The following is a 56,250-nucleotide window of genomic DNA, read 5'->3' as shown; positions in this document are numbered from 1 at the left end:
CGCGACATCTGCCATGCCCTGGGCGTGACGCAGGAAAGCTCGCTGGAAAAAGTCGCCTGAGACCAGCCAGAATGCATGGGCCACCTGCGGCAGGTTCGGAGCGTCCGGACCCGCCACAGGTGGCCCAATTGCGTTCAGGTCGTGGCCCTGTCCGATGCTGGTTTCGAAGACGGCGCGGCCCTCCAATCCGGCGGCAACGTGTAGGCTTCGCCATTGGTGACCTGCAGGATCTCTTCCACAACCGCACTGACCTCATTTCCGGCGCGATTGCTTTCCGCCTGGGTCGGGGGTTGCAGGGTTTCGCGGTTCTTGGAGGTTCCTTTCCAACTGCTCAGGATCTTGGTCAGGTTTGAAAGCCCGTCGAACACGCGATACCAGAACGGCCCGCCCAGGCCGATCAGGATCCCGGCCAGAAGCACGTTCACGATCCACAGCACCAGGCCGTTGTTGTCCGGCGGGCAGATCCGGGGCTCCCCTTCCTTGGCGAACACATCGCAATAGGGATAGTATTTGACCCCGATCGGCAGGGTGCCGTCGGCAGTCAGCGGTTCCAGGCTTCCGGCGGCCACCTGAAACGCTTCCACGACTTCTTTTTCCTCTGGTGACGCCTCCGCGCCCAGTGCATTCAGCGCCTCCACGGCATCATTCGCGTCCTCTATGATCTGCTCAGGGTTGGCGATGAGTTTCTCGCGCACATCCACGCTGGTGCTGAAATGCGCGACCAGACGCCCGGCGTGCACGTTGAACACAAAGGCAAAGACGATCGCCACCAGAACCGCCGTGCGATTGGCGACGATCCGGTGACGTTCAGAAGTCAGCGCCTTGTGCCGGGCATAGCAGCGCAGCACGATGTTCCATTGGTCCCTTTGTCTGGCAATGTCGCCCGGCGCCCCGGCCTTGATGGCCTCGCCCAGCGGGTTTTCCACCAGCCGCGTCGCCAGCCCGGTCAGGGACAGGTTCTCGACCCGCTTGTAGTCCTTGCCCTTGATCTGGTTGTTGACCTTCGGATCCCACTTGGACCGGTTGCAGGTCAGATCGTCTGTCAGATCCTCGATCCAGGCGTCCGTGGCCTGCGCCTGTTCCTCTGGATTGGCCTTGGCCGGGGCGGCTGCGAGGAAGGTCTCGCCCGCATGCCGCGCAATCAGATCCTGCAACATGCTCCGCACGCTGTTGGCGACATAGCGCCGCCGCAACGCCAGGCTGCGCAGAATGGTTTCAACCAGGGCCGAGACCACGGATGAAAACAGGATCATGGCGACCGTAAACGCCAGCCCGACTTCCAGCATTTCCATTGCAATACCCTCCGATTTCCGGAGTCAGCTTGCGCGCCTCCGACCGGTGTCGCAACGGAAACTTGGTCCGACCCCCGGTGGTCTTCGGGTTATCCTGCCTGTGCCAGCGGCAAATCCTCGGCGCCGGGCACCTTGCGGGTGTTGCGCGCGGTGGGATGCAGGCTTTCGGACGGGTCGCGCCCGACCACCCGGCGCTTGCGCAGCGGAAATATCCGCGACCAGCCGCGCCAGCCGCAACTGGGCGCTTGCGGATCCATCGGATAGCGCGCACGCCAGTCCGTGGGCAGCGTCAGCCCGCAGGCCTCGGCCTTTTCCAGCATCCAGACCAGCGGAATATTGGCCAGCGGCCGCGCTGCATCGAACCCCGACAACTGCCCGCCGATATCGCCATGGGTACCCCGGAACCAGACCTGCTCTACATGGCCGGCCCAGCCTTTGGGACAAGTCCACAGCTGCGGCTCGAAGGCCTCGCGGGTCTCGTGCAGGGCCAGCGCGTGAAAGCCGTGGCGGATCGTGTGGCCCAGATGCGTCGAATGGAAGTCATGCGCCTTGTCGGTCAGTTCGGCCAGTATCGGGAACCGCCAGCCCAACGCCTTGACCGTGTCGAAGACGCCGACCATCTCGATCTCCACCCCCGGACGGCAGAATTTCTCGGCGAACAGCCGGGCGTGGCGGCCATGGGGATCGGTTTCATAATGGCGGTACAACTGCCGGATCATCCGCTCGGTGGCGCGATGCGGTTTCAGCAGCCCGACCCGGTCGATGACCCCGGCCAAAGAGCGCACGGCGAAGGCACCGCGCGAATAGCCGAACAGGAAGATCCGGTCACCGGGCTGATAGCGCGAGGCGAGGAACCCATAGGCGCGGCGGATCTGCCGGTTGATGCCGCGCCCGGTCATCACATCTGTGCAGGACCGCCATTGCCGCCACTGGATGCCTTCCTCGTAATAGACCGAAGGCCGGTCGGCGGCGGGCAGGTCCATCAGCAGCTTGAAGATGCGCCCGGCATTGGTGCTGCGGCCGGCGTCCAGCGAACTCAGCGTGCCATCCAGAATTACCACATGCGTGCGCGGAGCATCCCCCGCCCGCCGTTGTGTGGTGATGTACCGTGATGCGCGCCCTGTCACGCTGACCCTCCATCCGTTGGCATTCCAAATCAAAGATAGGTCGCAACCGCTTAACAAGCGATGCCCCGGCCCATCATTTTCCCTCACAAATTGTGCAGGGGCTGTAACAGGCGCTGCACACAGCCCCGATGCAGCACGCGGTGCACACAGCCAATGCCACCGCCCCCTTGGCCTTGGCCCGCGCATTCGCTATGCCGACGCGCAACGCTTGAACTCGGGGACCAGACGCATGGCAATGGAAAAGACCTTCAACGCGGCCGAGGCCGAAGCGCGGATCAGCCAGGCGTGGCAAGACACCGGCGCATTCCGGGCCGGGGCCAACCGCTCACGCGATGACAGCTTCTGCGTCATGATCCCGCCACCCAATGTGACCGGTGCGCTGCATGTCGGCCACGCGTTCAACAACACGTTGCAAGATATCCTTGTGCGCTGGCACCGGATGCGCGGCTTCGACACCCTGTGGCAGCCCGGACAGGATCACGCCGGCATTGCCACCCAGCTTCAGGTCGAAAAGAAGCTGAAGGCGGAAAGCAACCTGCGCCGCACCGATCTGTCGCGCGAGGATTTCATCGCCAAGGTCTGGGAATGGAAGGCCGAATCCGGCGGCACCATCATCGAGCAGCTGCAGCGTCTGGGCTGTTCCTGCGACTGGGACCGCAACGCCTTCACCATGGCCGGTGCGCCGGGCGATCCGCGTGTCGGGCACGAAAACTCGCCCGATTTCCACGATGCCGTCATCAAGGTCTTCGTGGACATGTACGAAAAGGGCCTGATCTATCGCGGCAAGCGGCTGGTCAACTGGGACCCGCATTTCGAAACCGCGATCTCGGATCTTGAGGTCGAGAACGTCGAGACGCCGGGCCACATGTGGCACTTCAAGTACCCGCTGGCGGGCGGTGAAACCTATGAATACGTCGAGAAGGACGAGGACGGCACCGTCACCCTGCGCGAGACCCGCGACTATATTTCCATCGCCACCACCCGGCCCGAAACCATGCTGGGCGATGGCGCGGTCGCGGTGCATCCCTCGGACGCCCGCTATGCGCCGATCATTGGCAAGCTGTGCGAGATCCCGGTCGGCCCGAAAGACCACCGCCGCCTGATCCCGATCATCACCGATGAATACCCCGATCCGACCTTCGGCTCGGGCGCGGTGAAGATCACCGGGGCGCATGACTTCAACGACTATCAGGTCGCCAAACGCGGCGGCATCCCGATGTACAACCTGATGGACACCAGGGGACACCTGCGTGCCGATGGCCGCCCCTATGCCGAGGAAGCCGCCGAAGCCCAGCGTATCGCCAACGGCGAGGCCGAGTTCACCGAGGCCTCCATCGCCGCCATGAACCTCGTCCCCGAGGAATACCGCGGGCTGGACCGGTTCGAGGCACGCGAACGGGTGGTGGCCGACATCACCGCCGAAGGTCTGGCCGTGATGACCACCTCGGACGATCCGCGCCTGGGCACGCCGAAGAAAAAGAAAGGCGCCGAAGCCGAAGAGGTCACGCAGGTGCCGCTGGTGGAAGCCAAGCCGATCATGCAGCCCTATGGCGACCGCTCGAAGGTGGTGATCGAGCCGATGCTCACCGACCAGTGGTTCGTGGATGCCGACAAGATCGTCGGCCCGGCGCTGGATTCGGTGCGCGAAGGCCGCACGGTCATCATGCCCGAAAGCGGCGAGAAGACCTATTACAACTGGCTTGAGAACATCGAGCCGTGGTGCATCTCGCGCCAGCTTTGGTGGGGCCACCAGATCCCGGTCTGGTACGGCCTGAACATCTGGCCCGAACCCAGCGAGCTTGGCCCCGAGGAGGGCGATCTCGACGACGTCGAACTGTTCCGCCTGCTGCGCGAGGGCAGCTACAACCACGCCGCCCCCACGCACCATTGCGCTGCCGATCTGGAGGCCGTGTCAGAAAAGTTCCGCCGCGATCTTGCCAACCTGCCGACGCCGCTGCATGTGGCCCGCATCGTCGAGGTTAAGGACTATCAGGCAGCCGTGCATCTGCTGGCCGAAAGCCTGGCCGAATACAATGTCAGCGACGACCCGACCCATCTGGTCTACCCGGTCTGGCGCGACCCGGATGTGCTCGACACCTGGTTCTCGTCCGGTCTGTGGCCCTTTGGCACTTTGGGCTGGCCGCAGAAGACGCCGGAACTGGCGCGGTATTTCCCGACCTCGGTGCTGATCACCGGGCAGGACATCCTGTTCTTCTGGGTCGCCCGGATGATGATGATGAGCCTCGCGGTGATGGACACCGAACCCTTCCACACCGTCTATCTGCACGGGCTGGTGCGGGACGAGAAGGGCAAGAAGATGTCCAAGACCACCGGCAACGTCATCGACCCGCTGGACATCGTCGATGAATACGGCGCCGATGCGCTGCGCTTCACCAATACCGCCATGGCCTCGCTGGGTGGGGTGCTGAAACTGTCGAAGGATCGCATCGCCGGCTATCGCAACTTCGGCACCAAGCTGTGGAATGCCGTGCGCTACGCCGAGATGAACGAGGTCTACGGCGCCGACGGCAGCCATACGCCCGCCATACACGCACCAGACGCCATCCAGACCGCCAATATCTGGATCATCGGCGAAACCGCCCGCACGCTGGAAACCGTCGATGCGGCGCTGGACAGCTACCGGTTCAACGACGCGGCGCATGCGCTGTACGGCTTTGTCTGGGGCAAGGTCTGCGACTGGTACGTCGAATTCGCCAAGCCGCTGCTGGCCTCGGACGATCCTGCCGTGGTGGCCGAAACCCGCGCCACCATGGGCTGGGTTCTGGACCAGTGCATGATCCTGCTGCATCCCATCATGCCCTTCATCACCGAAGAGCTTTGGGGCCTGACGGCCAAGCGCGACGATCTGTTGGTGGTTTCGGACTGGCCGACCTACAAGACCTCGGAATTGCTGGACAAATCCGCAGATCGCGAGATGAACTGGGTGATCTCCCTGATCGACGAAATCCGCTCGGTCCGGGCCCAGATGCATGTGCCCGCCGGTCTGAAGCTGGAATTGCTGCAACTGGAACTGGACCCAACCGGGGGCCAGGCCCTGTCGCGCAACGCCGCCCTGATCCAGAAACTGGCGCGGATCGAAAAGATCAGCACCGTCAGTGACTTGCCCAAGGGATGTGTGACCGTCGCCGTGGAAGGCGGCACCTTCGCGCTGCCGGTGGCCGATGTCATCGACGTGGACGAGGAACAGGCCCGGCTCGAAAAGACCCTCGGCAAGCTGGCCAAGGATCTGGGTGGCCTGCGTGGTCGACTGAACAATCCCAAGTTCGTCGAAAGCGCCCCCGAAGAGGTGATCGTCGAAACCCGCGAGTTGCTGGCCGTCAAGGAAGACGAGGAAACCCGTGTGAAAGCGGCGCTGACGCGTCTGGCCGAACTGGGCTAAGGCTCTTGAAAAACAGGCGGATCAGACCCATCTTGGGGGCATGATCCGCTCGCTCGCCACCCTCACCGAAAGCCGCATTCGCCGCGCCGAGGCCGAAGGCCAGTTCTCTGACCTGTCCGGCGCGGGCAAGCCCCTGCCCTATCGTCCCGGCGACGCGCTGATCGACGCCGGCACCGCAGTGGGCCATCGCCTGATGGCCGAAGCCGGCGCCTTGCCCGAGGAAATCCGCCTCAAGCAGGCCCTTGATCAGGCCCTGACCGAACTGGCCAACGCGGCCCCCGAAGATCGCAAGACAGCGATGTCAAAGGTCGCGGACCTGCAATTGAAACACGCCATCGCGCAGGAAGCCCGACGCAAGTTTCTGAAGTGATCTTAACCGCTTGCCCCGGCACAGACCCGCGCGGCAGCGTCCAGCGCGCCGGTTCCATGCGGAATGTCCAGCGCCACCAGACCGGCCTGAAGGCTGGCCAGCACCCCCAGAACCATATGCGCATTCACATGCCCCATATGCCCGATTCGGAAGTACCGGTGCCACTCCGGGTTGCCCGGCGCCACCATGCCCAACCCGATGCCCAGCGTCACCCCCGCCTGCTGTTCCATCCAGTCGCGCAGACGCGTGCCATCCGCGACCGCGACCGTGGTCAGCGCCGTCACCGCATGGCTGCGCGCGCCGCGTTCGGCAATGTTCAGCATCGGCCCGCCCCCGGCCTGCCACGCCTCGGCCGCGGCCCAGACGCAGCGGGCCAGCGTGGCATGACGCGCCAGCGCGTGGGTGAGCCCTTCTTCGTGCACCAGCATGGTCAGCGCCTCGCGCAGGGCAAACAGGTGATGGGTCGGGGCGGTGCCGCAGAACAACTGGTAGAACAGCGCGGCCTCGGTGCGCGGGGTCCAGTCCCAGTAGCGCGGCACGCGGTCCAGCCCCTTGCGCACAAGGTCGGCGCGGTCGTTGAAAAAGACAAATCCCAGCCCCGGCGGCGTCATCAGCCCCTTCTGGCTGGCGGCGATCATCACATCGACACCCCAGGCATCCATCTCGAAGGGATCGCAGCCAAGGCTGGCAATGCAATCCACCAACAGCAATGCCGGATGGCCCGCCGCGTCCATGGCCCGGCGCAGGGCGGCAATGTCGTTGCGCACCGAGGTGGCGGTGTCCACATGCGCCACCAGCACCGACTTGATCCGGTGTCCGGTGTCGGCCCGCAACGCGGCCTCGACCCGCTCGGGATCCATCGCCCCGCGCAACCCGAAGTCCATGACGTCGACCTCGGCCCCCATGGCGCGGGCCGCATCGCCCCAGCCGACGGCAAACCGTCCGGTGCTCAACACCAGCAGCCGATCGCACGGCGTTACCAGATTGGCCAGCGTGGCATCCCACAGCCCATGCCCGTTGCAGATGTAGATCGCCACCTTCCCTTCGGTGCGCGCCACGGCCTTCAGATCGGGCAGCAGGCTGTCGACCAGTCCGACCAGCTCTCCGGTATAGATGTTGGGTGCGGGGCGCTGCATGGCCTGCAGCACGCGGTCGGGCAAGACGGACGGCCCGGGGATGGCCAGATAGGAACGACCCTGCGACAGAGACATTGGAAAACCTTTCAAACGCGTCTGAAAACAGGTAAGCGGGCGCATCCCCAAGGTCAATTTGCCCGCAGCCACAGCCGCGGACCCGGACCGGGCCGCGCATGCAAGAGTCCCCGAGTGGCGAGTTGAGAGACAAGATGACAAACAGCCTGAAGTCGAAGTTCCAGAAGGTCGAACGCGCCCTGCGCGACCGCTATGGCCGGGATATCTCGACCCCCAAGGCACGGCGGCACGCGTGGTGGCATTTCCAGCTTCTGGACCATGCCTTTCTGCGCACTGTGTGGTGGAACCTTGAGGAAATCGCGCCGGGAGTCTGGCGTTCGAACCAACCGTCGCCGAAGCGGCTGCGCATCTACAAGAAGCGCGGCATCGTCAGTGTCATCAACCTGCGCGGCCGGAACCGGCAGAGCCCCTTCCTGTTCGAGCAGGAAGCCTGTGCCAAGCTGGGCCTGACCCTGCACAACATCACCCTGAGCGCCCGCAAGCTGGCGCCGCGCAAGGATATCCTGGCGCTGCTGGAGTTGTTCCGCACGGTCGAACGGCCCTTCGTGATGCATTGCAAGTCCGGCTCGGACCGCGCCGGGTTTGCCTCGGCGCTGTATCTGGCGGTGATCGACGGGCGGCCCGTGGCCGAGGCGCGGCGGCAGCTGCACTGGAAATACCTGCATCTGTCCAGCACCGACACCGGCATTCTGGATCACGTCTTCGACGTCTATGAAGCCGAGGCCGCCCAGACCCCCATCGGGTTGGAGGACTGGTTGCGCACCCGCTATGACCACAAGGCCCTGACCGCCAGCTGGAAAGCCTCGCGCGGGGAGGACGGCTAGGGCCGGCCCCCTGCGGGTGCCGGGATTTCGTGCCTCCGGCGGGAGTATTTGTGCCAAGAAGAATGAGCGCCGTCTTGAAAATGGTGCGACGCGCAGTTCAAGCGCGCCCCGGCGGAGCCGCAACTGTCTCGCTCATCTACGGGCTGTTCCGGCCCGGATCGTAGCCGCGCGCCAGGTCCGCCGGATCGGCGCCGTGGCGAAACCGGGCGCGGCGCCAGAGGTTTCGGACCGATTGGCCGATCCAGCCGTTCTCGCGATAGCGCTCGGCCCCGGTCAGGGCGACGGCGGGCAGCGGGCGCAAGTGGCCTTTCAGGGCACGGGACAGCACCACGTCTTCCATCAAGGCGATATCCGGGTAGCCGCCGACCCTTTGGTAGAGCGCGCGGGAGATCAGCAGGCCCTGATCGCCAAACGGCATGTCGCACAGGCGCGCGCGCAGGTTTGCCGCCCCGGCCACCACGCGCGGGGCTAGCCCGCGCGCCCGGAAGCCAAGCTGGAAACACCCGGCCTTGTCTGGGCAGGATTCCAGATGCGCGACGACCGCCTGTGTCCAGCCGTCGCCCAGATGTGTGTCGGCATGTAGCACCAACAGCCAGTCGCCGCTGGCCGCCGCAACCCCGCGCCGCAACTGCCCCCCGCGCCCCGCCGGACCATCCAGCCAGATGGCGCCCGCTTCCGCCGCCAGCCGTTGCGTGGCATCGGTCGAGCCACCGTCGGTGATCACAAGCTCGCGGATCAAGCCTTCACCCAGGCCGGGCATCAGGTGGCGCAGCGTGTCGGGCAGTTGGTCTGCCGCGTTCAGGGTCGGGATCACCACCGAGATCGGTGCGCGCATCGCAGGCTCTTTCTTCTGTTTGCCGTTCCCCTATATGACGGGGGCGCAGGACAGGGGAAAGCCGATGACCATCACAGACCGTCAAATCCTTGAGGTGACCGGCCAGGATGCAGAGCCATTCCTGCAAGGGCTGGTGACCAATGATCTGTCCGGGCTGGCACAGGGGCTGATCTATGCCGCGCTGCTGAGCCCGCAGGGCAAATACCTGGCCGATTTCTTCCTGGCGCGGCAGGGCGGGGCCATCTTGCTGGATGTGGCCGCCGGGCTGGCACCAGGCCTGCTGAAGCGCCTGAGCATGTACAAGCTGCGCGCGGCGGTGGAGATCACGCCGTCACCGCTGGTCGTCGCGCAGGGGCTTGGCACGGCCCCCGAGGATGGCTGGTCCGACCCGCGCCACCCGGCGCTGGGGTGGCGGGCCTATCGGGCAACGCCGACGGATGGCATCGCCCCGGCAGCCTGGGACCGGCTGCGTGTGGCCCATGCCATCCCCGAAAGCGGGATCGAGTTGATCCCCGACGAGACCTATATCCTGGAAGCCGGATTCGAACACCTGCACGGAGTGGATTTCAAGAAGGGCTGCTATGTGGGCCAGGAAGTCACCGCCCGGATGAAACACAAGACCGAACTGCGCAAGGGGCTGGCCCGCGTGGCCATCGACGGCACCGCCCCTGTGGGCAGCGAGATTACCGCGGACGGCAAACCGGTGGGCCGTCTGTTCACCCAGTCGGAGGGCGAGGCGCTGGCCCATCTGCGCTTTGACCGTGCGGGCGGCGAGATGCAGGCCGGGGAAGCGCGATTGAGGCTGCTGGAAATCTGACAGCACGGGGGGGGGTTGACGCAAGGACACCCGCACGCTTAAGTTTCCGTCGTCAGCGATGGCGTCGCTGATCAGGGCCGCGCGCCTTGCAGTTCAGTCCTGCACGCCGGGATATCCATTCCCGTCGCAGATCGGGGTTTGACCTGGACAATATGCCTTGCCCGACCTTTCCGACCACCCCCGTTTCTTCAGCAGCCATAGCGGCCAGAAGGCCCCGCTGCCCTTTACCTCAGCGGCATCCGATACGATCGCCGCATGATGATTCGAATCGCGAAACCGCGCCGGTGTCATGCAAGGCTCACGGCGTTTTCAGAACGCCGGGAAAGCGCTCATGCCTCTTCCTGAACAGCTTTTTCCCAACGCATCCGGTTCTTTGGTTGTAACTTGGACCGGGACGCGTTTTGATTTGGGGATACCGGTCGGCACGACACGAACGGACAAAAACAGGGAGCCGAGTTCTTGGCACTAGACCAGACAAACGACGCCTTCGTCGAATTTCAACGTGTGCAGAAAAGTTATGACGGCGAGACCCTTGTGGTGAAGGATCTCAATCTGTCGATGCCCAAGGGCGAATTTCTGACCATGCTGGGCCCGTCAGGGTCCGGAAAGACCACCTGCCTGATGATGCTGGCCGGGTTTGAAACCGCCACCCATGGCGAGATCCTGCTGGACGGCAAACCCATCAACAACATCCCGCCGCACAAGCGCGGCATCGGCATGGTGTTCCAGAACTATGCGCTGTTCCCGCATATGACCATTGCGGAAAACCTGTCCTTCCCGTTGGAAGTGCGCAAGCTGGGCAAGTCCGACCGCGAGGCCAAGGTCAAACGCGCGCTGGACATGGTGCAGATGGGGGCCTTCGGCGGACGTCGGCCGGCACAGCTTTCGGGCGGCCAGCAGCAGCGCGTCGCGCTGGCCCGCGCGCTGGTGTTCGAACCCGAACTGGTTTTGATGGATGAACCGCTGGGCGCGCTGGACAAGCAGCTGCGCGAACACATGCAGTTCGAGATCAAGCGCATTGCCGACAATCTGGGCATCACGGTGGTCTATGTGACCCACGACCAGACCGAGGCGCTGACCATGTCGGACCGGGTCGCGGTGTTCAACGATGGCCGCATCCAGCAGCTTGCGCCGCCCGACGACCTGTATGAGCATCCCGACAACAGCTTCGTCGCGCAATTCATCGGCGAGAACAACACGCTGGAAGGCACCGTCAAGGAGATCAACGACAAGATCGCGCTGGTGGAGCTGGACGATGGCGAGTTGATCGACTGCATGCCGGTCAATGTTTCCAAGCCCGGCGAACGCACCCGTGTTTCGATCCGCCCCGAGCGGGTGGAAACCAGAAAGGAACGCCTGAACCCCGACGCCCACCTGCTGAAGGCAGAAGTGCTGGAGTTCATCTACATGGGCGATATCTTCCGCACACGACTTCGGGTGGCGGGCAATGACGATTTCATCGTCAAGACCCGCAACGCCCCCGATACCGTCCGGCTCACCCCCGGCGAAACCATCGAGATCGGGTGGCTGCCGGAAGACTGCCGGGCGCTGGACGCCTGAGCACAACCGCCGCGGGTCCATCCTCGCGGTCAACAAACCAAAGAAAACAAATCCAAGGGGAGTACTATATGAAACTGCTAACAACGCTTCTGACCGGCAGTGCACTGGTCGCAGCAGGCAGCGCCTTTGCCGATGACCACATGGCTTCGGACATGACGCTGGTATCCTGGGGCGGCGCCTATCAGACCAGCCAGCAGAAGGCCTATACCGAGCCTTACATGGCTGCCAATGAAGGCGTTTCGGTGACCTGGGACGAAAGCTCGAACGAAGCCGTGTCGAAGCTGCGCGCCATGAACGAAGCCGGCAACGTGACCTGGGATCTCGTGGACGTGGAGGGCCCCGACAGCCAGCGTCTGTGCGACGAAGGCCTGGCCATGGAGATCGACTTTGACGACGTGCTGGCCCAAGGCGACGACGGCTCCGATGTCGAAGACGACTTCGGCCCGACCCTGATCAACGACTGCTTCATCCCGCAGATCGTGTTCTCGACCACCTTCGGGTACCGGACCGATGTCGAGGAATGGGACGGAAGAACCCCGACCAGCCTCTGCGACGTGTTCGATCTGGAGAATTTCCCCGGAAAGCGCGCGCTTGAAAAACGCCCCAAGAAGAACCTGGAGTGGGCGCTTCTGTGCGACGGCGTGGCCCAGGAAGACCTCTATGACGTTCTGGAAACCCCCGAGGGGCTCGAGCAGTCGCTGGCGAAACTGGACACCATCAAGGACGAAACGATCTGGTGGTCGTCGGGCGCCGACACGCCGCAGCTTCTGGCGGATGGCGAAATCGTCATAGGTTCCGCCTACAACGGTCGCCTGTTCAGCGTGATCGAGGAACAGAGCCAGCCGGTCGCGATGCTGTGGGACTGGCAGGTCTTTGATTTCGACGGCTGGGTCATCCCTGCGGATCTGCCGGACGACCGTCTGGCCCGCGTCCTGGACTTCGTGAAGTACGCGACCGACACCCAGCGTCTGGCCGATCAGGCAGCCTATATCTCTTACGGCCCGGCCCGCGCTTCGTCGCAGCCGCTGGTGTCGACCCATGCCGAACTGGGCATCGAGATGGCGCCGCATATGCCGACCAACCCCGCCAACCAGAAGAATTTCCTGGTGAACAACATCGAATGGTGGGCTGACAACCAGGACGACGTGGAAGCCCGCTTCCAGGCCTGGCTGGCGAAGTAACCGCCGATACAAGCCTCGGACGGGGCCTTCTGGCCCCGTCTTACCCAGCCGGAAAGGAGACCACCCATGCCCAAAGGGTATTGGATCGTCCATATCAAGGTCACCGACCCGGCCCCGTATCCGGATTATGTGCGCAAGGCCCAGCCCGTGATCGAGGCCTTCGGCGGCGTGTACCTGGTGCGCGGCGGCGAAAGCGATGTGACCGAAGGCGAGGCGCGCCCCCGCCATGTGGTCGTCGCCTTTCCCGATCTGGCCACCGCGCGCGCCTGCTATCGCAGCCCGGAATACCAGGACGCAGCCGCCATCCGGCAGAGTTGCGCTGAAACAGATTTCACAATTGTCGAGGGATATGCATGAGCGACGCAACCGAGACTGGCCGTGTTCTCTCCGCGGACGGAACGCCACTTAAAAAGAGCCTGAACCGCGCCCTTCGCGTTCAGAAAATGCGGGCGCTGGCGCTGATCGCTCCGCTTCTGATCTTCGTGCTCGTGACCTTCATCGCGCCCATCGCGGACATGCTGTTCCGATCGGTAGAAAACCAGATCGTGTCCGACACGCTGCCGCGCACGGTGGCCGCCCTGAAAGACTGGGATCCCGAAAGCGGCGAGGTTCCCGATGAGCAGGTGTTCGACGCGCTCTACAAGGATATGTTTGTCGCCCAGGAACAGAAGATCCACACCCGTGTCGGCAGCCGGCTGAACTATGAAAACGTCGGTATGTCGTCGCTGTTCCGCAAGAGCGGTCGGGCCGTGGAAAAGATGGGCGATCTTTACGTCGACCAGTTCGAGGATCTGAACGACGCCTGGGGCGAGGAAACCACCTGGGTCGCCCTGATGGCCAGCCCCGCCTATGCGCAGGCCGCCACCGGCTGGCTGGCCGAGCAGGACGCGGCCAAGAAGGCCGGACAAGCGTTTACCAAGGCCCCCCCGGCGTTTGAACCGGCCCCCGGCATTGGCGACCTGCTGCCCCAGACCGCCGAGGCCTTCGGCCAGTTCGCCGATTTCATGCGCACGGAAGAAGAAGAAACAGCGCTGGACGACGAACCCTGGACGCTGGTCTACACCGCGCTTTACAATGATCTGACAGCCGCGTCCGAGGCCGGCATCGCGGCCTATTCCGGCCCGCAGGCCGATCTGCTGAAAGAGGCAAAGGCGGCCGTCGCCACCTTCGAAAGTGCCAGCCGGAAGGCGCAATTCCTGGAAGCGGACGAGGATTGGGGTGACGTTGGCGTCTGGCAGACCATCCGCGTCTATGCCCCGCGCTACACGCCGGGCTATTTCCTGAACGCAGTAGACAAGCAGTTGGGTCCGGACGGGATCACCGACCAGCCCGAGAACCAGCAGATCTACATCATGCTGTTCAAACGCACCCTGTTCATGTCGATGGTCATCACCGTCAGCTGCATCCTTCTGGGCTATCCGGTGGCGTGGCTGCTGGCCAACTTGCGGATGCGCACCGCGAACCTGCTGATGATCCTGGTGCTGCTGCCGTTCTGGACCTCGCTGCTGGTGCGCACCTCGGCCTGGAAGGTCATGCTGCAACAGCAAGGCGTGATCAACGACGTGCTGGTCTGGCTGGGTTTGGTCGATGACGCCAACCGGCTGATCATGATCAACAACCAGTTCGGCACCATCGTGGCGATGACCCACATCCTGCTGCCCTTCATGATCCTGCCGCTCTACTCGGTGATGCAGACCATCAACCCCAGCTACCTGCGCGCCGCGAAATCACTGGGCGCAACCAACTGGACGGCGTTCTGGCGGGTCTATTTCCCGCAGTCGGTGCCGGGAATCGGGGCGGGTTCTATCCTCGTCTTCATCCTCGCCATCGGCTATTACATCACGCCCGAGATCGTCGGCGGTACCACCGGGACATTCATCTCGAACCGGATCGCCTATCATATCTCCAGCTCGCTGAACTGGGGTCTGGCGGCCGCACTTGGCGCGATCCTTCTGGCCGCGGTCCTGATCCTGTACTGGGCCTATGATCGCATCGTCGGCATCGACAACGTGAAACTGGGGGGCTGATCCATGGCAACCATCATTGACCTGAAACCGCAGCCCTTCAGTTTCGTCGGCCCCATCGTCGGCGCCTTCGGTGCCCTGGCAGGGCTGCTCGTGGGCACGGCGCAGGGCTCGGGCCTGCTGGGCCTGGTGCTGGGCGCCATCCTGATGGCCGGCATGGCCTTTGCGCTGATGCATCTGAAACTGCCGCGCCGGTCGGTGCGGCTGGGACTGGTGGTGATCTTCGCCATCATCGGCCTGATGGTCGGCGGCACTATCGGCGGGATCATCAGCGCCCTGGCGGGCTGGCTCTTCGGCAACCTGACCTTCTGGCTGGCCGATGGCCGCTATCGCGCAAACCTGGCCCCCTATCTGACCCCTGGACAGGTGTTGTGGCACTTTACCTTCCGGGTAATCTGCGGGGTGATCTTCGGCTTCCTGATCACGCCGATCATCGTGGTGATGCCGCTCAGCTTCAACGCCGAGGATTTCTTCACCTTCACCCCCGAGATGCTGGCCCTGAAGCCCGAAGGCTATTCGCTGAAGCACTATCAGGACTTCTTCACCAATTCGGACTGGCAATCGGCGTTGTGGAACTCGCTGACCATTGCCCCGGTGGCGACCCTGCTGTCGGTCAGTTTCGGAACGCTGGCCGCCATCGGCCTCAGCCAGCCGCATGTGCCGGGACGCCGGGCTATCATGGCGATCCTGATCTCGCCGATGATCGTGCCGCTGATCATCTCGGCGGCGGGGATGTATTTCTTCTATTCGCGCATCGGCCTGCAAGGCACTTACCTGGGCGTGGTTCTGGCCCATGCAGCGCTTGGCATTCCCTTCGTCATCATCACGGTGACCGCCACGCTGGTGGGCTTCGACAACTCGCTGACGCGGGCGGCGGCCAACATGGGCGCCGACCCGGTGACCACCTTCTTCCGGGTGCAGATGCCGTTGATCCTTCCCGGCGTGATCTCGGGCGGGCTGTTTGCCTTCATCACCTCATTCGACGAGGTGGTGGTGGTGCTCTTCGTGGGCTCGGCCGGGCAGAAGACCCTGCCATGGCAGATGTTCATCGGCCTGCGCGAACAGATCAGCCCGACCATCCTTGCGGTGGCGACGCTGCTTGTGGGGATTTCCATCGCGCTGCTGGCCACGCTGGAGGTTCTGCGCCGCCGGTCGGAACGGCTGCGCGGCATGAGCCCGGGCTGACGTCCCCTCACGGCTGACCTGCGGAAACCGCGGCCCCTGTGGCCGCGGTTTTTCGTTGCGCCCCCCCGACACCGCGGAATTTCCGGCCGGTTGAGCAAATACGCCGCGCGATGCCCTTGCCGCACCGCGCCCGCGCCGACATGATCGGGGCAACAGAGGGAGCAGGACATGTCGGGCATTTTCATCGGCGGTGGAGGCACGGACTATCGCGAACCGCAGGTGCTGAAACTGGATCTGGCCAACCGTCACGGGCTGATCGCGGGTGCAACCGGCACCGGCAAGACCGTGACCATGCAGATCCTCGCCGAAGGGTTTTCCGCCGCCGGCGTCCCGGTGTTCATGGCGGATGTGAAAGGCGACGTCAGCGGCCTTGGCAAGCCGGGCGCGCCCAGCGATCGCATCGCCGCACGTGCAACGCAGATCGGGCTGGCCGACTATGCCCCCGCCGCCTGCCCTGTCGTGTTCTGGGACATCTTCGGCCAGTCCGGCCATCCCGTGCGCACCACGGTTAGCGAACTTGGTCCGGTGCTTCTGGCCCGGATGCTGGACCTGACCGATGTGCAGGAAGGAGTTCTGAACATCGCCTTCCGCATCTGCGACGATCAGGGGCTGGCGCTGCTGGATCTTGACGATCTGCGGGCGGTCCTGAACTGGATCGGTGACAACACCGAGGCGGTGCAACACGACTATGGCCATGTGGCCCGTGCCTCTCTGGGGGCGGTGCAACGGGCGCTGCTGGTGCTGGAAAACCAGGGTGTGCGCGGGTTTCTGGGCGAACCGGCACTGCAACTGTCGGACCTGATGACCACCGACGCCCAGGGGCGCGGCCAGGTCAACATCCTGATGGCCGACAAGCTGATCACCACGCCGCGCCTGTATTCCATGTTCCTGCTCTGGCTGCTGTCGGAACTCTTTGAAGAGCTTCCCGAGGTCGGCAACCCCGACAAGCCGAAGCTGGTCTTTTTCTTCGACGAGGCGCATCTGCTGTTCGACACCGCTCCGAAAAGCCTGCTGCAACGGATCGAACAGGTGGTGCGGCTGGTGCGCTCCAAGGGCGTGGGGGTCTATTTCGTCAGCCAACTGCCCGACGACATCCCCGAGGACGTGCTGTCGCAGCTGGGCAACCGCATCCAGCACGCCCTGCGCGCTTTCACTCCGCGCGATGCCAAGGCGCTGAAAACCGCCGCCGAGACCTTTCGGCCCAACCCGGCCTTCGACACCGCGACGGCGATCCAGCAGGTCGGCACCGGCGAGGCGGTAGTCTCCCTGCTGGAAGACAAGGCCATCCCCGGCATGATCGACCGCGTCCTGATCCGGCCGCCCGCCAGCCAGATGGGACCGCTGAGCGAGGACGAGCGCCGCGCGCTGATCACGGGCTCCCCGCTGGGACAACGCTATGACACCGCCGTCGACCGGCGTTCCGCCCATGAAATCCTTGCCGAACGGGCGGCGGCCAAAACCACCCAAAGCGCCTCTCAGGATGACCTGAAGGCCACTTTCGAAACTTTCAACCGCCCGTCGCAAGCCGCCCGACCCTCACCGGGCCGCGCCACGCGCTACACCGGGAAGAACTCACCCGGTAAAAGTGAAAACGGCTCGATGGCCTCGAACCTGGGCGAGGCCTTCGCGAAAACCATGGTGCAGCAATTGTCCACCCGCCGCGGCCGCCGCATGGTGCGCGGCCTGCTGGGCAGCCTTCTGAAACGCTAACCGGCAGGCCCGTCCCGCGGCTCCGGATTCTTTTTGGAAAAAATACTCAATCCGCCGCGCAGCGGCGCGCGGCCCAACGCCTGTGGCCCGCAAGGGCCGCAGGGGGCGGGAGCCTCCCCGGCCTCAGCCGCCGAAGGTTTCCACCCACCATTCCCGGAACTTCTCGCGCCGTCCGCGGAACCGGCGGCCCGCCGCATCCACATGATCGTCGGCGGCGTCGAAGGCGCTGGCCACATCTTCGACCACCGGATCCACCCGGTTGGCCCAGAACCGCTTCACAAACGCCCGGATCACCAGCACCAGCGCCGCAAGCCCGGTCAGCACAAGGATGTTGAACACCGGGATCACCCGGTGATCGGGACCGGAGACTTCCTTGAGGCTCAGCACGTTGGGAAAGACCGACAGCAGCTGGTTGCGCCAGCCATAGGATTTCACCAGGATCCAGCGCGGCGCATCCTGGCTCGAGGTCAGATCCGCGGCCCGCGCCTGCAGGTCGGCGGAATTGAACTTCATGTAGGGCGGCCAGCCCCAGCCCGTGTCCTCGTTGCGGAACACCTTGGTCCGGCCGCTTTCCCGCACGCCCGAGATGAATTTCACATCCCGGTTGCCCGCTGTCATCGCGCCCGGTTCGGACGAGCCCCAGAACAGCGACCCTTCGCCCACCTCGACCCGCCGCACTTCGGTCTCGACGATGCGCAGGGTGTCATGGCGGGGCAGCGTGTAGTGCAGGAACCCGCCCAGCAACAGGACCATGAGGCCCCAGAATATCCATTTCACGTAGACCATGGTCACTCTCGTTGACTTGAGAACAGTATTTGGGATCGCAAGGCCGCGCAAACAAGCCACCCTGCGGTTCAGGCCACCATAGGCCAGAGCGGGCCGGCCCACAAACCCTGCCGCTTCGCGGAAGGTCGCAGGGCGGGGTTGACCCGCACCGCCGCAGGCCCGAGCCTGCCAGGGCAATTCAGGAGAGACCCCATGCCCACCGGCCCCCGCAATCTGATCACCGATGTTGCCGGGTTCCGTGTCGGCAATGCCCAGGATCAACGCCTGAAGTCCGGCACCACCGTGCTGACCGCCGACGCCCCTTTCACCGCCGCCGTGCATGTGATGGGCGGTGCGCCCGGCACCACCGAGACCGACCTTCTGGCCCCCGACAAGCTGGTGCAGCAGGTGGATGCGCTGGTGCTGTCCGGCGGGTCCGCCTTCGGGCTGGGCGCGGTCGATGGCGTCCGCCAGGCCCTTCGGGGCGCGGGCCGTGGGTTCCAGGTCGGCGGCCAACGGGTGCCGATCGTGCCCGGCGCTATCCTGTTCGACCTGCTGAACGGTGGCGACAAGGGGTGGACGACCTCTCCCTATCCCGATCTGGGCCAACAGGCGCTGGCCGCAGCAGTCCCGGATTTCGCGCTCGGGTCGGTGGGCGCGGGATGCGGAGCCACCACCGCGACGCTGAAAGGCGGTCTGGGTTCGGCCTCGGTCCGGGTCGGCCCCTTCACGGTGGGCGCCCTGGTGGCGGTCAACGCGCTGGGGGCGGCGAATGTGCATCCGCACCGGCAGTTCTGGGCCGCGCCCTTTGAGGTCGGCGAGGAATTCGGCGGCGCAGGCATCTGCCCGCATCCGGCCCCGGACCCGGCCCCGCGCAAGGACACGCAGCCCGGCACCAGCACCACCATCGCCATTGTCGCCACCGACGCGGATCTGACGCAGGCACAGGCCACCCGCCTGGCCACCTGCGCCCATGACGGGCTGGCACGGGCCCTGTTCCCCTCGCACACGCTGCTGGATGGCGATCTGGTCTTTGCGGCCGCGTCGGGCACGCACCCCCTGCCCGACGACGATCTGACAGTCCTTCTGGATCTGGGACACGCGGCGGCCACCTGCATGGCCCGCGCCATCGCCCGCGGGGTCTGCCATGCCCGCCCGGAACCGGGGGATATCCTGCCCTGCTGGCGATCGCTGGTTGATCTGACGGACTGATCGCGCCACCCTGTCCCCGAATGATGTCTACAAGGTCGAGAGCCCATGATCCGCTTCCCCACCCGCACCGCGCTTTGCCTGCTGCTGACCGCCACGCCCGCACTGGCCGATGACGTGACCGATACGCTGGATGCTGCCCGTGCCGCCTATGACGGCGGCAATATCACTGCCACGATCGAGGAACTGGCCTATGCGCAAAGCCTGCTGCAAGCCATGCGCACCGACGGGCTGGCGGCCTTTCTGCCCGAGGCTCCCGATGGCTGGACCCGCGAGATCAGCACCGAGATGAGCGGCGCATTGGCCTTCACCGGCGGCGGCACCGGCGCCGAGGCGACCTACAGCAATGGCGACCAGAGCTTCTCGATCAGCCTGTTGGCCGACAGTCCGATGATGATGGCGATGGCACCGATGCTGGCCAACCCGATGCTGGCCACCGCCTCGGGCGGCAAGCTGCACCGGATGGGCAGCGTCAAGGTGCTGGAAACCGACGGCCAGTTGATGACTCTGGTGGCCAACCGCTTCCTGATCCAGGTCGAAGGCGCCAGCACCGAGGTGATGATGCCGATGCTGGAAAGCATGGATCTTGTCGGGCTGGCCAGCTTTACCCCGTAAACAGGCTTTCGGTCAGCCGGCTGTCAGGGTCTGACAGCCCGTGGATCACGTCCAGATGATGGCAGCCCGGCGCGATCCGGTGCCTGGCCCCCCAGGCACGGGCCAGATCCTCTGCCTGTTGCAGGAACACCGGGCGTTCATGTTCGGCGGCCCAGACCGTCACCGCCAGACCGGGCGCGGGCTGGCGCAGGATCGGGCTTTCGGCCTCGGCCTCAAGCGCATCCAGATGCAGGTCAGCGTTCAGCGGCGTTTGCAGCAAGGGGCGCAGATCGCCCAGCGGCGAGATCGGCACCACACGCTGCACCCGCGCCTGCACATCCGCCGGCAAGGGGCCGTTCGCCTCGGCCATGCGGGCCACCAAATGCCCGCCCGCAGAATGACCCGCCAGGATCACCGGCCCCGCCGGAACCCGCGCCGCCGCCGTGGTGATGGCCTGTGCCACATGCCGCGTGATGCCGGAAATACGCACCTCGGGCACCAGCGGATAAGAGGGCATCGCCACTGCCCAGCCGCGCGCCACAGCCCCGCGCGAGAAGTGCGAGAAATCGCTGCGATCAAAGCGCCGCCAATAGCCGCCGTGGACAAAGACAACCAGCCCCTCGGGCCGCCCGGCAGGCAGGAACAGATCATACCGTGCCCGCGGATGATCGCCGTAGGGCAGATTCAGCATGGCCCGCCCGATCGACGCCTCGACCGCCCGATGATCGGCCGCATCCTCGGTCCAGCCCTCGATCACCGCATCCGCCTGCGGGATGTAGGCGGTGATCTCATAGGCGGTGCGCATGTCCATCGGGAAACCTCTTCCGCTGCAATCGCGCCAGACTGTCCCCGTGGCGAAGGGCGGTCAACCGGGGCGGGCGCGGTTTGGCAGCCCGCGCTACGATCCCAATGCGGTCCGCGACAAGATGCTGGTCCTGCGGAACATGCAGGGCAACTGTCTGGCTGTACCAGCCCCCAAATAGGCGGCTGGGGCGTCACCCCTAGACCGACCCGAACATGCTGCCCAGTATGATCACGGTGATCAGCGCGACCACCGGCACCGCCACGGCGACGACGAAGATATCCACATAGCTTTTCTTGTGCGTCAGGCTGGTGATCGCCAACAGGGTGATGACGGCGCCGTTGTGCGGCAGGCAGTCGAAGCCGCCCGAGGACAGGGCCGCGACCCGGTGCAGCAGTTCCGGGCTGACATTGGCCAGTTCGGCCAGTTCCAGATAGGTCGATCCCAGTGCCTCCAGCGCGATGCTCATGCCGCCCGAAGCCGAACCGGTGATCCCCGCCAGCGCATTCACCGCGATGGCCAGCGACACCAGCGGCACATCCGGCATGATCCCGGTGACCCCGTTCTTGATCAAGGCGAAGGCCGGCAGCGAGGCGATGACGGTGCCATAGCCAACCTCGGACGCGGTGTTGAAGATCGGCAGGAACGAGCCGTTGACGCCTTGCGTTATCGTGGCATTCAGCGTCCCGGAAAACCGTTGCCAGTTGAGCGCGATCAGCACGAGGACCGAAGCCGTCAGCGCGGTGATGATCGCCCAAAGCCCGCGCACATCGTCGATCGAGATGCCGCCGTAGATGTCCTCGGCCAGATAGGAGAAGTCCATCGCCGGATAGACGAAGCGCGACAGGATCAGGTTCAGGACGATGACCACGAAGATCGGCAGGATCGCGGCCCAGAAGGGCGGATCGTTGTCCTCGACCGTGGGCGGCAAGGCGGCGATGGCGGAATACTGGTCCTCCTCGCCATAGCCCAGCCCGGCGGCGCGGGCGCGGCCGATGCGCATGTTCAGCCAGGCAACGCCGCCCGTGAACATGATGGCCGCGGCCAGCAGCCCCAGGATCGGGGCGGCGAAGGCATCAGTGCCGAAATAGGGTGCCGGGATGGCGTTCTGGATCGCCGGGGTGCCGGGCAGCGCCGTCATGGTGAAGGTGAACGAGCCAAGCGCGATGGTGGCCGGGATGAATTTCTTGGGGTAATCCGCCCGCGCGAACAACGCCGCGGCGATGGGATAGACCGCGAAGGCCACGACGAACAGCGAGACGCCACCGTAGGTCAGCACCCCGCAGGCCAGAACCACGGCCAGGGCCGCCTGTTTCTGCCCGACTTTCTCGACGATCCACTCGGCGATGACGCGGGCGCTGCCCGAAACCTCCATCAGCTTGCCGAAGATCGCGCCCAGCAGGAACAGCGGGAAGAACTTGATCACGTAGCCGCCAAGCGCCTCCATGAAGACCTGCGTATAGGTGGCCAGGATCGGTGCGCCGCCCGAAAGACCCGCTGCCAACAGCGACAGGACCGGCGCCAGGATCAGCACGCTGATCCCGCGATAGGCCAAATACATCAATAGGAATAGAGAAACGATAATGCCCAGCATGGTGAAACTCCTGTACCACGCTCAGATTAGCGAACAGTCATGGCCATAGGCGAGCAAATCGTGAGGCTGCGGCAATCAGGCCCGCCGAACGCGAAAAGGCCCGCGCCGAAGCGCGGGCCAGTGTCCGAATGATGGGGTGGCGCCGGTTCTTAGTTGACCGGGCGGGCCTCGCCTGCCGCGTCGCGAACACCATTGGTGATCTCGATCCGGCGCGGTTTCAGGGCCTCGGGCACTTCGCGCACCAGGTCGATGTGCAACATGCCGTCCTGATGCGAGGCGGCGGTCACGCGCACATGATCGGCAAGATGGAACCGGCGCTCGAACGCGCGGGTGGCGATGCCGCGATGCAGATAGGTGCGCTTGGTGTCTTCCGGGGCCTTCTTGGCCGAAACCAGAAGCGCGTTTTCCCGCAGTTCCACCGAAAGCTCATCCTCGGTGAAGCCGGCCACGGCGATCGAGATGCGCCAGGCGTCATCGGCGGTCTTTTCGATGTTGTAGGGCGGATAGCTGGGCTGGCTGACATCCGACGTCAGAACCCGATCCATCAGGTCCGCCACCTGGTCGAAACCGACGGTGGCACGGTAAAGCGGTGCAAGGTCAAAATTGCGCATGGGTCATCCTCCATTGAGCGACAACGATGTTGTGCGGCCTCCAAAGGACGGCCGCGGTCAGATACGGGCCCCGACTGGCGACCCGATACCCAAGATTTAGGAACTGTCAGATGGGGTTCAAGACCCGTCGCGCACCGGATCGGGCATCGACACATCGGTGCCTTCGAACTGGCGGAACAGGATTTCCAGCCGATGTTCGGCTGCGTCCACGGCCAGAACCGTCCCGTGAAGCATCGGGGCCTTTTGACGGGCCATCACCGCCGAGGCCACCGCAACGACCACGGGCTTGCCATCGACCAATTGAATGACCGGCGCGCCCGACACACCCGGAACCCCATCGCAACTGGTATAGATCACTGCCCCGATGCGGCTCTGCAACCGGCAATCCCGCTCGATCGAGGGGATCTGGGCACGGTCCAGCCCGTAGGACAGCGTGTGCAGGCTCAACTCCGGTTGCACGCCGCGTCCGGTGGAGATCGGGGTGATCGTGGAAGGCAGCGGTGCGGCCAGCCGGATGAAGGCAATGTCGCGATCCACCGTCCGCATGGAACGGTTGTACCCCTGCATCAGCACGATCTCGCGCCCTTGGCCGTGGGCCGCAAAGGTGCCCGCCCGGAACCCGGCCAGGAAATGGACCCGGTCGGGACGCACGGAATTGCCAGTGCGCTTGTCCACAACGCAATGGGCTGCCGTCAGGATCAGGTCCGGCCCGATCGCCGTTGCGGTGCAATAGCCGATGCCGGTGACGTTCAGCCGTCCGATGGCCTGCCAGTTTTTCTGCTCCTGCACGCTCAGCATCACCCGGCTGCTGCCGGTTTCATTGGCCGAAACCGGGGCCGAGACGGCCATCAGCGCAAGGCCGAACAGGATATTTGCGCAGGTACGGATCATGCAGGGAACTATGCCATGTCTGGAACGGACTGTCTTGAGTGGAATGTGGCGACTCGCCCAGTATAGTCGGCAATTTTCGGGCCATGCCCGGAAATTATGCTTAAGATTTCGCATTTCACCCGGACATCTGTCACGAATTTCCCGCCGCGCCCGAACCGCAGGCGCGGTTGTGGTTGCGCGCTTCGACCCTCAGTCTGTATGGCAGGAGCAGTCGCGGCCAGTCCGCCAAACCGGAGGTTTGCCTTGGATCGCATCATGATCCCCGCCCAACTGGGCCTGCTCAGCTGGCTTGACGCGGTCGCGCTGCTGTTGCTGCTGCTGGCATGGCAGGGGGTCGGGCTGTTCATCGAGCATCCGCCGCGCAATTTTCCGTCGGTCTCCGTGCTGATGGCGCGCTACCGGCGGATCTGGATGAGCCATGTCATCACCCGTGAGCCGCGCGTGTTCGATTCGATGATCGTCGGCAGCCTGCGGCAAGGCACGGCCTTTTTCGCTTCGACCGCGATGATCGCCCTGGGCGGCGGGCTTGCGCTGGTCGGCAATATCGAGCAGCTGACGACGCTGGCCTCGGAACTGTCGCTGGCCGAAAGCTCGAAGGTGGTGCTTGAAATGAAGCTGATCCTGATCCTGCTGCTGGTGGTCAACGCCTTCCTGAAATTCGTCTGGGCCAACCGCATCTTCGGTTATTGCGCGGTGATGCTGGGCACGATCCCCAACGAGGTCGACGATCCCGTCGGTCCGCATCGGTGCCAGCAGGCGGCCGAGTTGAACATCTCGGCGGCCAGGGCGTTCAATCGCGGGCTGCGGTCGATCTATTTCGCGATGGGCGCGCTTGCCTGGCTGGTGGGCGCCCTGCCCCTGATCCTGACCACGCTGCTGACGGTGGCGGTGATCCTGCGCCGCGAATTCGGTTCTCAGACACGGGACGTGTTGTTGCAGGGCGTCGATGACTGAACTGTGAGGGGTGCGGGCGGCCAACCTGTGCCAGACTGCGTCCATGACCCGATTTGCCCTGTTTTTGCCCGTCTTCTTCGCCGCCGCCCCAGCCCTGGCCGATCTGCCCCGGGTCGTGGACGCCCGCGCCACCGCAACCGGCCAGACCTGGCGCATCGACGTGACGCTTCGCCATCCCGATACCGGGTGGGACCACTATGCCGATGGGTGGGAGGTTGTGACCCCCGACGGACAGGTACTGGGGTATCGCGAGTTGCTGCACCCGCATGTGCAGGAACAGCCGTTCACGCGCAGCCTGACCGGCGTCGCGATCCCGGCGGACCTGTCCGACGTGCGGATCCGCGCCCGTTGCCAGACCGATGGCTGGGGGCCTGCCGAGTTTACGTTGACCCTGCCGCGCTGACCCGGCGACGGCCTTCCCACAGCCACGCGCCGATCAGGAAAGCGGCAACCAGTCCCAGCCACGCCCAGCCCGGCAGGAAGGGGCGCACCGAGATGTCGGTGGTGCGATAGGCCTCGCGCGGGGTGATGCCCAGCCAGCCGCGCCCGGCGGCGGGCCGGCCCGGACGCACGGCGCGCAAGTCCGGCACCCCGGCCTCGATCCGGCGCACCCCGCCGCCTGTCCCGGCAACCAGCGGATCCAGCAGATCGCCGCTGGCAATGGTCTGTTCAAACTCGCGCGGGGCCGAGGGACCAAGGGCCGCCACCGCATCGCGCTCCCCGTCGTTGACCCGGTACAGGCCGATGCCTGCCCCGTCCAGCCGCGCCTCGAACCGGCCCGGTGCCACCTGCTCCGGCTCCAGCGTCAGGGTGGTGCCATCGGGCCGGGTCACCTCGAAGGCACCGGGCGCTTCGCCCAGCGTGCGCCGGGTAATGGTCAGGGTGCCATCCTGCCCGTCGGCCACCAGCGCTTCTTCCTCAAGCTCGGGTTCCTTCATCATCCAATGCGCCAGCCGCCGCAGCAGTTCCAGTTGCGGCCCGCCGCCTTCGAAGCCCCGGCTCCACAGCCAGGCCTGATCCGAGGCCAGCAGCGCCACGCGGCCCTCGCCAACCCGGTCCAGCAGCAGCAGCGGACGGCCCTCGGCCCCGGTCATCACGACCTCGGCGTCGGGATAGGGGGTTACGTCGATCAGCCGGAACCAGCGGCCCCAGGGCGGCGGATCGCCGGGCACGGTGCCGGCGTCCAGCGCCTCGGTCACCGGATGCTTGCGGCCCAGATCGGTGATCGTGGGGTGAAAGCCCTGCTCCAGCACCTGTGCGGTGGGTTCCGCCGGCAGCACCTCGGCCAGCGGCGAGTGGAACAGGCTGGCGGCCGAGGCGAAATCCGGCCCTGCCGCGACCAGCACCGCACCGCCCTGTTCGACGTAGTTGCGGATGTTGTCCAGGTAGAGCGCCGGCAGGATGCCCCGCCGCTTGTAGCGGTCGAAGATGATCAGGTCGAATTCGTCGATTTTCTCAAGAAACAGCTCGCGCGTGGGAAAGGCGATCAGTGACAGTTCCGTGACCGGCACCCCGTCCTGCTTTTCTGGCGGGCGCAGGATGGTGAAATGCACCAGATCGACCGAGCTGTCGGATTTCAGCAGGTTGCGCCAGGTCCGCTCGCCCGCGTGCGGTTCGCCCGACACCAGCAGCACCCGCAGCCGGTCGCGCACCCCGTTGATGCGCACCACGGCGGCGTTGTTGCGGTCGGTCAGCTCGCCCGCAGCGGGGGCCGTGGCAAAGCGGATCACGTTCATGCCGCCGTGCGGCAGATCCACCGGCACGGTTATGTCGCGGCCCACGGGCACGGTCACCCGCCGCGCCTCGGCACCGTCAATGCTGATGTCCAATTCGGCGCTGCCCTGCAATTCGGGCGGCACCGCGCCCTGGTTTTCCAGTCGCAGGGTCAGCGACACAGGTTCCCCCATGATACCGAAGGAGGGCGCATTGGTGACCACCAGCCGCCGATCCCAATCCTGCGCCTCGCCAGTCAACAGCAGATGCAACGGGGCGGGCAGGTCGGGAGCGCGCGGCAGATCGTGCAACTGGCCGTCCGACAGCAGCAGCATCCCGGCGACGCGGGCGCGGGGCTCGTCGGCAAGCGCCTCGGACAGGGCGGTCATCAGCAGGCTGCCCTCGTTGCCCGGCCCGTCGCCCAGCCGCAGGATGCGCAATTCGGTGTTGGGCAGTTGCGCCACCTCGGCCTCGACACGGGCCAGCGCGGCCTCGGTCTGCGCGGGGCGCACGCCGATGCGCTGACTGGCGCTCTCGTCGATCACGAGGATCACGATGTCCGACAGGGCGGCGCGGTTCTCGATCTGGACCGATGGGTTGGCAAGCGCCGCCAGCACCAGCAGCCCGGCGGCCCCGCGCAGCGCCCAGCCGGTCAGCCCGCGCCAGAAGGCCACGCCAATCGCCACCGCCAGAACCAGGGCCAGAACCCCCAGCAAGACGGGCGCGATCAGCGGGTCATAGAGGATCTCGCGTGTCATCTATTGCCCCAACCGATCCAGCAGCGCGGGCACATGCACCTGGTCGGATTTGTAGTTGCCGGTCAGCACATGCATCACAAGGTTGATGCCAAAGCGATAGGCCATCTCGCGCTGCCGCTCTCCGGCATAACCGCGCCCGACCGGGAACATCGGGCGACCCTGACCGTCCATCGCCCAGGCCGCCGCCCAGTCGTTGCTGCCGATCACCACCGGGGTCACCCCGTCGTTGAGATTGCGGAACGGCATGCCTTCGACCCGCTCGGCATCGGGGGGGGCCGCTTCGACCCACAGCGGGCCGCGGGCGTGTCTGCCGGGAAAATCCTGCAACAGATAGAAGGTGCGGGTCAGCACGTGATCCTCGGGCACCGGTTCCAGCGGTGGGATGTCCAGCGGGCGGGCCAGATCCTGCAGCTTGCGGGTGTTTGCCGTCTCGCTGCCCATGGCCGCCAGATCGGCATCGCGGGTGTCGAACAGGATCATCCCGCCGCCGCGCAAATAGCGGTTCAGCCGGGCATAGGCCTCGGACGAGGGGCGCGGCTGATCCGGTGTCACCGGCCAGTAAAGCACCGGAAAGAAAGCCAACTCGTCGGTCTCCAGATCCACCGCCACCGGCGGCCCCGGTTCGACCGAGGTGCGGGCGAACAGGGTTCGGGACAACCCGTGCAGACCGGCGCGGGCGGTGTCGTCCACCGCCGGGTTGCCGGTGATGACATGGGCCAGCACGACCTCGCTGATCGCCTGAATCGCAGCGGCTTCGTCCACCGGCAGCAGATCGGCGTCCTGCGCGTGCAAAGGACCCGGCCCAGACAGAAGCAGCCCCGCCAGCAGCACCATCGCGGTTCCGGTCCGGCGCAGGCCCAGCAGCCCCGACAGCAACAGCGAGGCCACCACATCGGCCACCATCAGACCCAGCGCCAGAACCAGAAGCGGCCCCGCCAGCCGGGTTTCGCGCGCCACTTCCAGCCCTTCCACCGGCACCCCGGCGGGCCAAACCATCGGGGCAAGCTCGGTCTCGGCACCGATCACATTGACCGCCCGCCGTTGATCCTCCGAGGCATAGAGCCCCGGCGGCAGCGCCGGTCCCACCGAAGTGGCCAGCAGGGTTGAACCGTCGAGGCCTTCGGACATGCCCGCCGGGGACAGCACCCCGAAGGCATCCAGATGCTCCACCGCTTGCCAGGTGGTGCCGGCCAGATCCTCGGCGGTTTCGGTGCCCACCCGCGCGGCCACCGACAGTCGTTCCAGCATCTGCACGAACAGGCCCGACAGCGGCAGCGTCGACCATTCGGCGTTGGCGGTGACGTGGAACAACACGATCTGCCCGGCGCCAAGGCGCTGGCGGGTGACCAGCGGGGTGCCGTCGGCCAGTGCCGCGATGACCCGTTCGGGCAAGTCTGGATCGGGCTGGGCCAGCACCTGCGAGGTCACCGTGACCTCGGCGGGGATGTCCAGCCCATAGAAAGGGCTGGTTTCGGGGAAGGGGCGCAGCGCCTTGGGCTCGCCCCAGCTCATGGCGCCGCCCACGGTGCGCCCACCGGCGCGCAGCCGCACGGGCAGAAGGACCGCCGCGGCGTCATCGGTCAGATCCGCCGCCGCCAGCCGTGGCCCGGCAAAACGCAGCAGCAGGCCGCCCCGGTCGATCCAATCGGCGATGTCCTCGGTCTCGGCCCCGGTCAGACGCGCCACATCGGCCAGCACGATCACATCCGGGTTGGCCTGCAGGATGTCAGCAATGTCTCCGTCGATTAGGTCGGCATTGGGCTCCAGCGCCTGCTCAAGGTAATGCAGCGGCGACAGAAGTTGCAGGCCCTCGCGATCTTCGCGGCCCGCGATCAGGGCGATCTCGCGGCGGCGCAGGGCATCGTCGGTCAGGCTGACCGCCCCGGCCGAGCGGCCTCCGGTGATCTCGAAACGGGTGATGCGGTTGCGCAGTTCCGCCGGCAGCGACAGCGACAGCTCGGCCTGGCGGGCGCCGGGGGCAAAGCTGGCTTCGGTCTGGGCCAGCATCCGCTCGGCCCCGGTGGGATCCAGACCCATGGCCGCCACCGGAACTTGTAACGCGCCACTTTCGCGCGCACGCAGGGCGGTGATCTCGATCAGACCGTCGAGATAGACGGGCGGCCGCAGGGCCAGCACCGCGCGCGGGCTTTCGAAGATCCGCACGCGGCCCTTGTCCTGCAAGGCGGCCAGGGCGTCGTCGCGCCCTTCGCGCGCCAGCCCGTCCGACAGCCAGAGCGTGTCGAAGCCTTCCGGCTGCGCCCGCGTCCAGCCGGCCAGTGTGTCCGGATCGGCGGCCCAAGGCGCGGGCGCAAGGCTGGCCAGCCGGGACCGCCAGGCGTCGGCGGCCTGAAACTCGGCCCCCCCCGCCGGCAAATCGGTGGTCACGGCGATAGAGACCGGGCGCGCGGTGCGGCTGGCCTCGCCCAAAGCCGCCTCGACCCGGTCGATCCGGGCGGCCCAGTCACGGGCATCGGCCCAGGTGCCGTCGAGCAGGATCAGCAGCGGTCCGCGTCCCGGCTCTGCCGCCGTGCGCGGGTTCAGGATCGGACCGGCAAAGGCCAGGATCACCGCCGCCACCGCCAGCATCCGCAACAGCAGCAGCCACCACGGGGTGCGGTCGCTTTGGGTTTCGTCGTCACGCAGGCCCAGCAGCAGCATGACGCCGGGAAACCGCCGCCGGCGCGGCGCGGGCGGCACCGCGCGCAGGATCAGCCACAACACCGGCAGCACCGCCAACGCGGTCAGCACCCAGGGCGCGGCAAAGGCGATGGGCCCCAGAACCAGCATCAGCGCCGCCGTTCCAGCGCGCCGTAAAGCCACAGAAGCGCCGACTGCGCGCTGTCGCCGGTGTGATGGGTCAGCATCTGCCAGCCGGTAATGCGGGCCAATTCGCTCAGCCGTGCCTTGCGGTCGGCCAGCCGGTCCAGATAGCGGTCGCGCAATCCGCCCGCTTCCAGCGTTTCATGGCGCAGGCCCCCACCCATGCTTTCGAAGACCGTGCGGCCATCGTAGGGAAAGGCCTCTTCCGCCGGATCCAACACCTGCAGCAGCGCGCCACGCACGCCCAGGTCGGCGGCTTCGGTCAGCGCGGCTTCGACCTCGACCAGCGGCCCCATGAAATCCGAGATGAACAGCGCCCGCGACTTGGGCAGGATGCCACGCACGTCCGGCGCGCCGAAATCTGCCCCCGCATCGTCTGCGCCCAACAGGCCGTCGGCGATGCGCAGAAGCTGGATGTCGCCGCGCCGGGGCGGTACCGCCTGCCCGGTCAGACCGACACGCTCGCCGCCGCGCAGCAGCAGGATGGCAATGGCCATGGCCAGCATGCGGGCGCGGTCGCCCTTGGGCGGATACTTCCCCGAGGTGAACCCCATGGACTGCGAACCATCGACCCAAAGCACCACCGATTGCGCCGCCTGCCATTCCTTTTCGCGGACGTACAGCATGTCCGACCGGGCCGAGCGGCGCCAGTCGATCAGCCGCGCCTCGTCATTGGCCATGGCGGGACGGTACTGCCAGAATTCTTCACCCATGCCGGGGCGGCGGCGGCCGTGATCGCCCAGAAGCATGGTCGAGGCCAGGTGTTCCGCATCCGCCAGCAGCGGCGGCAGCGGCGCGGCCAGCGCTTCGCCATCGCGGCGCAGGCCCGAGCGGGCCGTGGAAGACGCGGGGTCAGAGGTCACGCAGCCGCCTCGGTCCGGGTGACAGCGGCGGCCACCTGATCGATCAGCGGCGCCAGCCCCTCGCCCCGCGCGCGGGCGGCGAAGGTCAGCTGCATCCGGTGGATCAGCACCGGGCGCGCCATGCGGGCGACATCGTCGGCGGTGGGCACAAGCCGCCCTTCCAGCAGCGCCTGCGCGCGCACCGTCAGCATCAGCGCCTGCGCGGCGCGCGGACCGGGCCCCCAGCTGACGCTTTCGCGCACCGCCGCCGGAGCGTCGGGATCGTCGGGGCGGCAGGCCCGCACCAGATCCAGGATGGTTTCCACCACCGCCTCGCCCACGGGCATCCGCCGCAGCACGGTCTGGGCCGCAATCAGGTCAGCACCGGTGAACACCTGATGACTTTGCGCATCCTCAAGCCCGGTGGTGGCCAGCAGGATTTCGCGCTCGGTATCGCGGTCGGGATTGTTGACGTCGATCTGCACCAGAAAGCGGTCAAGCTGGGCTTCGGGCAGCGGATAGGTGCCCTCCTGCTCGATCGGGTTCTGGGTCGCCAGAACGTGGAAGGGCGGCGGCAGGGCATGGGGCTGCCCGGCGATGGTCACGGATTTCTCCTGCATCGCCTGCAACAGCGCCGACTGGGTGCGCGGGCTGGCACGGTTGATCTCGTCGGCCATCAGAAGCTGGCAGAACACCGGCCCTTCGAGGAACCGGAAGGCGCGGGTGCCGTCGGCAGCGGTTTCCAGCACTTCCGAGCCAAGAATATCCGCCGGCATCAGGTCCGGGGTGAACTGGATTCGAGCCGAATCCATGCCCATGACCGTCGAAAGCGTTTCGATCAGCCGGGTCTTGCCCAGCCCCGGCAGGCCGATCAGCAAACCGTGACCGCCGCTGAGAAGGGCGGCAAGGGTCAGGTCGACGACCCGCTCCTGCCCGATGAACCGCTGGGTGATCGAGGATTTGGCATCCGCCAGCTTCTCGCCCAGGGCTTCGATTTCGGCCACCAGATCGGAAGCTTCGGTCATGACAAACTCCTTGCTAGGCTTATACTTCATTCAAGCCACATATCGCTGGCAACTCAAATGGCAAAAAACCATGTGCGCACAAAACATCGTGACACCCGATGCAGACAGCATCGTGAAGGCCGCGCAGGCGGCGACCAGCAAGGGGCCTCCTCCGGTGCATCTGTGGAACCCGCCGTTCTGCGGCGATCTGGATATGGAGATCCGCCGCGACGGCACCTGGTTCTACATGGGCACGCCCATTGGACGGCGGCCGCTGGTCAAGCTGTTCTCGTCGATCCTGAAACTGGAAGGCGGCAAGTACTTCCTGGTCACCCCGGTGGAAAAGGTCGGCATCCGGGTCGAGGACGCGCCCTTCGTTGCGGTGGATTTCACCGCCGAAGGCGCGGGCCGCGCGCAGGTCCTGACCTTTGTGACCCATGTGGACGACGTGGTCAGCGCCGGGGCCGATCATCCCATCCGGGTGGTCCGCGATCCGCAGACCGGAGAGCCCTCTCCCTACGTCATGGTCCGCGCCGGGCTGGAGGCACTGATCGACCGCAAGAGCTTTTATCGTTTGGTGGATCTGGCCGAGGTCGCGCCCCATGAGGGGGCGGACTGGCTGGGCGTATGGTCGGGCGGTGTGTTCTTCGCGATCATCCCGGCGGCCGAGGTCGATCTGGACTGACCCGATGTGCAGACATGCAGGGCTGCCGCGCGTCTGCACAGATTGCCTGAGCCAGTTCCCTGTGCCATTTCCCGCGAAAACCAGAGATTGCCATGATTCCCCAACGCTACGCCCCGATCCTGTTTGGCTTTATCCTGAGCGGCCTGATGTCCTGCCTTGTTTCTGGCGTCGCCACACTGCAGGCGCTGGGGCTGGTCACGGGGTTTGCCGGGTTCTGGATGTCCAGCTGGATTTCCAGTTGGGCAATTGCCTTTCCGACCGTGCTTGTGGTGGCCCCGTTCGCCCGCAGGATCGTGAACCGCCTGACAACGACCTGACGCCCGTGGCAGGTTCGACGCGCCACGGGACAGGCCACCGCCCCCCTAGTGCGCCTCGGCCCAATTCTTGCCCTGACCGGCGTCCACAACCAGTGGCACATCCAGCTTGACGGCAGGCATGGCGGCATCTTCCATGATCTCGCGCACCCGGTCGATCAGCACCTCTTCGGCACCCTGATCCACCTCGAAGATCAATTCATCGTGGACCTGCAGCAGCATCTGGGCCGGAATGCCGTCGATGGCGTCGGGCATCCGCACCATGGCGCGGCGGATCACATCCGCCGCCGTGCCCTGGATGGGCGCGTTGATGGCGGCGCGCTTGGCAAAGCCGGCCTTGGGGCCCTTGGCGGCGATCTCGGGGGTGTGGATGCGGCGGCCGAACAGGGTTTCCACATGGCCGTGCTCTTTGGCGAAGGCGACGGTGTCGTCCATATAGGCGCGGATGCCGGGGAAACGTTCGAAATAGCGGTCGATGAAGCCCTGCGCCTCGGCGCGCGGAATGCGCAGGTTGCGGGCCAGGCCGAAGCCCGAGATGCCATAGATCACCCCGAAGTTGATGGCCTTGGCTTGACGGCGCACGTCCGGGGTCATCTCTTCCAGCGGCACGTTGAACATTTCCGACGCGGTCAGTGCGTGGATGTCGAGCCCGTCGCGGAACGCCTGCTTCAGGCTGTCGATATCGGCCACATGGGCCAGGATGCGCAGTTCGATCTGGGAATAGTCGAGGCTGACCAGCGTACGGCCCTCGGGGGCAACGAAAGCCTCGCGAATGCGGCGGCCCTCTTCGCTGCGGATCGGGATGTTCTGCAGGTTCGGATCGGTTGAGGCCAGCCGCCCGGTCGCCGCCCCGGCGATCATATAAGACGTGTGCACCCGCCCGGTGTCGGGATTGATGTGTTCCTGCAGCGCATCCGTGTAGGTCGATTTCAGCTTGGAAAGCTGGCGCCAGTCCAGCACCCGACGCGGCAATTCGTGCTCGGTCGCGAGATCTTCCAGAATGTCGGCCCCGGTAGAATAGGCCCCGGTCTTGCCCTTCTTGCCACCGGGCAGGGACATCTTGTCGAACAGGATCTCGCCCAACTGTTTGGGCGAGCCGACGTTGAAGGTTTCGCCGGCCAAGTCGTGGATCTCGGCCTCCAGCCCCGCCATTTTCTGGGCAAAGGCGTTCGACATGCGGCTGAGCGTATCGCGATCGACCTTGATGCCGGCGCGCTCCATCTGCGCCAGCACCGGGATCAGCGGGCGTTCCAGCGTTTCATAGACGGTGGTGACGCGGGACCGGTGCAGCCCCGGCTTCAGGTGGTGCCACAGACGCAGGGTGATATCGGCATCTTCGGCGGCATAGGGCGTGGCCTTGTCGATGGGCACGCGGTCGAAGGTGATGGCGGATTTTCCCGACCCCAGCAGCGGCTTGATCGGGATCGGCTTGTGATTCAGATAGCGGTCGGACAGGTAATCCATGCCATGACCGTGCAACCCGCCGTGCTGGGCGTAGGACAGCAGCATCGTGTCATCGACCGGGCCCACGGCGACGCCCATGTTGGCAAAGATCTTGGCGTCGTACTTCATGTTCTGACCGATCTTCAGTATCGCGGGATCCTCCAGAACCGGCTTCAGCATCCCCAAAACCTCGTCCATGGGCATCTGCCCTTCGGCCAGATCGTCCGAGCCGAACAGCCCGTCCTCGGCACTGGCCTTGTGGGTGATCGGAATGTAGCAGGCCGATCCGGCCACCACCGCCAGCGAGATGCCCACCAGTTCAGCGCGCATTTCGTTCAACGAGGTGGTTTCGGTATCCACCGCCACCCAGCCACGGTCGTAGATCAGGTCGATCCAGCGTTGCAGCGCCGCCGCGTCGCGGACGGTTTCATAGTTGGCAGCATCGAAGGGGATTTCTTCGGCTACGGCGGCGGCGGGACTGTCGACCGGCACCGCGATCTCGGGCTCATCGACGCCCAGTTGCGTCGCGATGCGCTTGGTCAGTGTGCGGAATTCCATGGTCGCGAGGAAGCTCAGCAGGGCCTCGGGATCGGGTTCATGGACCTCAAGATCCTCAAGACCGAAGTCCAGCTCCATGTCGCAATCCAACTGCACCAGCCGCTTGGACATGCGGATCTGGTCGGCCTTCTCGATCAGGGTCTGGCGGCGCTTGGGCTGCTTGATCTCATCGGCCCGCGCCAGCAGCGTTTCCAGATCGCCGAAGTCGTTGATCAACTGCGCGGCGGTCTTGATGCCGATGCCCGGCGCGCCGGGCACGTTGTCGACACTGTCACCGGCCAGCGCCTGCACATCGACCACGCGGTCCGGGCCGACACCGAACTTGGCCTCGACGCCCTCGACATCGATGCGGGCGTTCTTCATGGCGTCCAGCATCTCGACCCCGCCGCCCACAAGCTGCATCAGATCCTTGTCGGAACTCAGGATGGTAACGCGGCCCCCGGCATCGCGGGCGCGGCAGGCCAGCGTGGCGATGATGTCGTCGGCTTCAAATCCCTCGATCTCGTGGCAGGCGATGTTGAAGGCGCGGGTGGCCTCGCGCGTCAGCGGGAACTGCGGCACCAGATCCTCGGGCGCAGGCGGGCGGTTGGCCTTGTAAAGGTCGTAGATCTCGTTGCGGAAGCTCTTGCCGGAATGGTCGAAGATCACCGCGGCATGGGTGGGTGCGTCCGGGCCGGTATTGCCCTCGATGTAACGGAACAGCATGTTGCAGAAGCCCGAGACCGCGCCGATGGGCAGCCCGTCGGATTTGCGCGTCAGGGGGGGCAGCGCGTGATAGGCGCGGAAGATGAAGGCCGATCCGTCGATCAGGTGAAGATGGTGACCTTTTCCGAACATGCCGCGCCGTGCCCCTGTCTGCCATGTGAATGCCGTGTCCCCTGACCTATAGGAGCGGCGCGCCGCTGGCGACCCGAATTTCGATTGTTGCACCGAGAGTCGACCCGCCCCCGGACCCCCGATAGGGTGCAGGGGACGCAACGGGCACAGGCACGCGAATGGCAAGGCGTTTTCCGCAGAATCGCGACCCGGCACGCCGGTGCGGGCACCTTTGGCCGCTGGCGATTGCCGGGTGGCTGGCGGCGACCGGCGCATGGGCGCAACCGCTGCCGCGTCCCGCCGCAACGGCCGAGGAGTCGGTGGTTTCGGCCCGCCCGCTGGCGCGCCCCGAGACCGGGGATGCGCCGGCAACCAAGGCCACCCCCGCCCCGGTCACAGCGCCCCAGACAGCGTCAGAGCCGGATCCTGCCACCAAAGCGGCCGATGAGACCGCGTCCCAACCGGACACCGAGGCCGCGCCAGCGACCGATCCCGAACAGGTCACCCCCCCCTTGCCGCGCCCCGATGTGCCCGAGGCCACGCCCGCCGTGCCGCGCCGCCAGATCACCGCCTTGCCGATGACCGCTCGCCCGGCGGAACGGCCCGATCTGTCATTGCCGCCGCCGCGCCCAAGGCCCGTGCAGCGAATGGAGGCGTCCTGCACCGCGGACGGCCGCCTGTGCATCCGGCTGCCCAGCTATGCCCCCGACCTGTGCCGGGTGATCGAGGCTGCGGCGGCGCAGGAGCAACTGGATGCGCATTTCCTGGCGCGTCTGCTGTGGCAGGAAAGCCGGTTCAGTTCCCGCGCCATCAGTCCAGCGGGCGCACAGGGTATCGCCCAGTTCATCCCCTCCACCGCCGATCTGCGTGATCTGGAGGATCCTTTCGATCCGGCCCCGGCGGTCGAGGCCTCTGCCGCCTATTTGAAGGATCTGGAGCAGCGGTTCGGCAACCTCGGGCTGGCAGCGGCGGCTTACAATGGTGGCGAGAACCGGCTGCGGCGCTATCTGGCAGGGGAGTCCGGTCTGCCCGGCGAAACCCGCGCCTATGTGGTGACGATCACCGGCCAGCCGGTCGAGATCTGGATCGCGCCCGACGCCCCGCCACCGCCAGCGCGCCCGACAAGGCTGCCCCGGTTCGCCGCCCCCTTCGGGCCCAGCTTTCACGACGCCTGTCTTGCGCTGGCCACGCAGAAGGCGCCGCCGTCACAGATCATCGCCCCCGATGCTGCACCCTGGCTGGTGATCTTCGCCGCCCATCCGCGCAAGGACATGGCGCGGCGGCGCGGCAATGTGGTCTACCACGCCAACGAGTCGCTGTTTGCCGGAACCCGGATGGCCGTGGCCGAACATCGCCTGCCCGGATCCACGCGCCCGTTCCACGCAGCCCAGGTTGGCCTGACCACGCGCCAGGCCGCGCAGGCGCTGTGCGCGCGCCTGCGGTCGCAAGGGGCCGGATGCATGGTGCGGGCGCAATAGGCCCGCCACCCGCGCCGGTCAGTTGGCCTCGGCGGCGTCCTTGTGAATGATCTTCTTGTCGCAATAGGGGCATTCGACCCAACCGCGATCCCGCGGGATCGACAGCCAGACCCGCGGGTGGCCAAGCGCGCCTTCGCCGCCGTCGCAGGCCACACGGAAGGTGTCGACCACTTCGGTTTCGGGGGGCTGGATGCTCATGATGCGGGTCCTCGCTTTGTGCTGCCCGTCAAGGGCTGGCGTCGTGCCGCGCCAAGATACCGAAAGACGCCCGCGCGGCAAGCCTTCGCGGCGGCTTGCGGCAATTCAGGGCACCCCGCACGCGGCAACGGTCAGCCCGCGGGTTGAGGTTCGGCCATCGGAGGGCTATTCGCGCAGGATCGCCCCCAGCAGGAGCCCCTCATGTCCCGCAACGCCATCGAGATCACCGGCCTGACCAAAACCTATGCCGCGCAGGGCAATTCCCCGGCGAAAGAGGCGCTGAAGGGCATCGACCTGACCATTCCGCAAGGTTCCATTTTCGGGCTTCTGGGGCCGAACGGGGCAGGCAAATCGACCCTCATCAACATTCTTGCCGGGCTGGTCAACAAGACCGCAGGGCAAGTGTCGATCTGGGGCTTCGATCAAGATGTGAACCCGCGCCAGTCGCGCGCTGCCATCGGCGTCATGCCGCAGGAGCTGAACCTCGATCCGTTCTTCTCGCCGCGCGGTGCGATGGAGGTGCAGGCGGGACTGTACGGCATTCCCAGGTCGCAGCGGCGCACCGACGAGATCCTGGCCATGGTCGGCCTGTCGGACAAGGCCGATGCCTATGCCCGGTCGCTGTCGGGCGGGATGCGGCGGCGGTTGCTGCTGGGCAAGGCGCTGGTGCATCATCCGCATGTGCTGGTATTGGACGAACCCACCGCCGGGGTCGATATCGAGTTGCGGCAGATGCTGTGGCGCAACGTGCGCAAGTTGAACGACGACGGCATGACCATCATCCTGACCACCCACTACCTGGAAGAAGCGCAAGAGATGTGTGACGAGATCGCCATCGTCAATCACGGCGAGAAGATCGTGCAGGACAGCACCGCCAACCTGCTGGCGCGGCTGGATGCCAAGACCCTTGTCATCACCCCGGAAACCGCCCCGCAGGGACCGCTGCCCGAGATCGCCGGCGTCACCGCCACACAGCGGCCCGGCGGCACGCTGGCCTTTGCCTATTCGCGCTCAGAAACCTCGCCCGGTGCAATCCTGGACCGGGTGCGCGACGCCGGCATCACCCTGCGCGACGTGGCCACCGAGGAACCCGATCTGGAAGACGTGTTCCTTGCGCTGACCCACTCGCGGACTCAGAACGAGGCGAAAGCCGACAGGTAGCGGGCAGAAATCTCCATCATCATGGCCTCAAGCACCACCTCTTCAGCCGGTTCTTCGCCCAGCGGCGTCATGAATACGGTTGTTCCCAGGAAGACGTCATTCAGCACCGCCAGATGCATCAGCATGTCCCCGTCACGGCCGGTGGCATTGTCCTGGCCATAGTAGAAGCCGGTATAAACCGCGTATTGATCATCCGGCGTGAAGTAGTCCCACTGGAAGTCCCGCGGGCTGGCCTCGTACCACTCGGCCCAGTCGTGCAGGTCCGTGACGTGATGTGACAACTGTTCCAATGCGCCGTCGAAACTGTCGCCAGGCAGCACCGCCACCGCCATTTCCAGCGTGTCGGTGTCGTTATAGGCAAACAGCATCCCGGTGTCGTTGTTCCATTCCATCGCCATCCAGGACGGCACGGCGACGGTGGCCCCGGTCAGCCCGTCTTCATAGACGTTGAACCAGATCTCGTCCTTCAGCGACTCGTCCCAGAGCATGTTCTCGATCTCGCCGATGAAGGGATCATGTTCATTCAGGTAGCGGATGTATTCCAGCGCCTGCCGCAGGCTCATCTGGCGCACCAGGGTCAGGTCGCTGTCGTTGCCAAAGCCGACAACCGTGCCCTCGCCGATGCCCTGCTGTTCCAGGTACCTGCGATCATAGTCCCACGCCCAGTCCTGCAGATCGACAAGGCTGGTCAGGTAGACCATCCCGGCCTCCATCACCAAGGCGTTGAACTGTTCGTGCTGTGCCGGGCCGGCGTCGGGATAGGGGGCGCGTGACGAGGCCCCAAGGAAGGCGCTGCCGCGCACCATGCTGGTCTCCATGAAGAAGGCCTGACGGTTCATTTCGGCTTCAAACCCGACGTGGGACCGGCTGTAATCCGCGTGCTCCCATTCATAGTCGATCATCGGATCGGTCATCTGGCTGGGCCAGTTTTCGGACCATTGCGCGAAGCCGTCGATCCACTGGGAATGGCCATAGATATGGCTCATCGCGTTTTCAAAGGTCTCTTCCTGCCGGAAATAGGCGGTCATCTGGTACAGGTAGTCGTTGCTGTAGGCCCAGATGTAATTGCCGTCCGGCAGCCAGTCGATGGTCACCCACGACGGGAAGGCCAGCGTGCCGCCGGTGGTGGGATCCTGATAGACGTTGAACCAGACGTCCTCCAGCAGCGCGTCATCCCACATCAGGTTCTGAATCTCGGTCGCGTAGAAACTGTCCTGCTGCACGAAGAACATGTAGTCCAGCGCCTCGCGCAGCGTCACCTGCCGCAGCAGGTAGGGCCCGCTGCCGTCGCCCAGGAAGAACTGGGGATCGCCCAGGTACTCGGGCTCGGCCGCCGGCGCGGGATCCAGACCTTCACCGCCGTGCTGGGGCGCAACGGGATCTTCGCCGAACACCGCCTCGCCCGACGAGGGTTTGGCCTTGCCGGGTTGGGTCGCGCTGAACAGGCCGGCCCAATCCGACGCTTCCTGCGGGATCGGGTCCTGGGAATAGGGAAGGTTGATCAGGTAGATATGCGCCGGGATCGACCAGTTGATGCCCCGGAAGCCGCCCAGCAGCCCGCCGTCGGCGATGGCCACCACATAGCCCCGCTCGTCGAAGATCGGCGCGCCGGAATGGCCGGGCTGGATGGTGCTGGTCACCCGCAGGATCTGGGTCGCCTTGCCGGGATAGGACTGGTGCTTGAACAACTCCTTGATCTCGTCACCCTCGAAGGCCTGCCCGATGGTGGTGATGTTGCTGTCCAGCCCCAGACCGAATTCGATCTTGTGGCCGATCACCTTCTTCTGCACCAGCGGATAGCCCCAGGTCATGAAGGGCCGCGACAGGTCGGGTTCGCGGTCGACGTGAGGAACCGGCTCAAGTCCCAGATCGTCTGCCAGTTGCAGCAGCGCCAGATCGGCCTCAAGATCGACGGTCAGGGCCTGGGTGGCGACGGTGCTGCGCTTGGCCTTCTGGCTGTAGACTTCGATTTCCTGACAGCCCGCCACCGCATGCAGCGCGGTGACCATCTGGCCCTTCTTGGGCCAGATGAAGCCCGTGGCCTTCATCTCGCCGCCGTTTGCCAGCAGGCATTTGACCCGCACCACCGACTGCCGGCTGTCGGCCAGCGCCGGGGGCACCATCATCGCCACAAGCGTCAGGGCCAGGGCGGCGGTTCGCAACATCCAGATCATGGCCCATCCTCCTCTTCATCTTCGGCATCCTGAACGGCGCAGAGCACCAGATGCGCGGTGATCACGGCGGCGGGCTGCATCTCGGGGTCCAGTGCCTCGATTTCGGCCTTGATCCGCTTCAGCATCGCCGGGGCGGTCGAGCGCGCATAAAGCGCCAAGACATCCGCCGGGGTGCCGTATTCTTCCGGGTCCAGCTTGGAACAGGCGTCGTACTTGCTGAGCGACGAGAACAGGATCGCCGATTTGGCCTTCACCGCCTCTTCATTCATCACCGCCACCACCGGCCCGGCCGAGGTTGTGTCGCCATAGGTGAAGGCCTCGGGCGAAATGCCGGTCCGTTCGTACAGCATCATCTGCTTGGCCAACGTCGGATCCTCGGGCAGCGCCTCGGCCCAGCGGGCCATCTGATCGACGGGCGATTCCGCCAGCGGATTGTTGATGCGCACGTACAGCCCCAGCCCGAATCCGATCACTGCCGCCGCGCCCAAGGCACCGATGCGGACACCGTTGACACGCGGCGTGCGGCCGCTGTCGTCGCCCGAGCCATCCAGCCCCATGAACACGCCCAGAAGAGCCGCCAGGGCGCCCACCACCACCGAAACAACCGGAGTGGTGGTCAGCCCCATGACCGTGCCCAGAAGCAGGCCCATCCCGGCCCCGGCGAACAGGTCCGACAATATCCGGGCTTTCGGAGTCTCTGACATACGGGCCCCTCCCCATGGTTAACGTATGGTTAACCACAACTAAGCCACGACATGCCCTCTTATAGCTATGGTTTTTTTCCAGACCTCCGATCCGGGGGTTTTCTTTGGCTCAGCTGCGTTTAGGGGTAAACAGGGGCAGGGAACGCCCCCCGACCGGAGAATGACATGCGCCGCATCCTGTCCAATCTCGGCCCGCTTGTGCTGCCGCTGACCCTGATCGGCGGGCTGATCGCCGCCTTCATCGCTCTGTCGGGGTTGCGCGAACTGGTGCCGCCGGATCATCTGACCATGGCGGCGGGGCGGCCCGGCGGCGGCTACTATACCTACGCCGAGCAATACCGCACGATCCTTGGGCGCGATGGCATCACCCTTGATATTCTCGACACCGCCGGGTCGATGGAAAATTCACGCCTGCTGGCCCGGGGCGAGGCCGATGTGGCACTGATCCAGGGCGGCGTGCCGATCACCAAGGCCACCGGGCTGGCCTCGCTTGCCGCGGTGTTCCTGGAACCCTTCCTGATCTTCTATCGCAGCGATTTCATCGACGCCGCCGATCCCAACAACTGGCCCGACCTGCGGGTTGCGGCGGGCGAGCCCGGCAGCGGCACCCGCGCCGCCATCGACAGCACCGCGCAGACACTGGGGCTGAAGATCCACTACGAGGATCTGCACCCGGTCGGCGGGCGCGATGCCGCCGAGGCCCTGCTGGCAGGCGATGTGGATGTGGCGATCTTCGTGGCGCCCATCGACGCCCCCTATCTGGCGCCGCTTCTGACCGATCCGCGCATCAACATCAGTTCGCTGCGCGATACCGAGGCCCTGACCCGCAGGGTCGGCTACGTCCGGCCCGCCGACATCCCGCCCTCGGCCCTGGACTATGCAAAGGAAATCCCGGAAGAGCGCATCGCCCTGACCGCCATGATGGCCACGCTGGTGGCGCAGGGCGACATGCACCCGGCGCTGGTGGACCGGCTGGTGCGCGCCGCACAGGAAATCCATTCCGGCCCGGTGCTGCTCAGCTCCGAACTGGAATTCCCCATGGCCGAGGGCACCATCCTGCCGATGAACTCGCAGGCCGAAACCCTGCTGCAGAAAGGCCCCAGCTATCTGGACCGGCACATGCCCTATTGGGTCGCGGCCCAGATCACCCGCGTCACCCTGCTTCTGGTGCCGCTGCTGGTGCTGCTGGTGCCCCTGATGCGCATGGTGCCCAGCCTGTACGAATGGCAGATGCGCGCCCGCATCTACCGCCGCTACAACCAGTTGGTGGCCATCGATCAGGAGGCCGAGGGCGCCATGACCGAAGCGCGCCGTGAAGAACTGTATGCCCAGCTGGATTCCATCGAACAGGAAGCCAAATCGGTGCAGGTGCCGTCGAAGTACCGCGAAAACGCCTATACCCTGCGGGTGCACATCGATCTTGTGCGTCGCAAGCTGAAGGATGCCGCCGCGGCCTGAAGCGTCAGCCTGCGACCTTCAGGACGATCTTTCCGATATGGGCGCTGCTTTCCATCCGCGCATGCGCATCGGCAGCGTCGTCCAGTGCGAACTCGCTGTCCATGACCGGCCCCAGGTCGCCGCTGCCCAGCAGCGGCCAGACCTTCTCCTCAAGCTGCCGCGCGATCTCGGCCTTGGCGGCATCGCTTTGCGGCCGCAGGGTCGAGCCGGTGATGGTCAGCCGCCGCTTCATCACCTGCGCGAAGTTCAACTCCGCCTTGGGGCCTTCCAGAAAGGCGATCTGTACCAGCCGCCCCTCGGTCCGCAGGGCCCGGATGTTGCGCGGAATATATGAGCCGCCCACCATGTCGAGGATCACATGCGCGCCGCCGTCGGCCTTCAGCACCTCTACGAAGTCTTCCTCGCGATAGTTGATCGCGCGCTCGGCCCCCAGCCGCTCGCAGATGCGGCATTTCTCGGGCGTGCCGGCGGTGGTGAACACCCGTGCGCCAAAGGCCGTGGCCAGTTGGATCGCCGTGGTGCCAATGCCCGAGGACCCGCCGTGTACCAGCAGGGTCTCGCCCGCGCGCAGACCGGCCCGCATGAAGACGTTTGACCAGACGGTGAAGAAGGTCTCGGGCAGGCAGGCGGCCTGATCCAGCGTCAGACCGGCAGGCACCGGCAGCGCGTGATCGGCGGGTATCGCCACGAATTCGGCATAGCCACCGCCGGGCAACAGGGCGCAGACGTGATCGCCCACCTGCCAGCGGGTCACCTCGGCGCCCACCGCCACGACCGTCCCCGCCGCTTCCAGCCCCGGCAAATCGGAAGCACCGGGCGGCGGGGCATAGGCGCCGGCGCGTTGCAGGGCATCGGGGCGGTTCACCCCGGCCCAGGACACACGGATCAGAATGTCCGACGGACCCGGTTCGGGCATCGGCCGCGTCACCGTGCGCAGCACTTCGGGGCCGCCGGGCTGGGAAATCTCCACGGCGCGCATTGCGTCAGGCAGGGGCATGGGTCGGTTTTCCTTTCCGCCCCGTGCAGACCGGGGCGCTCAATTCCTGGGTTCGGACCAGCTTCCGGGCAAGTCCGTGTTCGGCACCCGTGTCGGTGCCTTGACCCAGCTTAGCGCCCAGTTCGGCCCGGCGAAAAGCGGTTTCAGCAACGGGTTCTTGTTGACCTGCGCCTTGAACTTCTCGAACTGCATTACGCCTTCGATGCGGCGATCCAGAAAAGCCCAGGTGCGGGCATATTCCGGGCTGTCATCGCCCAGCCAATACAGAACAGTCGAGGAATATACCGCGCTGAGGGTGGCGCGCTTGGTGTACCAGTTGATGTCGTCGGACGAATCCCCCAGCGCGGTCCAGATCGCATCTACTGTGTCCCAGACCGCCCTGGCGCCGTCGGCCGCGTAATTGGGCAGGGCAAACAGGGTTGCGCCCCGCCGCACCATCTCGCGATCCGTCACTGCCTCCAGCCGGAAGCGCACGGCGGCGGCGACCTTCTCGCGGAACTTCATTTCGCCCATGTCGGCGGCCCGGATCCGCCGCAGCATCTCCTCGTCGCCCATCTTGTGGTAATGCACCGCCAGATCTACCGCCCCTCGCGGGCAGATGCCGCGTGCCACCGCCGGTGCGATGCCCGATTCCCGCACCGCCGCCACGAAGGCGGACTCGGTCCAGCCGTCGAAGGGCACATGCGGTTCGATCGCCGCCAGAAGGGTATCTTTTACCTCGCGCGGGGTCTGCGTGGGTTGGGTCATGGGGTCCTCGGATGTCTCTGACGCTGCTAGACAACATAGGTGGCCTTTGCTATACGGCCACTTCCTGCGATTCATGCAACTTTAAACTAGGAAGGTGGTGACACCACTATGCAGGTCAGCGTTCGCGACAACAATGTCGATCAGGCCCTCCGCGCCCTGAAGAAGAAACTTCAGCGCGAAGGCGTGTTCCGCGAAATGAAGCTCAAGCAGCATTTCGAGAAACCGTCCGAGAAGAAAGCACGCGAGAAGGCCGAGGCCATCCGCCGTGCCCGCAAACTCGCCCGTAAAAAGGCGCAGCGCGAAGGTCTTCTTTAAGTCTTTCGACAGCGAACCGGCGGCATTGTCGCCATGACGACCCCCGTGGCTTCCGCCCGGGGGTTTGTTGTTTTCAGGGCCTCCCGTGCTGCCGTGCTGGTGTTTTCCCCCCATCTGCGGCAAGGTTCCGGGGTCTTGCTGCCATTCGGCACCCTTTGGACCGTTCCCATGCCAAACCCCGGACGCCCCTTTTCCTGGGCCGGACTGCTTATGCGTCTGGTCCTGCTGCTGGCGCTGATCCTGGCCGCCCGGCATACCAGCGACTGGGTGCTTGCGCATCTTCCGGGCGCATTGGCCGAGGGCGCGCACCCGCTGCGCCACGGTCTGGTCTGGGGGGCGATGCTGGCCTATGTGGTGCTGTTGATGATCCCCTTCGTTCCGGGGGTCGAGATCGGGCTGGGGCTGATGATGGCCCTCGGTGCCGGGATTGCACCGCTGATCTACCTGTGCACGGTGCTGGCGCTGACACTAGCCTTCCTGATCGGCCGCTGCCTGCCGGAAACCCGCGTCATCGCGCTGCTGTCGCGCCTCCGGCTGACCCGCATGGCCGACCTGCTGCGCCGGTTGCAACCGCTGGACACCGAAGCCCGCCTTGCCATCCTGACGCGCTCCTCGCGGCCCCGGCTGCTGTCGTGCCGGTTCGTGATCCTTGCCGTGGCGCTGAACCTGCCGGGCAACTTCGTCATCGGCGGCGGCGGCGGCATCAGCCTGATCGCCGGGTTCTGCCGCCTGTTCTCGTTGCATGGCTTTGTCCTGACCGTTGCCCTCGCCGTGGCCCCGGTGCCGGTCGCGATCTTTCTCTTTGGCTGAAATACTCAATCGAAATCCCGGGCCGGCCCTTCGGATCTGCACAGATGCTCTGCACCCCTGCACCTTACATTCGTGTCCCCTGCGCATAGGTTATCGGCAACAAGAAGAAGGATCTGTCATGACCGTTCACAGCACGTTTTCCGATCTCTCCCAGTTTCTGATCACCCAACGCTGGCCCGCCAGCGATCCGACGGTCCTGCAGCTGTATTCCCTGGGCACGCCCAACGGGGTGAAGGTCTCCATCGCGCTGGAGGAACTGGGCATCGCCTACGAGGCGCACCGCGTCACGCTGGCGCCCGAGGATGTGAAAAGCCCCGAGTTCCTGTCGCTCAACCCGAACAACAAGATCCCGGCGATCCTGGACCCCAATGGGCCCGATGGCACGCCGATCGCCCTGTTCGAAAGCGGTGCCATCCTGATCTACCTGGCCGAGAAGTCGGGCAAACTGCTGGGCCAGACCGCGTCGCAGAAATACGACGTCCTGAAATGGCTGATGTTCCAGATGGGTGGCGTCGGGCCGATGTTCGGGCAGTTGGGCTATTTCCACCGCTACGCCGGATCCGAGATCGAAGACCCCCGCCCGCGCGAGCGTTACGTCGCCGAGGCCAAACGCCTTCTGAACGTGCTCGACACCCAGCTTGCGGATCGTGACTGGATCGCTGGCGACTATTCGATCGCCGACATTGCCATCGCGCCGTGGCTGGACGCGCTCGACCGATTCTACAAGGCGGGCGAACTGGTCGGCATGTCCGACTTTGGAAACGTCACGGCCTACCTTGACCGATTCAACGCGCGCCCCGCCGTGCAACGCGGCTGGGCCGTTCCCGCAGATCCCAACGCCTGAAGCTGCACCGCCCGGCCTGTGCCGGGCCGCGGCCGGGCACCGCGAAGGGGCTTGCCCCTTCCGGGCCCGGGCGCTCGCCCTCAACGCACAAGCCCGACCTGCGATAATACGCGCATCCGGATTACCGGCTTTTTCCGGTGGCACTGCCGCGCCCGCGCGCTAAGGTTTCACCGGCATTCAGGGGCAGGGCAGTCATGTCGCGACTTCGCAGTTTTTTCGAGTTTTTCATCCCCATCGCGTCGGGTCTGGTGTTGGGGATCTTTCTGGGCGCCCTTCTGGGGGTCTGGAAACTGCCGCCCTATCCGCAGATCCAGCAGGCAATCCAGACCGCCCGCACGCTATACGCCGAAGGCAAGGCCATGGTCGGCGTCGCCCCGGTGCAGCACCTGGCCCCCCTGCGGGACCAACCACCCGGCATCAGCGTGCCCCTGCCCGATCAGGTCCAGCCCGGCGTGACCTTTCTGGTCAGCCTGTTCGACGGCGATTTCACCGCCCGGCTTTACGCGGCCGATGGCGCGCAGCTGTACCAATGGCCCATCGACCTGTTCGAGGTCGATTTCGACGAAAAGGCCCACAAGTTCCACACCCTGATCCACGGCGCGCATCTGTACGAGAACGGCGACATCCTGGCCAATCTGGATGGCCAGGGCCTGATGCGCATTTCCCGGTGTGGCGAGATCGTATGGCAGAACGCGCTGCGCCCGCATCATGCCATCGACATTGCCCCCGACGGTACCATCTGGACCCCGGCCAGCGGCGAGATGGAGGTGGAACCCCGCCTTGCCGATACGCCCCTGCGCTTTGACCGGGTGCGTGGCTTTTCTCCCGACGACGGCGCCCTGCGCGAAGATCTGGATCTGAAGGATCCGCTGGTCCGCGCGGGATATCAGGGGATTGTGTCGGCGCTGCGCAACACGCCCACGGATGTGCTGCACGTCAATGACGTCGAAGTTCTGCGCCCCGAGATGGCCGATGCCTTCCCGCTGTTCGAGGCCGGCGACCTGATGATCAACGCGCGCAACAAGAACCAGATCTGGATCCTCGACGGCCAGACGATGGATCTGAAATGGTGGATGACCGGACCGATGAGCGGCGCCCATGATCCGGACTTCCAGCCCGATGGCACCATCACCCTGTTCGACAACCGCCCCCTGGCCGAGCCACGCGCCGATACCGGCTGGACCACCCTGCTGGGCGGCAGCCGCATCCTGCAGATCGACCCGGTCACGCGGGCCACGGCAACCCTCTGGCCGACCGAGGGCGGCGAGGATTTCTACACCCCGTTCCGGGGCAAGCACCAGATGCTGGACAATGGCAACGTGCTGATGGCCGAAACCGATGCCGGACGGGCGCTGGAACTGACGCCCGACGGGCAGATCGCCTGGCAATATGTGAACGCCTATGACGACACCCAGGTCGCGTGGATGATGTCGGCGATGAAATACCCCGAAAGCCACGCCGCCTTCGCCGCGCAGCCCTGCCCCTGATCCGGGACCGGGCCGCGCGCCGCCGGGGTCAGCCCGGCAGGTACCCGGTCAGCACGTAGCGCAGGATCTGCACCACCTGCTGCGGCGTCTCGGCCACGGCCAGTGCGGCGGCATCGACCTCTTTCAGCGGGTGCTGGTGATCGGCCCCATGCAGCACGATCAGCGACTTTCCAAGCGCGGCGGCATAGCCCGCGTCGAAGGCCGCGTTCCACTGCTTGTATTTCTCGCCAAAGCGCACGACCACCACATCGGCATCGGCAATGCCTTTGCGGGTGCGGATGGCGTTCACCTTGGCGCCCTTGTGGTCATGCCAGAACTTGCTGTCCTCGCCGCCCAGGATCGCCACGCCGCAATCGTCGCTGGCGTCGTGATCGGTGACCGGGCTGTCGAACTGCACGTCCAGATCCGTGGATCCCTCGACGATCTGTTCGCGCCAGTCGGTGTGGATCTCTCCCGAGAGGTAAACTTTCAATGCCATGCCATTCTCCCTTTGCTGCGCCTTTCCCTAAACCGGGGGGCGCGGCGCGCCAAGCCCCGCCTGGAGCGGTTTCCGGCGCGCCCGCCGGCCTAGCGCTTGCGCGCGACGATATAGCGGCTGGGGGGCCGGGCCGGATAGTTGCCGGTCTCGATGATGTCGAACCCTGCCGCAGTGATCGCCTCTTCCAGTTCGGCGATCTTCAGAAAGTTGACCGCAGGGGCCTTGCCCAGCAGTTGCGCGATCGGCAGGGCCAGCAGCATGGCGCGGATTTTCAGCGGCGTGTTGCGGTCGGTCAGGCAGGGCGTCTTGGTGATCAGCAGCCCGCCGGGGGCCAGCAGCTCATGGGCACGGGCTATAACCGCGCGCGCATCCGGCACCAGGTGCAAAAGGTTGAGCCCCAGAACCGCATCGAACGGCCCCTCGACCCCTGCGGCCAGCGCGTCGCACTGGCGAAACGCCAGGTTGTCCGCGCCCTGCACGGTGGCCTTGTCGCGCCCGATGCCGATCATCGCGCCGGACAGATCCGTGGCCAGATAGCTGCCGACCCCATCGGCCAGTTGCAACGCGGTAGAGCCGGTGCCGCAGCCCAGTTCCAGCACCCGGTCACTGTCGCGCAGATAGGATCGGGTGCGGTCCAGCGTGTAGGTGTAAGCATCCATGTCCCGGATCCGGGACTTGGCGTAGCCGGGCGCGACTCCGTCCCAGAATTGTGTAGCGTCTTTCATGTGAACCCTCATGCAATGTCTGCACGCAGCATACTCATACGAAAACCCCGGAAGAATTGCCGAAATTCGTGGATACGTTATACAGATTTGCATGAAAGATCCCCTCGCGAACTTTGACTGGACCCGCGCGCGCGCTTTTCTGGCCACGGCTGAGGAAGGCTCGCTGTCAGCCGCCGCGCGCAAGCTGGGGTTGACGCAGCCGACGCTGGGCCGACAGGTGGCCGCGCTGGAGGAAGAACTGGGCGTGTTGCTGTTCGAACGGGTGGGAAAATCGCTGACGCTGACCCGCGCCGGGGCCGACCTGCTGGAGCCGGTGCGCGCCATGGGCGAGGCCGCGACACGCGTGGCGCTGGCAGCCTCGGGGCAGGCGCAATCCATTGACGGGCTGGTGCGGATCACCGCGTCGGATATCTTCTCGGCCTACCATCTGGTGCCGATCCTTGGCGAATTGCGCCGGCAGGCCCCGATGCTGGAAATCGATGTCATCGCGGTCAATGACATTCGCGACCTGATGCGCCGCGAGGCCGATGTCGCCATCCGCCATGTGCGCCCGAGCCAGCCCGATCTGGTCGCGCGGCTGCTGGGCGAGGCCTCGGCCAGCCTTTACGCCGCGCCCGACTATCTGCGCACCCGTGGGCGGCCGCAGCGGGTCGAGGATCTGGCCGGGCATGATTTCATCAGTTTCGGCGATCCCGCCATGATGCGCGATCATCTGCAGGGCCTCGGCTATCCGGTGGCGCGCGAGAACTTCAAGCTGAACTCGCAAAACGGGCTGGTGGCCTGGGAATGCGTGCGGCGGGGGCTGGGCATCCTGATGATGTCGGATGCCGTCGGGCAGGCGTCGGGAATGGTTCGGCTGCTGCCGCAGGTGGAGCCGCTGAAGTTTCCGGTCTGGCTGACCACCCATCGCGAGATCCACACCAGCCGCCGCATTCGGCTGGTCTTTGACCTGCTGGCCCGGCATCTGGAGATTGCCTGAAACACGGGTTTCCCTTGGTGACCTGCGTGTCCTGTCTCATGCTGGCGCTGTGAAAAGGAGACCAACATGACAATTGCAACCATTACGCTGGCCCTGGTTCTTGGGGCCATCGTGTCGATCTATTTCCCGATGATCGCGCGGTCGGCTCAGATCCTGGGCTCGGGATCATTGGCCAATGTGCCCTTCTTCGCCATCGCTTTTGTCAGTTCGGTCGCCATCGCACTGGCGACCGGCAGCCGTGCGGGGGATTTCCAGAAGATCGGCACCGTTCCGCTGTGGCTGCTGAGCGCCGGAATCATGAGCGCGGGGATGATCCTGGGATCGTCCTACCTGATCCCACGGCTGGGGCTGGGGGTGTTCTTTGTGCTGCTGGTGTCGGGCCAGGTTCTGGCCGGGATGGTCTTTGGCCAGCTTGGGCTGTTCGGCATGGCGCAATCGCCGCTGAGCCTGTCCAAGCTGCTGGGCGCGGCCATGGTGATCGGCGGCGTGACGCTGATCACGCTGAAATAGCCGGCGGGGGGGCAGCGCCTGACCGCCCCATCGAGGGGCGGTCAGGCGCGGTCCGGTGCAGGATGCCCCGGACCTGCCCTGCGGCTGACCACCGGCCCTAGCCGCGCAGGGTGCCGCCCGTGGCCTTGGACACCTTTGCGATGATCTTGTCGGCCACGGCTTCGATGTCCTTGTCCTTGAGCGTCTTGTCGGTGGGTTGCAGCCGCACCGAGATGGCAAGGGATTTCTTGCCTTCGCCCATCTGCGCCTGCGCCTTCTCGCCCCGGAATTCGTCAAACACGTGGACGCTTTCGATCAGCGCCTTGTCGGCCCCGGCAGCGGCATTGACCAGCGTCAGCGCCTCGACCCCGTCATCGATGACGAAGGCAAAGTCGCGCTCCACCGCTTGCAGGTCGTTCAACACCAGCGCCGGGCGGGTCGCGCCCTTGGCCTTGGGGAAGGGCACGGCGGCCAGGTGGATGGCAAAGGCCACGGCGGGGCCCTTCACATCCATGGCTTCCAGGGTGCGCGGGTGCAATTCGCCAAAGCCTGCCAGAACCTTCTTCGGCCCAAGGCAGATCTTGCCCGACCGCCCCGGATGCCACCAGCCGTTCATGCCGCGCAGGATCTGCGCCTTGGCAGGCGCGCCGATGGCCGCAAGGATCGCCTCGGCATCGGCCTTGGCGTCAAACACATCCACCGGACGGCGTTCGGTGCCGACCTGACGCGCGGCGGTCTGGCCGACCAGCAGGCCGGTGATCTGCACTTCCTGCTCGTCCGGCTCTCCACCGTGGAACACCGGACCGGCCTCGAACAGCGCCAGATCCAGAAACCCGCGCGCCTGGTTGCGCCCTGCGGCCTGCAACAGGCCGGGCAGCAGCGAGGGGCGCATGTGGCTCATCTCGGAAGAGATTGGGTTGGCCAGCATGGTGGCATCGCTGCCGCCGCCGAACAATTCGGCCGAGACCTGATCGATGAAGCTGTAGGTCACGCATTCGTTGTAGCCGCGGGCCGCCGCCGCCCGGCGCGCCGTGCTTTCGCGCTTCTGCATCGGCGTCAGGATCGGGCGGGCAATGCGCGGCGTGGGCCGGGTCAGGGGCTTGCCTTCCAGACGGGTCAGCGAGGCCACGCGCGCGACCTCCTCGACCAGATCGGCTTCGCCTTGCACATCCGGGCGCCAGCTGGGCACCTGCGCCATGTCGCCGTCCATCACGAAGCCAAGGGCCTCCAGCGTCGCGCGCTGGGTCTCGGCCGGGATCGTCATGCCCACCAGAGATTGCACCCGGTCGGTGTCCAGCTTGTAGGCGCGTGCCACATCCGGAACCGCGCCGGCGGTCACGACGTTGGACGCCTCGCCACCGCAGAGTTCAAGGATCATCGCGGTGGCCTGCTCGATGGCCTGCCCGTTGAAGGCCGGATCGATGCCGCGTTCGTTGCGATAGCGCGCGTCGGAGTTGATTTTCAGGGCGCGTCCCGTGCGGGCGATCTGGATCGGCTCCCAGACGGCGGCTTCGAGAAAGACATTCACGGTCTCCTCGGTGCAGCCGGTCGGCAAGCCACCCATGATGCCCGCGATGCTCTCGACGCCGCTGTCGTCGGAAATCATCACCATACCCGGCTCCAGCGTGTAGTCTTTCTCGTCCAGCGCGGTCAGGGTCTCGCCGCCTTCGGCGTGATGCACCCGCAGGTTGCCACTGACCTTGTCGGCGTCGAAGACGTGCAGGGGCCGGTTCTGATCGTAGGTGAAGAAGTTGGTCACATCCACCAGCGCCGAGATCGGGCGCAGCCCGATGGCCTTGAGCCGCGCCTGCAGCCACGCCGGGCTGGGGCCGTTCCTGACCCCCCGGATCAAGCGCCCCTGAAACAGCGGCGCCTCGTCCAGCGTGCCGGCGTCGATGGTCACGCCGATGGGGCTGTCGAAGGTGCCCTCGACCGTGACATCCCTGGCCGGTTTCAGGGTGCCGAGACCCCGCGCCGCCAGATCGCGGGCGATGCCGCGCACGCCAAGGGCATCGGGGCGGTTGGGGGTGATGGCGATCTCGATCACCGGGTCGACCTTGGCCGGATCGTTGGCCGCCAGCCAGTCGATGAAACGCTCGCCGATTTCGCCCGAGGGCAGTTCGATGATGCCGTTGTGCTCGTCCGAAAGCTCCATCTCGCGCTCGGAGCACATCATGCCGTGGCTTTCGACGCCGCGGATCTTGCCGACCTGGATGGTGATGTCGAGGCCAGGAATATAGGTGCCGGGACGCGCCAGCACCACGGTGATGCCTTCGCGGGCATTGGGCGCACCGCAGACGATCTGGGTCTCGCCGCTGTCGGTGGCGACCTGACAGACCCGCAGCTTGTCGGCATCGGGATGCTTCTCGGCCTTCACCACCCTGGCCAGCGTGAAGGCGCCCAGCCGGTCGGCGGGATTGACGACTTCTTCGACCTCGAGCCCCAGATCGGTCAGGGTCTCGGCGATCTCGTCCACAGAGGCCGTGGTGTCGAGATGCTCCTTGAGCCAGGAGAGGGTGAATTTCATGGCGAAAGCTCCGTGCGGTCGTTCGCGTTGCGCTTACCGCAGGCAGGGGCGGATGTGAAGCGCAGGCGGGAAGAGTTGGAGGCTGCGCCCCTGCCCGCCCGGCGGAAACGACGGGGTGCGGCGGCGCGGGTCAAGGGAGGGGAGCCCCGGTCAGATCAGGCCCGATTGGCTGACGGCGAAAAGGGCGGCCAGCCCACCGGCCACCAGCGACAGCAGGCCAGCGGTGCGCCAGAGGCTGGCGGCGCGCTGCTCGGCGGCGGCTTCGGCCTGACGTTCGGCCAGCAGGCGCTCGAAATGTGCCCGTTCCTCGTCCAAAGCGCGGGAGACCTTGTCGCGTTCGACGGCCAGGGCATCCTGCTCGGCCCGCAGTGCTGCGCGGCCCGCATCCAGATCGTCGCGCAGGTCGCGCAGCCGATCCTGCACTTCGGACAGGGATTTCTGGGCCTGAACCAGCTCTTGCTTGCCCCGGAACACCGCGTCGCGTTCGTCATGGGCGGCTTTCTGGGCGGTGCGCAACTGGTCCTGCTCGGCCTCCAGCAACCGCTTGCGATCGTTCAGCGCGTCGAATTCCAGTTCCTTCAGCACCAGCACGCCGCGTGGCCCGACCTGCAGGTCGCGGACCTCCATCACCGTCACGGTGCCGGCGATCAGCCGCTTTTTCTGCATCTCGCGCAGGGTGTCCTGCAACCTGTGCCAGCAATGGTCGGCATCTTCGCCGGGTGCGGGCGCCATGTCGAAGAAACCCGGCGCTTCGGACCAGAACAGCGACAACGCCGTGTCGGGGAGGTCCGTCTCGGCGTGCCAATCCAGAATGCGCTGCAAGATGCGACGTTCCAGATCAAGGCCGTCGTGTATCACTGGCTGAGACCTCCGTGCAGGGTCGGCCGGTCCAGCGCGCTGAACCCGTAATGGCGCAGCCAGCGCAGATCACTGTCGAAGAAGGCGCGCAGATCGGGGATGCCGTATTTCAGCATCGCCAGCCGGTCGATCCCCAAGCCGAAGGCAAAGCCCTGCCACTGGTCGGGATCCACGCCCGCGGATTTCAGCACATGCGGATGCACCATGCCCGAACCCAGAACCTCCATCCAGCCGTCGCCTTCGCCGATGCGCAACTGGCCATCGACCCAGGAGCACTGGATGTCGACCTCGGCCGAGGGTTCGGTAAAGGGGAAATGGCTGGCCCGGAACCGGGTCTTGATGCCGTCGATCTCGAAGAAGGCGGCGAAGAACTCCTCCAGCACCCACTTCAGGTGCGCCATCGAGATGTCCTTGTCGATGGCCAGACCTTCGATCTGGTGAAACATCGGCGTGTGGGTCTGGTCATAGTCCGACCGATAGACCCGGCCCGGCGCGATCACCCGGATCGGCGCGCCGGTTTTCTCCATCGCGCGGATCTGCACCGGCGAGGTATGGGTGCGCAGCACATGCGGCGGGCGATTGTCGCCACCGTCGCGATGCATGTAGAACGTGTCGAACTCCTGCCGCGCGGGATGGTGCGGCGGGATGTTGAGCGCGTCGAAATTGTACCAGTCGCTTTCGATCTGCGGCCCTTCGGCCACGGCGAATCCCAGATCGGCGAAGATGGCGCTGATTTCCTCGGTCACCTGGCTGATCGGATGCACGCTGCCCATGGGCCGCCCGGCGGCGCGTCCGGGCAGGGTCACGTCGAGCCATTCGTCGCGCAGGCGCGCGTCCAGCGCGACATCGGCCAGCGCGGCCTTGCGCGCGGCCAGGGCCGAGTTGATCTCATCCTTCAGCGCGTTCAGCTTCGGGCCCGCGACCTGCCGTTCTTCGGCGGTCATCTTGCCCAGCTCGCGCATCTTCAGATTGATCTCGCCCTTCTTGCCCACAGCCTGAACCCGCAGCGATTCCAGCGCGGATTCGTCCGCCGCGTCGGCAATGGCGGAAAGATACTTGTCCCGAAGATCGTCCATCGATGGCCCCTGTGGTCTGCTCTCCAGCCTGCTAGCCGTCCGCGCCGCCGATGACAAGGTGGCTCCCGCATAGCTTTAGTCCAAGAATCATCGTCCAACACATGTGGAAACTACCGACGCATAAAAAATCAATAATGCCCGAGAATCTCAATTTTATCGCAAATGTGATAACATCCGACTTACCGGACCATGAATCCCAATGATGTTCAGGTTCGCGGGAGGAAACTACCATGACATTTGTTCAAGCGGCTATTGCCGCCACAGTGATGATGTGCGCATCGCCTTCATCCGCGATGACCGTCAAATGGCCTGGAGGAGCTGCTGACCCCAAAATGGAAACGTTTACCAGTAACGATTTGGGGAAAGCAACAATTCCGGATGCAAAGTCGGTGACCTACTCTACTAGGTCATGTTGACAAAAGGCGGACCCAGAGGCGGATTGACGTGATGTCTATGAAACCGAGGAAGCTCTCAGCCGTTTTGTCGTAGCGTGTGGCGACGCGGCGGGCATTCTTGAGCTTGTTGAAGCATCGCTCGACCAGGTTGCGTAGGGAATACAGAGAGTGATCCACGCCGACGCGCATTTTGCGGGATTTGCGCATCGGGATCTGGGTTAAAACATCCCGCGCGCCCATTGTTTTGCGAATGCTGTCAGCATCATAGCCCTTGTCGGCCAACAGGACGCTTGGCTCGGACAGATTGTCAGCCATGACCAGATCAAAGCCCATGTAATCGGACGTCTGGCCCGGCGTGATTTCGGTTCTCATGGGCAGGCCTGCCGCGTTGACGCGGAGGTGGATCTTGGTCGTGAACCCACCTCTTGAGCGCCCAAAACC

52 protein-coding genes (1 of these 52 only partly in view) are annotated in these 56,250 nt (G+C 65.4%); 27 read left to right on the top strand and 25 right to left on the bottom strand.

The genetic code is table 11. The features are described from left to right. A protein-coding gene (metF, locus tag ACP15K_RS13920; RefSeq protein ID WP_193140488.1) for a methylenetetrahydrofolate reductase [NAD(P)H] crosses the window boundary here: on the top strand, window positions 1-60 show its 3' end. Its footprint begins 807 nt before the window's first position; the window shows 60 of its 867 coding nt (coding positions 808-867); the start codon falls outside the window, past its left edge; the stop codon is at window positions 58-60. Window positions 61-134: 74 nt separating this feature from the next. Here metF and ACP15K_RS13915 read toward each other — a convergent pair whose 3' ends face one another. Next, window positions 135-1,292 (bottom strand): hypothetical protein, encoded by a 1,158-nt coding sequence (locus ACP15K_RS13915; RefSeq protein ID WP_193140487.1) that lies wholly within the window; start codon window positions 1,290-1,292, stop codon window positions 135-137. A gap of 89 nt (window positions 1,293-1,381) precedes the next feature. Continuing rightward, complete coding sequence (locus ACP15K_RS13910) at window positions 1,382-2,419, bottom strand: DUF2235 domain-containing protein (protein ID WP_424990797.1); 1,038 nt, start codon at window positions 2,417-2,419, stop codon at window positions 1,382-1,384. A gap of 229 nt (window positions 2,420-2,648) precedes the next feature. Here ACP15K_RS13910 and ACP15K_RS13905 point away from each other — a divergent pair, with 229 nt between their 5' ends. Beyond that, window positions 2,649-5,819, top strand: coding sequence for a valine--tRNA ligase (locus ACP15K_RS13905; RefSeq protein WP_424990796.1), 3,171 nt, complete (start codon window positions 2,649-2,651; stop codon window positions 5,817-5,819). A 40-nt stretch (window positions 5,820-5,859) separates the two neighbouring features. Further along, window positions 5,860-6,189 (top strand): DUF1992 domain-containing protein, encoded by a 330-nt coding sequence (locus ACP15K_RS13900; protein WP_193140484.1) that lies wholly within the window; start codon window positions 5,860-5,862, stop codon window positions 6,187-6,189. 2 nt (window positions 6,190-6,191) lie between these two features. On the opposite strand, the gene ACP15K_RS13895 is transcribed toward ACP15K_RS13900, so the two are convergent. Beyond that, window positions 6,192-7,400, bottom strand: coding sequence for a pyridoxal-phosphate-dependent aminotransferase family protein (locus ACP15K_RS13895; RefSeq protein WP_424990795.1), 1,209 nt, complete (start codon window positions 7,398-7,400; stop codon window positions 6,192-6,194). A gap of 134 nt (window positions 7,401-7,534) precedes the next feature. Between ACP15K_RS13895 and ACP15K_RS13890 the strand changes: the two genes are divergently transcribed. After that, entirely contained in the window at window positions 7,535-8,224 is a 690-nt protein-coding gene (locus ACP15K_RS13890) for a tyrosine-protein phosphatase (RefSeq protein WP_193140482.1), read from the top strand. Window positions 8,225-8,360: 136 nt separating this feature from the next. On the opposite strand, the gene ACP15K_RS13885 is transcribed toward ACP15K_RS13890, so the two are convergent. Further along, on the bottom strand, window positions 8,361-9,059 hold the full coding sequence (locus tag ACP15K_RS13885; RefSeq protein ID WP_424990794.1) for a TIGR04283 family arsenosugar biosynthesis glycosyltransferase: 699 nt from the start codon (window positions 9,057-9,059) through the stop codon (window positions 8,361-8,363). A 64-nt stretch (window positions 9,060-9,123) separates the two neighbouring features. On the opposite strand from ACP15K_RS13885, the gene ACP15K_RS13880 reads away from it, so the two are divergent. The 7 genes from ACP15K_RS13880 (at window position 9,124) to ACP15K_RS13850 (ending at window position 17,536) form a co-directional block, all read left to right on the top strand. Further along, complete coding sequence (locus tag ACP15K_RS13880; protein WP_424990793.1) at window positions 9,124-9,876, top strand: YgfZ/GcvT domain-containing protein; 753 nt, start codon at window positions 9,124-9,126, stop codon at window positions 9,874-9,876. A 459-nt stretch (window positions 9,877-10,335) separates the two neighbouring features. Next, window positions 10,336-11,436 (top strand): ABC transporter ATP-binding protein, encoded by a 1,101-nt coding sequence (locus tag ACP15K_RS13875; RefSeq protein WP_193140479.1) that lies wholly within the window; start codon window positions 10,336-10,338, stop codon window positions 11,434-11,436. 68 nt (window positions 11,437-11,504) lie between these two features. Further along, window positions 11,505-12,617 (top strand): extracellular solute-binding protein, encoded by a 1,113-nt coding sequence (locus ACP15K_RS13870; RefSeq protein WP_424990792.1) that lies wholly within the window; start codon window positions 11,505-11,507, stop codon window positions 12,615-12,617. 66 nt (window positions 12,618-12,683) lie between these two features. Beyond that, the gene (locus ACP15K_RS13865) at window positions 12,684-12,974 is read left to right on the top strand and encodes a DUF1330 domain-containing protein (protein ID WP_193140477.1); all 291 of its coding nucleotides are present in this window, start codon (window positions 12,684-12,686) and stop codon (window positions 12,972-12,974) included. Continuing rightward, window positions 12,971-14,644 carry an ABC transporter permease gene (locus ACP15K_RS13860; protein ID WP_193140476.1) on the top strand — a complete coding sequence of 558 codons (1,674 nt, stop codon included), beginning with the start codon at window positions 12,971-12,973 and terminating at the stop codon, window positions 14,642-14,644. The genes ACP15K_RS13865 and ACP15K_RS13860 overlap by 4 nt, the downstream gene beginning before the upstream one ends. A 3-nt stretch (window positions 14,645-14,647) precedes the next feature. Next, window positions 14,648-15,826, top strand: coding sequence for an ABC transporter permease (locus tag ACP15K_RS13855; RefSeq protein ID WP_193140475.1), 1,179 nt, complete (start codon window positions 14,648-14,650; stop codon window positions 15,824-15,826). A gap of 168 nt (window positions 15,827-15,994) precedes the next feature. Further along, window positions 15,995-17,536 carry a helicase HerA-like domain-containing protein gene (locus tag ACP15K_RS13850; RefSeq protein WP_424990791.1) on the top strand — a complete coding sequence of 514 codons (1,542 nt, stop codon included), beginning with the start codon at window positions 15,995-15,997 and terminating at the stop codon, window positions 17,534-17,536. A 123-nt stretch (window positions 17,537-17,659) separates the two neighbouring features. Here ACP15K_RS13850 and ACP15K_RS13845 read toward each other — a convergent pair whose 3' ends face one another. Next, window positions 17,660-18,322: a DUF1523 family protein gene (locus ACP15K_RS13845; RefSeq protein WP_193140473.1), complete on the bottom strand. Its 663-nt coding sequence runs from the start codon at window positions 18,320-18,322 to the stop codon at window positions 17,660-17,662. Between the two features lie 192 nt (window positions 18,323-18,514). Between ACP15K_RS13845 and ACP15K_RS13840 the strand changes: the two genes are divergently transcribed. Beyond that, window positions 18,515-19,513 (top strand): P1 family peptidase, encoded by a 999-nt coding sequence (locus ACP15K_RS13840; protein ID WP_193140472.1) that lies wholly within the window; start codon window positions 18,515-18,517, stop codon window positions 19,511-19,513. A gap of 45 nt (window positions 19,514-19,558) precedes the next feature. After that, window positions 19,559-20,125: a hypothetical protein gene (locus ACP15K_RS13835; RefSeq protein ID WP_193140471.1), complete on the top strand. Its 567-nt coding sequence runs from the start codon at window positions 19,559-19,561 to the stop codon at window positions 20,123-20,125. Here ACP15K_RS13835 and ACP15K_RS13830 read toward each other — a convergent pair. The 4 genes from ACP15K_RS13830 to ACP15K_RS13815 all read right to left on the bottom strand — a co-directional run bounded on the left by ACP15K_RS13830 (window position 20,115) and on the right by ACP15K_RS13815 (window position 24,002). Continuing rightward, on the bottom strand, window positions 20,115-20,915 hold the full coding sequence (locus ACP15K_RS13830; RefSeq protein ID WP_193140470.1) for an alpha/beta hydrolase: 801 nt from the start codon (window positions 20,913-20,915) through the stop codon (window positions 20,115-20,117). The genes ACP15K_RS13835 and ACP15K_RS13830 overlap by 11 nt on opposite strands. A gap of 190 nt (window positions 20,916-21,105) precedes the next feature. Then, window positions 21,106-22,500, bottom strand: a complete 1,395-nt coding sequence (locus ACP15K_RS13825; protein WP_193140469.1) for a GntP family permease — start codon at window positions 22,498-22,500, stop codon at window positions 21,106-21,108. Between the two features lie 149 nt (window positions 22,501-22,649). After that, on the bottom strand, window positions 22,650-23,111 hold the full coding sequence (locus tag ACP15K_RS13820; protein ID WP_424990790.1) for an Hsp20 family protein: 462 nt from the start codon (window positions 23,109-23,111) through the stop codon (window positions 22,650-22,652). A 117-nt stretch (window positions 23,112-23,228) separates the two neighbouring features. Continuing rightward, window positions 23,229-24,002 carry a trypsin-like serine peptidase gene (locus ACP15K_RS13815; protein ID WP_424990789.1) on the bottom strand — a complete coding sequence of 258 codons (774 nt, stop codon included), beginning with the start codon at window positions 24,000-24,002 and terminating at the stop codon, window positions 23,229-23,231. 255 nt (window positions 24,003-24,257) lie between these two features. On the opposite strand from ACP15K_RS13815, the gene ACP15K_RS13810 reads away from it, so the two are divergent. Together ACP15K_RS13810 and ACP15K_RS13805 are read left to right on the top strand one after the other, a co-directional pair. Next, complete coding sequence (locus tag ACP15K_RS13810; protein ID WP_424990788.1) at window positions 24,258-24,956, top strand: DUF599 domain-containing protein; 699 nt, start codon at window positions 24,258-24,260, stop codon at window positions 24,954-24,956. A gap of 43 nt (window positions 24,957-24,999) precedes the next feature. Beyond that, window positions 25,000-25,359: a hypothetical protein gene (locus tag ACP15K_RS13805; RefSeq protein WP_424990787.1), complete on the top strand. Its 360-nt coding sequence runs from the start codon at window positions 25,000-25,002 to the stop codon at window positions 25,357-25,359. On the opposite strand, the gene ACP15K_RS13800 is transcribed toward ACP15K_RS13805, so the two are convergent. The 4 genes from ACP15K_RS13800 to ACP15K_RS13785 are packed head-to-tail and all read right to left on the bottom strand — an operon-like array spanning window position 25,337 to window position 32,114. Beyond that, a complete protein-coding gene (locus ACP15K_RS13800) occupies window positions 25,337-27,427 on the bottom strand; it encodes a hypothetical protein (RefSeq protein WP_424990786.1) in 2,091 nt (696 codons plus the stop codon). The genes ACP15K_RS13805 and ACP15K_RS13800 overlap by 23 nt on opposite strands. Continuing rightward, window positions 27,428-30,214 (bottom strand): DUF4159 domain-containing protein, encoded by a 2,787-nt coding sequence (locus ACP15K_RS13795; RefSeq protein ID WP_424990785.1) that lies wholly within the window; start codon window positions 30,212-30,214, stop codon window positions 27,428-27,430. Next, the gene (locus ACP15K_RS13790) at window positions 30,214-31,110 is read right to left on the bottom strand and encodes a DUF58 domain-containing protein (RefSeq protein WP_319022430.1); all 897 of its coding nucleotides are present in this window, start codon (window positions 31,108-31,110) and stop codon (window positions 30,214-30,216) included. Before ACP15K_RS13790 ends, ACP15K_RS13795 begins: the two co-directional genes overlap by 1 nt. Then, window positions 31,107-32,114 carry an AAA family ATPase gene (locus ACP15K_RS13785; RefSeq protein WP_193140462.1) on the bottom strand — a complete coding sequence of 336 codons (1,008 nt, stop codon included), beginning with the start codon at window positions 32,112-32,114 and terminating at the stop codon, window positions 31,107-31,109. Before ACP15K_RS13785 ends, ACP15K_RS13790 begins: the two co-directional genes overlap by 4 nt. Before the next feature lie 70 nt (window positions 32,115-32,184). On the opposite strand from ACP15K_RS13785, the gene ACP15K_RS13780 reads away from it, so the two are divergent. Further along, window positions 32,185-32,778: a DUF1285 domain-containing protein gene (locus ACP15K_RS13780; RefSeq protein WP_424990784.1), complete on the top strand. Its 594-nt coding sequence runs from the start codon at window positions 32,185-32,187 to the stop codon at window positions 32,776-32,778. Window positions 32,779-32,870: 92 nt separating this feature from the next. Continuing rightward, complete coding sequence (locus ACP15K_RS13775; RefSeq protein ID WP_193140460.1) at window positions 32,871-33,095, top strand: DUF2798 domain-containing protein; 225 nt, start codon at window positions 32,871-32,873, stop codon at window positions 33,093-33,095. 45 nt (window positions 33,096-33,140) lie between these two features. Here the strand turns inward: ACP15K_RS13775 and polA are convergent, their stop codons facing one another. Beyond that, a complete protein-coding gene (polA, locus tag ACP15K_RS13770) occupies window positions 33,141-35,930 on the bottom strand; it encodes a DNA polymerase I (protein WP_424990783.1) in 2,790 nt (929 codons plus the stop codon). 158 nt (window positions 35,931-36,088) lie between these two features. On the opposite strand from polA, the gene ACP15K_RS13765 reads away from it, so the two are divergent. Then, entirely contained in the window at window positions 36,089-37,387 is a 1,299-nt protein-coding gene (locus ACP15K_RS13765) for a transglycosylase SLT domain-containing protein (RefSeq protein ID WP_424990782.1), read from the top strand. 18 nt (window positions 37,388-37,405) lie between these two features. Here ACP15K_RS13765 and ACP15K_RS13760 read toward each other — a convergent pair whose 3' ends face one another. Beyond that, the gene (locus tag ACP15K_RS13760; protein WP_193140457.1) at window positions 37,406-37,585 is read right to left on the bottom strand and encodes a zinc-finger domain-containing protein; all 180 of its coding nucleotides are present in this window, start codon (window positions 37,583-37,585) and stop codon (window positions 37,406-37,408) included. A gap of 201 nt (window positions 37,586-37,786) precedes the next feature. On the opposite strand from ACP15K_RS13760, the gene ACP15K_RS13755 reads away from it, so the two are divergent. Then, window positions 37,787-38,746 carry an ABC transporter ATP-binding protein gene (locus ACP15K_RS13755; RefSeq protein ID WP_193140456.1) on the top strand — a complete coding sequence of 320 codons (960 nt, stop codon included), beginning with the start codon at window positions 37,787-37,789 and terminating at the stop codon, window positions 38,744-38,746. Here ACP15K_RS13755 and ACP15K_RS13750 read toward each other — a convergent pair. Further along, window positions 38,719-40,920 (bottom strand): S1 family peptidase, encoded by a 2,202-nt coding sequence (locus tag ACP15K_RS13750; protein ID WP_424990781.1) that lies wholly within the window; start codon window positions 40,918-40,920, stop codon window positions 38,719-38,721. The genes ACP15K_RS13755 and ACP15K_RS13750 overlap by 28 nt on opposite strands. Then, complete coding sequence (locus ACP15K_RS13745; protein ID WP_424990780.1) at window positions 40,917-41,624, bottom strand: hypothetical protein; 708 nt, start codon at window positions 41,622-41,624, stop codon at window positions 40,917-40,919. Before ACP15K_RS13745 ends, ACP15K_RS13750 begins: the two co-directional genes overlap by 4 nt. 165 nt (window positions 41,625-41,789) lie before the next feature. Between ACP15K_RS13745 and ACP15K_RS13740 the strand changes: the two genes are divergently transcribed. Continuing rightward, window positions 41,790-43,082, top strand: a complete 1,293-nt coding sequence (locus ACP15K_RS13740; RefSeq protein ID WP_424990779.1) for a TAXI family TRAP transporter solute-binding subunit — start codon at window positions 41,790-41,792, stop codon at window positions 43,080-43,082. Between the two features lie 4 nt (window positions 43,083-43,086). Here the strand turns inward: ACP15K_RS13740 and ACP15K_RS13735 are convergent, their stop codons facing one another. Continuing rightward, complete coding sequence (locus tag ACP15K_RS13735; protein ID WP_424990778.1) at window positions 43,087-44,079, bottom strand: NAD(P)H-quinone oxidoreductase; 993 nt, start codon at window positions 44,077-44,079, stop codon at window positions 43,087-43,089. Between the two features lie 39 nt (window positions 44,080-44,118). Further along, window positions 44,119-44,826, bottom strand: a complete 708-nt coding sequence (locus tag ACP15K_RS13730; protein WP_193140451.1) for a COQ9 family protein — start codon at window positions 44,824-44,826, stop codon at window positions 44,119-44,121. Window positions 44,827-44,934: 108 nt separating this feature from the next. On the opposite strand from ACP15K_RS13730, the gene rpsU reads away from it, so the two are divergent. The 4 genes from rpsU to ACP15K_RS13710 all read left to right on the top strand — a co-directional run bounded on the left by rpsU (window position 44,935) and on the right by ACP15K_RS13710 (window position 48,282). Further along, window positions 44,935-45,141 (top strand): 30S ribosomal protein S21, encoded by a 207-nt coding sequence (gene rpsU, locus ACP15K_RS13725; RefSeq protein WP_005614280.1) that lies wholly within the window; start codon window positions 44,935-44,937, stop codon window positions 45,139-45,141. A gap of 168 nt (window positions 45,142-45,309) precedes the next feature. Continuing rightward, window positions 45,310-45,951 carry a hypothetical protein gene (locus ACP15K_RS13720; RefSeq protein WP_193140450.1) on the top strand — a complete coding sequence of 214 codons (642 nt, stop codon included), beginning with the start codon at window positions 45,310-45,312 and terminating at the stop codon, window positions 45,949-45,951. 118 nt (window positions 45,952-46,069) lie between these two features. Further along, on the top strand, window positions 46,070-46,795 hold the full coding sequence (locus ACP15K_RS13715; RefSeq protein WP_424990777.1) for a glutathione S-transferase N-terminal domain-containing protein: 726 nt from the start codon (window positions 46,070-46,072) through the stop codon (window positions 46,793-46,795). 194 nt (window positions 46,796-46,989) lie between these two features. Beyond that, on the top strand, window positions 46,990-48,282 hold the full coding sequence (locus ACP15K_RS13710) for an arylsulfotransferase family protein (protein ID WP_424990776.1): 1,293 nt from the start codon (window positions 46,990-46,992) through the stop codon (window positions 48,280-48,282). Between the two features lie 28 nt (window positions 48,283-48,310). Here the strand turns inward: ACP15K_RS13710 and ACP15K_RS13705 are convergent, their stop codons facing one another. After that, window positions 48,311-48,760: a YtoQ family protein gene (locus ACP15K_RS13705; RefSeq protein ID WP_424990775.1), complete on the bottom strand. Its 450-nt coding sequence runs from the start codon at window positions 48,758-48,760 to the stop codon at window positions 48,311-48,313. 89 nt (window positions 48,761-48,849) lie between these two features. After that, window positions 48,850-49,485, bottom strand: a complete 636-nt coding sequence (locus ACP15K_RS13700) for a class I SAM-dependent methyltransferase (RefSeq protein ID WP_424990774.1) — start codon at window positions 49,483-49,485, stop codon at window positions 48,850-48,852. A gap of 91 nt (window positions 49,486-49,576) precedes the next feature. Here ACP15K_RS13700 and ACP15K_RS13695 point away from each other — a divergent pair, with 91 nt between their 5' ends. Beyond that, on the top strand, window positions 49,577-50,464 hold the full coding sequence (locus ACP15K_RS13695) for a LysR family transcriptional regulator (RefSeq protein ID WP_193140445.1): 888 nt from the start codon (window positions 49,577-49,579) through the stop codon (window positions 50,462-50,464). 66 nt (window positions 50,465-50,530) lie between these two features. Further along, window positions 50,531-50,974, top strand: a complete 444-nt coding sequence (locus ACP15K_RS13690) for a DMT family transporter (protein WP_424990773.1) — start codon at window positions 50,531-50,533, stop codon at window positions 50,972-50,974. Window positions 50,975-51,071: 97 nt separating this feature from the next. Here ACP15K_RS13690 and pheT read toward each other — a convergent pair whose 3' ends face one another. The 3 genes from pheT to pheS all read right to left on the bottom strand — a co-directional run bounded on the left by pheT (window position 51,072) and on the right by pheS (window position 55,414). Beyond that, window positions 51,072-53,480, bottom strand: coding sequence for a phenylalanine--tRNA ligase subunit beta (pheT, locus tag ACP15K_RS13685; protein WP_424990772.1), 2,409 nt, complete (start codon window positions 53,478-53,480; stop codon window positions 51,072-51,074). Between the two features lie 150 nt (window positions 53,481-53,630). Continuing rightward, window positions 53,631-54,338 carry a hypothetical protein gene (locus tag ACP15K_RS13680; protein ID WP_193140442.1) on the bottom strand — a complete coding sequence of 236 codons (708 nt, stop codon included), beginning with the start codon at window positions 54,336-54,338 and terminating at the stop codon, window positions 53,631-53,633. Further along, window positions 54,335-55,414 carry a phenylalanine--tRNA ligase subunit alpha gene (gene pheS / locus ACP15K_RS13675; protein ID WP_193140441.1) on the bottom strand — a complete coding sequence of 360 codons (1,080 nt, stop codon included), beginning with the start codon at window positions 55,412-55,414 and terminating at the stop codon, window positions 54,335-54,337. Before pheS ends, ACP15K_RS13680 begins: the two co-directional genes overlap by 4 nt. 230 nt (window positions 55,415-55,644) lie before the next feature. On the opposite strand from pheS, the gene ACP15K_RS13670 reads away from it, so the two are divergent. Continuing rightward, window positions 55,645-55,830, top strand: a complete 186-nt coding sequence (locus ACP15K_RS13670) for a hypothetical protein (RefSeq protein WP_424990771.1) — start codon at window positions 55,645-55,647, stop codon at window positions 55,828-55,830. Here ACP15K_RS13670 and ACP15K_RS13665 read toward each other — a convergent pair. Next, a partial coding sequence (locus ACP15K_RS13665; protein WP_424990092.1) for an IS5 family transposase occupies window positions 55,822-56,250 on the bottom strand: 429 nt, incomplete at its 5' end. The two genes, ACP15K_RS13670 and ACP15K_RS13665, sit on opposite strands and share 9 nt — an antisense overlap.

The sequence above is a fragment of the Fluviibacterium sp. S390 genome (assembly GCF_049800695.1).
Classification (GTDB): Bacteria; Pseudomonadota; Alphaproteobacteria; order Rhodobacterales; family Rhodobacteraceae; genus Meridianimarinicoccus.
This window is presented reverse-complemented; position numbering and strand designations above follow the sequence as displayed.

Bases quoted from the DNA above. Each gene is read 5' to 3' on its own strand.
- ACP15K_RS13760 (WP_193140457.1), bottom strand. From the start codon at position 37,585: ATGAGCATCCAGCCCCCCGAAACCGAAGTGGTCGACACCTTCCGTGTG.
- polA (WP_424990783.1), bottom strand. From the start codon at position 35,930: ATGTTCGGAAAAGGTCACCATCTTCACCTGATCGACGGATCGGCCTTC.
- ACP15K_RS13830 (WP_193140470.1), bottom strand. From the start codon at position 20,915: ATGGACATGCGCACCGCCTATGAGATCACCGCCTACATCCCGCAGGCG.
- ACP15K_RS13845 (WP_193140473.1), bottom strand. From the start codon at position 18,322: ATGGTCTACGTGAAATGGATATTCTGGGGCCTCATGGTCCTGTTGCTG.
- ACP15K_RS13905 (WP_424990796.1), top strand. From the start codon at position 2,649: ATGGCAATGGAAAAGACCTTCAACGCGGCCGAGGCCGAAGCGCGGATC.
- ACP15K_RS13690 (WP_424990773.1), top strand. From the start codon at position 50,531: ATGACAATTGCAACCATTACGCTGGCCCTGGTTCTTGGGGCCATCGTG.
- ACP15K_RS13825 (WP_193140469.1), bottom strand. From the start codon at position 22,500: ATGCTGGGCATTATCGTTTCTCTATTCCTATTGATGTATTTGGCCTAT.
- ACP15K_RS13695 (WP_193140445.1), top strand. From the start codon at position 49,577: ATGAAAGATCCCCTCGCGAACTTTGACTGGACCCGCGCGCGCGCTTTT.
- ACP15K_RS13700 (WP_424990774.1), bottom strand. From the start codon at position 49,485: ATGAAAGACGCTACACAATTCTGGGACGGAGTCGCGCCCGGCTACGCC.
- ACP15K_RS13765 (WP_424990782.1), top strand. From the start codon at position 36,089: ATGGCAAGGCGTTTTCCGCAGAATCGCGACCCGGCACGCCGGTGCGGG.
- ACP15K_RS13670 (WP_424990771.1), top strand. From the start codon at position 55,645: ATGACATTTGTTCAAGCGGCTATTGCCGCCACAGTGATGATGTGCGCA.
- ACP15K_RS13775 (WP_193140460.1), top strand. From the start codon at position 32,871: ATGATTCCCCAACGCTACGCCCCGATCCTGTTTGGCTTTATCCTGAGC.
- ACP15K_RS13835 (WP_193140471.1), top strand. From the start codon at position 19,559: ATGATCCGCTTCCCCACCCGCACCGCGCTTTGCCTGCTGCTGACCGCC.
- pheS (WP_193140441.1), bottom strand. From the start codon at position 55,414: ATGGACGATCTTCGGGACAAGTATCTTTCCGCCATTGCCGACGCGGCG.
- ACP15K_RS13755 (WP_193140456.1), top strand. From the start codon at position 37,787: ATGTCCCGCAACGCCATCGAGATCACCGGCCTGACCAAAACCTATGCC.
- ACP15K_RS13745 (WP_424990780.1), bottom strand. From the start codon at position 41,624: ATGTCAGAGACTCCGAAAGCCCGGATATTGTCGGACCTGTTCGCCGGG.
- ACP15K_RS13850 (WP_424990791.1), top strand. From the start codon at position 15,995: ATGTCGGGCATTTTCATCGGCGGTGGAGGCACGGACTATCGCGAACCG.
- ACP15K_RS13780 (WP_424990784.1), top strand. From the start codon at position 32,185: ATGTGCGCACAAAACATCGTGACACCCGATGCAGACAGCATCGTGAAG.
- ACP15K_RS13800 (WP_424990786.1), bottom strand. From the start codon at position 27,427: ATGACACGCGAGATCCTCTATGACCCGCTGATCGCGCCCGTCTTGCTG.
- ACP15K_RS13900 (WP_193140484.1), top strand. From the start codon at position 5,860: ATGATCCGCTCGCTCGCCACCCTCACCGAAAGCCGCATTCGCCGCGCC.
- ACP15K_RS13720 (WP_193140450.1), top strand. From the start codon at position 45,310: ATGCCAAACCCCGGACGCCCCTTTTCCTGGGCCGGACTGCTTATGCGT.
- ACP15K_RS13715 (WP_424990777.1), top strand. From the start codon at position 46,070: ATGACCGTTCACAGCACGTTTTCCGATCTCTCCCAGTTTCTGATCACC.
- ACP15K_RS13865 (WP_193140477.1), top strand. From the start codon at position 12,684: ATGCCCAAAGGGTATTGGATCGTCCATATCAAGGTCACCGACCCGGCC.
- ACP15K_RS13810 (WP_424990788.1), top strand. From the start codon at position 24,258: ATGATCCCCGCCCAACTGGGCCTGCTCAGCTGGCTTGACGCGGTCGCG.
- pheT (WP_424990772.1), bottom strand. From the start codon at position 53,480: ATGAAATTCACCCTCTCCTGGCTCAAGGAGCATCTCGACACCACGGCC.
- ACP15K_RS13855 (WP_193140475.1), top strand. From the start codon at position 14,648: ATGGCAACCATCATTGACCTGAAACCGCAGCCCTTCAGTTTCGTCGGC.
- ACP15K_RS13915 (WP_193140487.1), bottom strand. From the start codon at position 1,292: ATGGAAATGCTGGAAGTCGGGCTGGCGTTTACGGTCGCCATGATCCTG.
- ACP15K_RS13795 (WP_424990785.1), bottom strand. From the start codon at position 30,214: ATGCTGGTTCTGGGGCCCATCGCCTTTGCCGCGCCCTGGGTGCTGACC.
- ACP15K_RS13860 (WP_193140476.1), top strand. From the start codon at position 12,971: ATGAGCGACGCAACCGAGACTGGCCGTGTTCTCTCCGCGGACGGAACG.
- ACP15K_RS13880 (WP_424990793.1), top strand. From the start codon at position 9,124: ATGACCATCACAGACCGTCAAATCCTTGAGGTGACCGGCCAGGATGCA.
- ACP15K_RS13815 (WP_424990789.1), bottom strand. From the start codon at position 24,002: ATGATCCGTACCTGCGCAAATATCCTGTTCGGCCTTGCGCTGATGGCC.
- ACP15K_RS13730 (WP_193140451.1), bottom strand. From the start codon at position 44,826: ATGACCCAACCCACGCAGACCCCGCGCGAGGTAAAAGATACCCTTCTG.
- ACP15K_RS13750 (WP_424990781.1), bottom strand. From the start codon at position 40,920: ATGATCTGGATGTTGCGAACCGCCGCCCTGGCCCTGACGCTTGTGGCG.
- ACP15K_RS13705 (WP_424990775.1), bottom strand. From the start codon at position 48,760: ATGGCATTGAAAGTTTACCTCTCGGGAGAGATCCACACCGACTGGCGC.
- ACP15K_RS13710 (WP_424990776.1), top strand. From the start codon at position 46,990: ATGTCGCGACTTCGCAGTTTTTTCGAGTTTTTCATCCCCATCGCGTCG.
- ACP15K_RS13890 (WP_193140482.1), top strand. From the start codon at position 7,535: ATGACAAACAGCCTGAAGTCGAAGTTCCAGAAGGTCGAACGCGCCCTG.
- rpsU (WP_005614280.1), top strand. From the start codon at position 44,935: ATGCAGGTCAGCGTTCGCGACAACAATGTCGATCAGGCCCTCCGCGCC.
- ACP15K_RS13840 (WP_193140472.1), top strand. From the start codon at position 18,515: ATGCCCACCGGCCCCCGCAATCTGATCACCGATGTTGCCGGGTTCCGT.
- ACP15K_RS13740 (WP_424990779.1), top strand. From the start codon at position 41,790: ATGCGCCGCATCCTGTCCAATCTCGGCCCGCTTGTGCTGCCGCTGACC.
- ACP15K_RS13885 (WP_424990794.1), bottom strand. From the start codon at position 9,059: ATGCGCGCACCGATCTCGGTGGTGATCCCGACCCTGAACGCGGCAGAC.
- ACP15K_RS13805 (WP_424990787.1), top strand. From the start codon at position 25,000: ATGACCCGATTTGCCCTGTTTTTGCCCGTCTTCTTCGCCGCCGCCCCA.
- ACP15K_RS13895 (WP_424990795.1), bottom strand. From the start codon at position 7,400: ATGTCTCTGTCGCAGGGTCGTTCCTATCTGGCCATCCCCGGGCCGTCC.
- ACP15K_RS13820 (WP_424990790.1), bottom strand. From the start codon at position 23,111: ATGCGCAATTTTGACCTTGCACCGCTTTACCGTGCCACCGTCGGTTTC.
- ACP15K_RS13785 (WP_193140462.1), bottom strand. From the start codon at position 32,114: ATGACCGAAGCTTCCGATCTGGTGGCCGAAATCGAAGCCCTGGGCGAG.
- ACP15K_RS13735 (WP_424990778.1), bottom strand. From the start codon at position 44,079: ATGCCCCTGCCTGACGCAATGCGCGCCGTGGAGATTTCCCAGCCCGGC.
- ACP15K_RS13870 (WP_424990792.1), top strand. From the start codon at position 11,505: ATGAAACTGCTAACAACGCTTCTGACCGGCAGTGCACTGGTCGCAGCA.